The organism is Glutamicibacter sp. 2E12 (assembly GCF_050030965.1).
Classification (GTDB): domain Bacteria; phylum Actinomycetota; class Actinomycetes; order Actinomycetales; family Micrococcaceae; genus Glutamicibacter.
In genome coordinates this window covers 1,478,855-1,535,479 of record NZ_CP188297.1, presented here as the reverse complement: position 1 = coordinate 1,535,479, position 56,625 = coordinate 1,478,855, and the positions used below count along the sequence as shown (strand labels likewise).

The window sequence follows — 56,625 nt, the reverse complement described above, 5'->3', positions numbered from 1 at the left end:
CGTGTAGCAATGGAATAGTCAGTCCAGCCAAGTTGGTCAGAGCAGATACGGCACGGGCCGTGACATAGCGTGCGTTGACGACGTCGACCATCTGCTCTGCACGGCCACGCATCACGGTGACGTTGTCCAGACCCAGATCATCGATAACCTCGGAGAGCCAGATGCAGCGGCGCTCCAGAGGCTCAATAAGCGTCAATTTGAGGTCCGCGCGGGCAATTGCCAAGCAGAGCCCTGGAAGGCCAGCACCGGAGCCTACGTCGGCTACCTCGGCGTCCTTCTCCATGACCTCTTCGATCACGGCGCAGTTGAGCACGTGACGGGACCACAGACGGGGTACTTCCCGTGGGCCAAGAAGCCCGCGCTCAATGCCCGAGGTCGCCAGATGCTCCACATAGCGCTTGGCAAGATCCAGGCGGTCACCGAAGATCTTCTCGGCAGCCAGGGTCTCTTCTGCAGTAAGGCTGAGGTCCTCAGTCATGGTCGTTGGTCCTTAGGTCGATCAGCACGCTCTCGCGTGATGGTTCTTAGCTGTCCAGTACCGAAATAACGATATGGCGTCGGGTCGATTCACCCTCGGATTCCGAGTGCAGTCCTGCATCGGCGATCACGTCGTGCACGAGCTTGCGCTCGTAGGCGCTCATTGGATCCAAGTGGGTCTTCTCGCCGGTTTCGCGTACCGACGCAATAGCATCTTCAGCGATCTTGCGGAGCAGTTCTGCGCGCTCTGCGCGGTAGCCGGCAATATCCAGGATCAAGCGCGAACGTTCACCGGTAGCAGTGAGCACTACCAGCCGGGTGAGTTCCTGGAGGGCATCGAGGACTTCTCCATCCTTGCCTACGAGGCTCTCCAACGAGGCGTCTGCGTCCTCGGCAAGGATCGAGATGTAGGTGCGGCCACCGCGGATCTCGATGTCGATATCGCCGTCCAGATCTGCAATGTCCAGAAGCTCTTCGAGGTAGTCGGCGGCGACGTCGCCCTCGTCCAGAACTTCCTGGTCGTCTTCGATCTGGTTTTCCAGTTCTGGTGCGTCGATGTTCTCAGTTGCAGTCATGGCTACTTCTTCTTTCGACGGTTCTTGCGCTGCGGCTGTTCACGCTGGCCCTTGGCCTGCTGCTCTGCCGCGGCGGCGGCAGCGGCATCAGCGTCTTCCTTCTTCACGCCTACTGGAGGCAGGCCCTTGGCGGCGCGGCGAGCGTTAAGTTCGCGCTCTGCTTCCGAACCAGGGGTCGGGTTGTTGCGGATAACCCAGAACTGCTGGCCCAGGGTCCACAGGTTCGAAGCGGTCCAGTAAATCAGCACACCGATTGGGAAGTTGATACCACCGATACCGAAGACCAGGGGCAGGATGTACAGCATCATCTTCTGCTGCTGCATGAACGGGCCCTCGAGGGCCTCCTTGCTCATGTTCTTGGTCATCAGCTGTCGCTGGGTGAAGAACTGCGATGCGGTCATTGCAAGGATCATGACCACCGCAACGATGATCACTGCCCAGTTGATGGCACCGGAATTGATGGTGCCCAAGAAGGTCTCGGACAGCGGAGCGCCCAGGATCGAGGAATTGTCGAAGCTGCGGATGTGCTCAGCGGACAGAGCGCCGATCGAACGTCCATCATCGCTGGCGCGGGAGGCTTCGTTCAGAACGCGGAACAGCGCGAAGAAGAACGGCATCTGCACGAGCAGGGGCAAGCAGGAAGACAGCGGGTTGGTCTTATGCTTCTTGAACAGCGCCTGCTGCTCCTGAACCATAGCCTGGCGCGACATCTGGTCGGTCTTGCCCTTGTACTTGGCCTGCAGCTTGCGCAGATCAGGCTGCAGTGCCTGCATCGCGCGCTGGGACTTGATCTGCTTGACGAACACTGGGATCAGCAAAGTACGGATCAGCAGCACGAGGAAGATGATCGACAAGGTCCAGGTAACACCCGAATCCCCGTTCATTCCAATCGCGGTGAACAGTTCGTGGAATGCCCACAGAACCCACGAGACTACGTACGTAAACGGAGTCAGTATCGTGTCTAGGAAGTTGTTCATCAGTGGTCGAGCTCCTTGCGGCCGCTTTCCGCGGCGTCTTCATCGTCGGGAATCACAGGATGATTCAGAACTATGATCCTCGGCAGTTTGCCTTCTGGCCAAATCCTCGGTCCCTCAGGAACGTGGTCGACGCCTCCGTGGGACCACGGATTGCATCGGAGAATCCGCCAAGTGGTCAATCCGGCGCCTTTGACAACGCCGTGCTGAGTCACTGCTTCGAGCCCATAGGCAGAACAGCTAGGAAAGTATCGGCATACATCGCCATATAGTGGCGAGATGAGTTTTCGGTAAGTCTTGAGCAGCCCGATAACGATGTTGCGTGGGATATCGATGATGAACCACAGCAAACCGGTACGCGGAGCTAAGTCCTTACGCATCAGCGCGCCTCAATCTTGCGCAAAACAGCGGAGAAGGCTGAATTGACCTGGGAGTTGAGTTCTTCCCAAGAGAGTTCGGCGGCGCCAGGAAGTGCACGGAAGACGAAATCGACGTCGCCGTCCACGCGCCGCAGCTCGTGGGCGATTTCCCGCATTCGTCGTTTGGTGAGATTCCTTTTAACGGCAATACCTACAGCCTTGGAAACAATGAATCCAAACCTGTCACCAAGGAACTCTTCGGTTTCTCGGTGCCGTGCATATAGCACGACGTTCCGGCGTCCGCTTCGGACGCCGGAACGTACAGTGGCTGTAAGGTCTTGCGCTAGGCGCAGTCGCTGATTCTTAGGCAACATCGGCTTCGGGTTGCTCTTTAGCTGAGCTCGTTGAAGTCATGCTGCCAAGAGCTGTTTCGCAAATTTATGCGGACAGCTCGGTGCGACCCTTGCCGCGACGTGCCGAAAGGATGGCACGACCTGCACGGGTACGCATACGAAGGCGGAAGCCATGCTTCTTCGAACGACGACGGTTGTTAGGCTGAAAAGTCCGCTTGCTCACGGTGACACTCCAAAACGTTTTAGATGATGCGTACTACCCGTTACTAGCTAGCTGGATAACAACAGGATGACGCTCGTGCTTTTTATAAAATGCGCTTTTTTCGCGGGCTCTTCCAAAAATGAGCAAGTCGCAAAAAGATGCGCATAGGACTGAATAACAATAGAAAACTATGCGCGCAAGGTCAAATTGGCGCACGAGTTCTGCCCATGCTCCCTACTTCGAGAGTCGGCCTGTGAATAATCTACCCCAGACTTGTGGATTAAGGCTGTGCATAACGAAAGAAAATTCACAGTTTTCCGCAAAACAGCTAGTCATCTCGCAGCGAAAAACGCTTGATTTCAAGGGAAAACCCGTTTTCCACAGTAATAACACCCGGTTTTTCCACGGAGCTGTGCATAACTGTGTGGATGATGGATAGAATCAATGCAGACGTGGTCCAGAAAACGACGTTTCAGAAGCCTGGAAACAGGATTCTTGTGACCAAGATTGCATTTAAACGGAAGCGGGGCGCCCTTAGTGAGCAGCGACGAAACCAATAGCATTGGTAGCTCTTGGCGCCAAGTCATCCGGAAGATCGAGGATGATGATCGCGTCAAGGCGCGTTACCGTGCCTTCGTATCGCTGGCTAAACCTCAGGGACTAATCGGTACGACGCTCTTAGTTGCGGTACCCAATGACCTCACCCGCGATATTCTGCAGACTCAGCTGCGCGAGCCGCTGGATGAAGCACTGCGAGAAGTCTTCCAGGACGAGATCCGTTGCGCCGTCAGCGTTGATCTCTCGCTCTCGGATGAGCTCGAAGAAGATGAGCCTGAAGCCAAAGCCGCCGCGCCGTCAGCTCCAGCAGTCGTTGAGACTCCTGGTCCGCGCCCCCAGCCAGCACCGCAGCCAACTCCCCCATCGAATTCGCAGGAGTTCGGCCGGCTGAACCCGAAGTACATTTTCGACACCTTCGTGATCGGCTCATCGAACCGCTTTGCCCACGCCGCAGCCGTTGCTGTTGCCGAAGCGCCGGCCAAGGCCTACAACCCGCTGTTCATCTATGGTGATTCAGGTCTGGGCAAGACTCACTTGCTGCATGCCATTGGCCACTACGCACGCCATCTCTACAAGGGCATCCGCGTGCGCTACGTGAACTCCGAAGAGTTCACCAATGATTTCATCAACTCGATCCGCGACGACGAGGGCGCAAGTTTCAAGCAGACTTACCGCAATGTCGACATTCTGCTCATTGACGACATTCAGTTCTTGGCCAACAAGGACGCTACCCAGGAAGAGTTCTTCCATACCTTCAATGCGCTGCACAACCACAACAAGCAGGTTGTCATCACCTCTGATCTGCCTCCCAAGCAGCTGCAGGGATTCGAAGACCGCATGCGTTCGCGCTTCGAGTGGGGCCTGCTGACCGATATTCAGCCACCAGAGCTGGAGACGCGTATTGCGATTTTGCGTAAGAAGGCCGACGCTGAAAATCTTTCAGCTCCAAGTGATGTCATGGAGTACATTGCTTCGCGTATTTCCACGAATATCCGGGAACTCGAAGGTGCTTTGATCCGTGTCACCGCTTTCGCGTCGCTGAATAACCAGCCCGTGGACCTTGCATTGGCCGAAACCGTGCTCAAGGACTTGATCAGCGAAGACGGGGCCCAGGAAATCACGCCGTCGACCATCATCAAGCAGACCGCAGAGTACTTCGGACTGAGTATTGATGAGCTGAACAGCAAGTCGCGAACTCGTACTTTGGTCACCGCGCGCCAGATCGCCATGTACTTGCTGCGTGAGCTTACCGACATGTCGCTGCCGAAGATTGGTGCAGAACTTGGCGGCCGCGACCACACCACCGTGATTCACGCGGATCGTAAGATCCGTGAGCTCATGGCCGAGCGCCGAGCGATCTTTAATCAGGTCACCGAGCTAACCAACCGGATTAAGCAGAGCCAGCGGGAGCACTAGCGGCGAGAAATCACAGGTGTGGATAAGACTGTGGATGATTTGGTGACGACCTGCGGATAAGTGCGCAAACCATGTGGACGTTAAAAATCATGGAACTGAGTATCAACAGGATGATGGAACTGAGTCTCATGTTCAACCACAGATTGTTCACATGCACAATCGTGGGCGGGTCTGGGGTTACAGGCCTTATCCACAGTATCCACAAGGGTTATTAACACTTCTCCTTTAAACCCTTAATCATCCAAATAACGAGTCCACTCCACACCCTCGAGCCAAATCCTGTGCAGAACAATTTTTTGTTGCATCGTCCACACTTCGTTCATTGAGCAGACGTTGCGCTATCAGGGCGTGGCAAGATTAGATGGATAAAACGTGCAATTACCTGCTCTATGCTTAAGAACTTGGCGAGGGAACAACCTTCTTGGCCTGACTTAAGACTTATGGGTTCCGAAAGGCGGATTTTTCGTGAAGTTCAGCGTTGAAAAGGATGTATTGGCAGACGCCGTATCCTGGACTGCCCGGTCCCTGGCACAGCGACCACCATCACCTGTTTTGGCTGGCATTCTCATCACCACCCATGAAGGCCTGGTTCGGCTCGAGGGATTCGACTATGAGATTTCCTCGCATATTGAGATTCCCGCGGACATTTCTGAGCAGGGTTCGATCTTGGTTTCCGGCAAGCTCTTGGCTGAGATCACCCGATCGCTGCCTAACTCGACGGTCACCTTGGAGACCGAAGGCTCGAAGATCTCGCTGACCTGTGGCCGTTCACGATTCCACCTGGCCACCATGCCAGTTGATGAATACCCAACCCTGCCTGAACTTCCAGCTATCGCCGGCACTATCGATGGCCAAGCATTCTCCGAAGCTGTATCGCAGGTTATCGTTGCGGCGTCCAAGGACGACACCTTGCCAGTTCTCACCGGCATCAAGGTTGAAATTGAAAATGACCTGATCACATTCTTGGCCACGGACCGCTACCGTCTGGCTCTGCGTGAACTCAATTGGACTCCGAACCAGGCAGAAATCTCGACCTCCTTCCTGATCAAAGCCAAGACCCTCAACGAAGTTGCCAAGACTCTCTCGAGCTCTGGCGAGCTGAAGCTTGCAATGAGCGAGAACGGAGAAATGGTTGGCTTCGAAAGCTCCAACCGCCGGACCACTTCGCTGCTGATCAATGGCGAATACCCGAAGATCCGCTCGCTGTTCCCAAGCGACACCCCAATCCATGCCACCGTTCGCACCAGCGAGCTGATGGAAGCTGTTCGTCGTGTATCGGTGGTTGCCGAACGCAATACCCCAGTTCGCATGGCTTTTACCGATGGCCAGCTGACCTTGGATGCTGGCACCGGCGAAGACGCGCAGGCTGAAGAAGCTATTGTTGCGTCTCTTCGCGGCAAAGACATCGTCGTTGCCTTCAACCCGACCTTCTTGTCCGAAGGCCTGAACTCCTTCAATACCGATTTCGTGCGCTTCTCCTTCACCAGTGCGCCCAAGCCGGCCATGCTGACCGGCCAGAAGAAGCTGGATGAGGATGACCAGGACCAGTATCGCTACCTCGTGATGCCGGTTCGGTTGCCCAACTCGAACTAAGCCAATTTCGTGGTGGATGGCTAAAGCCATCCACCACCTTCTTTCTGTCAGGACCTCGGTGTATATCTCGCAGCTTTCACTCACGGGCTTCCGCTCGTATGCGCAGGCCGACGTGCACCTGGCCCCTGGGATCAACGTTCTGATCGGCCCCAACGGCGTCGGCAAAACCAATATCGTTGAGTCCGTTGGCTATTTGGCCAATCTCTCTTCGCATCGCGTGAGCAATGACGCCCCTTTGCTGCATTTCGGTTCTGAGCGCGCGCTGATCCGCGGCACCGTGCATCGCGGCCCGCAAACCACAGTGATCGAGGTCGAAATCACCAGTGGCAAGATCAATCGTGCCCGCATCAACCGGGCCAACCCGGTTCGCGCTCGGGAGATCCTGGGCATGGTGCGCACCGTGCTCTTCGCCCCGGAGGACATGGCGCTGATCAAGGGCGACCCGTCCAACCGCCGCAAGTTCTTGGACGAGCTCCTGGTAGCCCTGCGCCCGGTAGAAGCCGGCACCAAGAACGACTACGACCGCATCGTGAAGCAACGCAATGCCCTGCTCAAATCCATCCGCGGCAAGTCCAAGCTGAGCACCTCGCAGGAAAACACCCTCAAGGCCTGGGATCTGCAGTTGGCCTTGACGGGCGCTCGATTGATCCGCGGACGCCTTGACGTCCTGGCCTTGATTCGCCCGTACATGCAGGCCGCCTACGCGGATTTGGCCGATGGCGCGAAGGAAGCGCGCGCCGTCTACCGGTCCTCGCTCGAGGGCGAACTCGATGAAAACAGCCTTCCGGCAGAGGACCTTGAATCCTTGGACCAAGAAGAAATCCAGGAACTGCTGCTGAACGCCATTGAAGTTAATCGCAGTCGGGAAGTCGACCGCGGAATTTCGCTCTTTGGACCGCACCGGGACGATCTGACCCTGATCCTGGGACCGACCCCTGCCAAGGGCTATGCCTCGCACGGGGAAACCTGGTCCTTTGCCCTGGCCCTGCGCCTTGCCGCCTACCGTGTTTTCGGCGATGACGATCCGCGCCCAGGTTCCGGACCCATCCTGATCCTTGATGATGTCTTTGCCGAACTGGACACCACCCGTCGTGATCGTTTGGCGCATATCGTTGCCGGAGCCGAGCAGGTTCTGGTGACCGCCGCCGTTGTCGAAGATGTTCCAGAAGCACTGAAGGGACATTTCTTCCAGGTCTCCCCTGGCCAGGTTGTCGATGCATGAGCCATCAGAACGGGATGAACACCGCTTCGATCCAGAGATCGATGCGGCCAAAGCACTGCTCAACCGCATGCGGAAGCTCGCCGAAGAACGTGGCGAGAAGCGCATAGATGCGGCGCGCATGGACAAAGTGCGCAAGCGAAAAGCCGCCCGCCGCGGATTCGCCGCTGAAAAGCCGGAATCCGCCGAGGGGGCGATCCGCGATCCGCGCGCCATCGGCGAAGTAGTCTCCCGCTTGTCCAAGTCCCGCGGCTGGAACACCCAGGTCGCGGTCGGATCGGTACTCGGCCGCTGGCCCGACATCATTGGCGTGGAGAACGCGAAGCACTGCAAGCCGGAATCCTTTGAAGACACGGTGGTGGTGATGCGCTGCGATACAACAGCGAGAGCTGCGCAAATGCGCCTGCTCAGCCACGATATTCTGAAGAAATTCGATGCCGAGTTGGGTCCCGGGATCGTCACCGTGATCAAGGTGCTCGGGCCTAATGCTCCCTCCTGGCGCCATGGCATGCGTTCGGTGGCCGGCCGGGGTCCACGCGACACATACGGGTAGAAATTGCTGGCACGGCATATGGCGCACTCACGGACCCGGAGGGTGGATCCCCCCACACTTGATCGCCCCAACTGCCTCAGAACGTCAATTAGCAGCTTTTGGTGGGCGATTTAGGCCTCAAAGCCACCGTTTATTTTGGTCTACGCGGTAGAATTAGAGGTAGTGAAATGACTCCGCTGCGGGCTTGCCCGGGGCGGTGTCCCTCCAGACCATGATTGCCTGACGCGCTGAATCCATCGCAGCGGGCAATCGCGCGCCAAATCCGAGGAGTTCGTAGCACCCGTGTCTACCGAAAATGCTTCACCGCAGGAACCGGCTGAAAGCCAAGCCCCCGCGGAATCGATGACTTCCAAAGTCGAACACACTTACGGCGCCCAGGATATTACCGTCCTCGAAGGACTCGAAGCGGTACGCAAACGCCCGGGCATGTACATCGGTTCCACCGGCCCTCGAGGCCTGCACCACTTGGTCTACGAAGTCGTCGACAACTCCGTCGATGAGGCGCTGGCTGGCTACTGCGACACCATCAACGTCACGCTGCAGGCCGATGGCGGCGTGCGCTGTGAAGATAACGGCCGCGGCATCCCAGTAGACATCCACCCAACCGAGGGCAAGCCAACCGTAGAGGTTGTCATGACCATCCTGCACGCAGGCGGCAAGTTCGGCGGCGGCGGCTACGCGGTCTCCGGCGGCCTGCACGGTGTGGGCATCTCCGTGGTGAACGCCCTGTCCGAGAAGGTCGACACCATCGTGCGCCGCCAGGGCCATGCGTGGCGCATCGGCTTCGGCAACGGCGGCCACACCGTCCAGGAGCTGACCAAGGGCGAAGAAACCGAGCTGACCGGCACCAGCCAGACCTTCTACCCGGATCCGGAAATCTTCGAGACCACCGAATTCGATTTCGAGACGCTTCGCGCCCGTTTCCAGCAGATGGCCTTCCTGAACAAGGGCCTGCGCATCACCCTCACCGATGAGCGAGTGCAGGACAACGAAGAGCCCGAGGCCGAGGTCGAGGAGGAAATCGAGAACCAGGTAGTCAAGCCGCGCACGGTGGACTACCTGTACAAGGACGGCCTGCTGGACTACGTCAAGCACCTGAACGCCGCCAAGAAGATCGAACTGGTCCACGACGAGGTCATCGCCTTCGAATCCGAAGATGCTACCCGCGGCATCAGCCTGGAAATCGCGATGCAGTGGACCAGCGCCTACGCCGAATCCGTGCACACCTACGCGAACACCATCAACACCCATGAAGGCGGCACCCACGAAGAGGGCTTCCGCGCGGCCCTGACCGGCCTGCTCAACCGCTACGCACGCGATAACAAGATCCTGCGCGAAAAGGACGACAACCTCACCGGCGAGGACGCCCGCGAAGGGTTGACCGCCGTGATTTCGGTCAAGCTCTCCGAGCCCCAGTTCGAGGGCCAGACCAAGACCAAGCTGGGCAACTCGATGGCCCGAGGCTTCGTCCAGGGCGTGGTCAACGAGGAACTGGGCGACTGGTTCGAGCGCAACCCGAACGTGGCCCGCGACATCATCCGCAAGGCCCAACTGGCTTCGCAGGCCCGCATGGCCGCCCGCAAGGCCCGCGACAACGCCCGCCGCAAGTCGCCGATGGAATCCTTCGGCATGCCGGGCAAGCTCTCGGACTGCTCCTCGAAGAACCCTGCCGAGTGCGAAGTGTTCATCGTGGAGGGCGACTCCGCAGGCGGCTCCGCCAAGCGCGGACGCGACCCGCACACCCAGGCCATCCTGCCGCTGCGCGGCAAGATCCTGAACGTGGAACGTGCCCGCCTGGACCGCGCGCTGGGCAATGCCGAAGTGCAGGCGATGATCACCGCCTTCGGCACCGGCATCGGCGAAGAGTTCGACATGGCCAAGCTGCGCTACCACAAGATCGTGCTGATGGCCGATGCCGACGTGGACGGCCAGCACATCACCACGCTGCTGCTGACCTTGATCTTCCGCTTCATGCGCCCGCTGATCGAGCACGGCTACGTCTACCTGGCAGCCCCGCCGCTGTACCGCATCAAGTGGTCCAATGCGCCGCATGACTACGTGTTCACCGACAAGGAACGCGACCAGGAGCTGCTTGCCGGCCAGGCCGCCAACAAGCGCCTGCCCAAGGACAACGGCATCCAGCGCTACAAGGGCCTGGGCGAGATGGACTACTCGGAACTGTGGGACACCACCATGGATCCGGAGCACCGTACGCTGCGCCAGGTCACCATGGATGACGCGGCCGCCGCGGACGAGGTGTTCTCCGTGCTGATGGGCGAGGACGTCGAGTCCCGCCGTAACTTCATCCAGCAGAACGCCAAGGACGTGCGCTTCCTGGATATCTAGCCGGCCGCCGCCACCACAGATATCCACCGAAGACTTTTTTGACTTGTAAGGGAAGAAATTGAGCGACGAGCAAACCCCTGAGAACGCACCAATGGACGGCGAGATCATCGAGCCGGTCCCAGAAGGCGGTCGCATCGACCAGATCGACCTGCAGACCGAAATGCAGCGTTCGTACCTCGACTACGCCATGGCCGTTATTGTCGGCCGCGCGCTGCCGGATGTGCGCGATGGCCTGAAGCCGGTGCACCGCCGCGTGCTGTACGCAATGTACGACGGCGGCTACCGCCCTGAGCGCTCGTACAACAAGTGCGCCCGCGTGGTCGGCGAAGTCATGGGCCAGTACCACCCGCACGGCGACACCGCGATCTACGATGCGCTGGTCCGCCTGATCCAGGACTGGGTCATGCGCTACCCGCTGGCCCTGGGCCAGGGCAACTTCGGCTCCCCGGGCAACGACGGCGCCGCCGCCCAGCGTTACACCGAAACCAAGATGGCCCCGCTGGCCATGGAAATGGTCCGCGACATCAACGAGAACACCGTTGATTTCCAGGACAACTACGACGGCAAGAACCAGGAACCAACGGTTCTTCCGGCGCGTTTCCCCAACCTTTTGGTCAACGGCTCCTCCGGCATCGCCGTGGGCATGGCCACCAACATCCCGCCGCACAACCTGCGCGAAGTCGCCGAGGGCGTGCAGTGGTACTTGAAGAACCCGGAAGTTTCGCGCGAGGAGCTGCTCGCCGAGCTGATGCTGCGCGTGAAGGGCCCGGACTTCCCATCCGGCGCCATGATCCTGGGCACCAAGGGCATCGCCGATGCCTACCGCACCGGCCGCGGCTCGATCACCATGCGCGCAGTGGTCAACGTGGAGGAAATCCAGGGACGCACCTGCCTGGTGGTCACCGAACTGCCGTACATGGCCAACCCGGATAACCTCGCGGTGAAGATCGCCGAACTGGTCCGCGACGGCAAGATCGCCGGCATCGCCGACATGCGCGACGAGACCTCGGGCCGCACCGGCCAGCGCCTGGTCATCGTGCTCAAGCGCGATGCCGTGGCCAAGGTAGTGCTGAACAACCTGTACAAGCACACCGAGCTGCAGTCCAACTTCTCGGCCAACATGCTCGCGATCGTCGACGGGGTGCCGCGCACCCTGCCGCTGGATGGATTCATCCGCCACTGGGTCACCCACCAGATCGAAGTGATCGTCCGCCGTACTGAATACCGCCTGAAGAAGGCCGAGGAAGAAGCCCACATCCTGCGCGGCCTGCTCAAGGCCCTGGATGCCCTGGACGAGGTCATCGCCCTGATTCGCCGCTCGGCTACCACCGAGGCGGCGCGCGACGGGCTGATGGAGCTGCTGGACATCGACGAGGCGCAGTCCCGCGCCATCCTCGACATGCAGCTGCGCCGCCTGGCCGCCCTCGAGCGCCAGAAGATCCAGGATCGCCATGCCGAGCTCGAGCGCATGATCGCCGAATTCCAGGCGATCATCGCCGATCCGGCACGCCAGCGCCAGATCGTCTCCGAAGAACTGCAGGAAATCGTCGACAAGCACGGGGACGAGCGCCGTACCAAGGTGCTGATGGGCTACGACGGCGACATGAGCGTCGAAGACCTGATTCCCGAAGAGGAAATGGTCGTCACCATCACCCGCGGCGGCTACGTCAAGCGCACCCGCATCGACAACTACCGTTCGCAGGCACGTGGCGGCAAGGGCATCAAGGGCGCGAACCTGCGCGGGGACGACGTGGTGGAGCACTTCTTCGTCACCTCGACCCACAACTGGCTGCTGTTCTTCACCAACCACGGCCGGGTTTACCGCACCAAGTGCTACGAGCTGGCCGAGGCCGGCCGCGATGCCAAGGGCCAGCACGTAGCCAACGTGATGGCCTTCCAGCCGGACGAGCACATTGCCCAGGTGCTGGACCTGCGCACCTACCAGGATGCGGCCTACCTGATGCTGGCTACCCGCAACGGCTTGGTCAAGAAGACTCGCCTGGAGGATTACGACACCAACCGCACCGCCGGCGTGATCGCGATCAACCTGCGCGAGGACGATGAACTGGTCTCCGCGCAGCTGGTCAGCGAATCCGATGACGTGATGCTCGTCTCACGCAAGGGCCAGTCGGTCCGCTTCACCGCCACCGATACCGCGCTGCGCCCCATGGGCCGTGCAACCTCGGGCGTGACCGGTATGAAGTTCCGCGAAGACGATGAACTGCTGGCAGCCGATGTGGTCCGCGAAGGCTCCTATGTCTTCACCGTGACCAACGAGGGCTACGCCAAGCGCACCACCGTCGAGGAATACCGTGTGCAATCCCGCGGTGGTTTGGGCATTAAGGTGGCCAAGCTCAACGAGGAACGCGGTGAGCTGGTTGGCGCGCTGATCGTCGACGAGACCGATGAGGTCTTGGTGGTGATGGGCTCGGGCAAGGTGGTCCGCTCGGCCGTTTCGCAGGTTCCTTCCAAGGGCCGCGACACGATGGGCGTCATCTTCGCCAAGCCGGACAAGAAGGACCGGATCCTTGCGGTTGCCAAGAACTCTGAGACTGAGCTCGAAGAGAACTTGGAGGAAGATGCCGTAACGTTGGACGCAGAAAACACGATCGATGAGTCATCGGCTGTGCCAGAAAACGAATCCGGCGCGGAAAATGATGACAACACTAACGGAGGTAACGCATGAGCACGCCCTCGACGCCACGCCCCAGCGGCGGTGCCCCGAAGAGCGCAGCGCCGCGACCTACCCAGGTAAAGCGTCCAGCTCCGACCGGTACTGGCGCCCGTCCGGCTAGCGCCGGCGCACGACCAGCAGCAGGCCAGGCACGTCCAGCGGGCCAGCGCCCGACAGGAGCGCCGCAGCGCCCAACCAGCCAGCAGCGTCCGGCCAATGGCCAGGATCGCCTGGTTCGTCCAGCGCCCAAGGCGAAGGTCCGCAAGGCCCGCCTGCTGGTTTCCAAGGTGGAGCCCTTCTCGGTTCTGAAGCTGGCCTTCCTGCTCTCGGTAGCTTTCGGTGTGATCACCGTGGTTGCCGCCGTGGGCATCTGGGCTGTCTTGGATCTGACCGGAACCTTTGATGCGTTCAACCAGCTGATGCGCGAGGCCATTGGCGCCGACGGCAACTTCGACCTGCGCGACACCATGTCGCTGGGCCAGGTGGCTTCCTACGCGACGATCATCGCAGTGGTGAACGTAGTGGTAATTTCCGTGGTCTCCATGCTTGGCGCGGTGCTGTACAACATTGCTGCTTCACTGGTCGGCGGAGCCGGAGTGACCCTCACCGACGACTAGGAACACCCCAAGTCGAGCCCGGGATTCATGCTGTGATGCATGACACCCGGGCTCGATTTGTATCTTTGGGAGAACACCGGTAAAGTTTTATTTCGTTCCGAAGGGAACAAAAACAAAAGCAAGGGCGTATAGCTCAGGCGGTTAGAGCGCTTCGCTGATAACGAAGAGGTCCCAAGTTCAAGTCTTGGTACGCCCACGGAAACCTTGCTGGAGAGAAAGAGGGAGTAATGAAAAAGTTCCTGGTTCTCGCATCGATCGCGGCTGCTGCAGTAGTCTTGGTCAAGAAAGCGAAGGCTTCGTCGGAAACGAAGGAAACCTGGCATCAGGTAGCCGATAAAGTTTCCTAAAGCTTTTGGGGCCTTAGCTCAGTTGGTAGAGCGTCTGCTTTGCAAGCAGAATGTCAGGAGTTCGATTCTCCTAGGCTCCACAAAAGAAAGTGGCGGAAAGTGAAAACTTTCCGCTAATTCTTTTTGATTGATCCGGTTGGATTGGTCTTGGAGTGGAAACTTCAAAATTGAATACGGGGCCTTAGCTCAGTTGGTAGAGCGTCTGCTTTGCAAGCAGAATGTCAGGAGTTCGATTCTCCTAGGCTCCACATTTGCCAAAAGGCGGAAAGTGAAAACTTTCCGCCTTTTGCGTATCCAGAAGAAAATTCTATTTCGCTAGTGCGGGATCCGGGCCATCCGGACATGCTCATAGTGTCCAATAAGCTGCTCGCCAATGCTGTGCCAGGACCGATCCTGGACACTGCTAAGCGCAGCGCTGGCAAAAGCCAGCCGTTTCGCATCGTCATAGGCCAAGTCGCTGACCCGACTGCGCAGCTCACTAAGGTTTCCTGGCTGATAGAGCCAGCCCGTGCGCGAGGAATCCACCAGATCCAGCGGTCCCCCACGGCCTACGGCCACGACAGGCACACCACAGGCCATGGCTTCCTGAATGGTCTGGCAAAAGGTCTCTGAGGCGCCAGGATGCACAAAGATGTCCATCGAAGCCATGACCTCGGCCAAGCGTTCCCCGGAAAGGAAACCGGTGAAGTGGGCGTTGGGCAAAAGGCTGCGCAGTTCGTCCTCGAGTGGGCCGGAACCGACGATCACCAGCCGAGTATTCTCAAGACTCGCCAGGGCCTGCAGGTCCGCGACCTGCTTCTCTGCTGCCAGCCGGCCGACGTAGCCAATGACTACCTCGTCATTCGGGGCAACCGCCTGCCTGAACTGCTCGCTTCGCCGTCTTGGCGTGAACTGCGCTGTATCTACTCCCCTGCCTGAAATGGCAAGCCGCGGAACGCCCAGAGATTCGAGCTGGTGGTAGGAAAACGTGCTTGGAACCAGAGTGAGGTCCGCACCCGTGTGGATCGCTCTGACGTGCTCCCAGAGCCTCTGCGTCAGCCACGGCATTTTGTAGCGTGCCGCGTAGCTGGGAACCTCGGTCTGATACAGCGCCACGGTGGGCAATTCGAGTTCCTGTGCAGCGCGCAGAGCCTGCCATCCAAGGATGAACGGGCTAGCCAGATGAACTACGTCGACGCGCTCTCGAGCCAGCATCTTGCGCAGGCGCGCCACACTGGTGGTAGCGACCCGAACCTCGGGATAGCTTGCCAAAGGCATCGACGGAACTGTGAGGATCTTGAAGCCCTGATAGAGCTTTGGCACGCCATGGCCCGACAGCTCCCCTGCCAGCGAGCCTGCAGGGGTAATGACCACGGCCTCCTGGCCAGTCTGCCTGAGGTGATCCAGCGTCTTGAGGATTGAGTTGGTGACCCCATTGAAATGGGGAAGGAACGATTCAGCGACGATTGCTACCTTCACATCTTCAGCATGCTTTTCGTCAATTACACGCAAGTGAATATGACAAGGGTAGTGGATTAACTTCAGCTGTCTCGTTGTGGCCGCAACTCTTTAGTGGCAAAATACCTAGGTGCCCTATGAACAGTCCAGCCCTTCCGCCGTGGCGGTAAATGCCAACAAGAACGAAAAAGACTCCCGCATCGCGGTACTGCTCTTCCCTGTGCTGATTTTGCTGGGCGGACTGTGCGGAATGTTCGTTCCCCAAGCGTTCGTGGGGTTTTCCGGATGGATAAATCCCCTCCTGATGGTGATCATGTTCTGCATGGGGCTGACGCTGACCTTGCCAGACTTCGCCCTGGTGTTCAAGAACCCGTTGCCGGTGCTCGGCGGTGTCGCAGCGCAGTTCATCCTGATGCCATCCATGGGCTGGCTGGTCGCCACGCTGCTGCAGCTTGAACCTGCCTTGGCCGCCGGCCTGATCCTGGTTGGCTGCGCACCAGGAGGCACGGCATCGAATGTGGTTTCCTACCTGGCTCGAGGCAATGTCGCCCTGTCCGTTGCCATGACGTCCGTGTCGACCTTGCTCGCACCGCTGCTGACCCCGGCGCTGGCCTTGTGGCTGGCTGGCCAGTACATGCCGGTCGATGCTGGATCCATGGCCGTCAGCGTCATCAAGATCGTACTGATCCCTGTGGTCCTAGGCATCGTCCTGCGCATGCTGTTCAACCAGTTCGTGGCGAAGATCGGTGGTGTGCTGCCATGGCTGTCGGTACTAGCCATCACCTTCGTGGTGACGGTCATCGTCGCGGGCAGTGCACAGACGATTTTGACTGCTGGCCTGCTGGTCCTGGTTGCGGTCATTTTGCATAATGCCCTGGGCCTGGCTTTGGGGTATGCCATGGGTGTCCTGTTGCGCGTTCCCGAAGCTTCCCGGCGAACAATCGCCATCGAAGTCGGCATGCAGAATTCAGGCCTCGCCGGTGGGCTAGCGAAGCAATACTTCTCGCCTGAAGCCGCTCTGCCAGGTGCCGTATTCTCTGTTTGGCATAACTTGTCCGGCGCATTGATCGCAGCTTATTGGCGGAGAAAAGACGCTAAATAGCTCGAAGAGTGCGGGCACGGATAAAAGTATTCCATCATAAGAATATCTTGATCTGTCCAAGTATTCGCCGGATCCGGCACGTTCCAAGTTCGAATGAAGCCCATGCGCTGGGAAACTGTAACCTTGGTTGGTGACCATCTTGCTTGCCTTGGTCGGAATTCTCGGGATTTCGGCATCTGGCCCCATTATTGCCGCCTTCCCTGGTGTCCCGGTTCTCTCCATGGCCTTTTGGCGCAATGGAGCTGCGGCGGCCGCGCTCAGCGCACCGGCACTGCGAAAGAACTCCAAAGCTTATCTGCAGATGACCGGGCGAGAATGGTTCTTCACCGGGGTAGCAGGTGTAGCTCTCGCACTGCATTTCGTGTGCTTCATGTATTCGATGCGACTAACCAGCGTGGCTGCTGGAACGGCACTGGTGTGCATCCAAGGTGTCTGGATCGCGATTTACCAGGTTCTTCGCGGAACCAAATATCGAACGCAGGTTTTCCTTGGCATGGGCATTGCGCTGCTTGGTGCAATCATCATCACGGGATTCGACATGGGGCTGGGACGTGATGCCATCATTGGCGACCTCTTGGCACTAGCCGGTGGCGTCTTGGCCGCTGTGTACACGCTGGCCGGATCCGTGGCTCGCAGGACCTTGGGAACTACAACGTATGCCTCGAGCTGCTATGCCATTACCGCCGCAGTGCTGCTAATCCTGTGTTTCCTGACTGGAACGCCGATTTGGGGTTTCGACGCCCGAGGATGGATGGCGATCATTCTGCTGACGCTTTGCGCGCAGATCTTTGGCCATACCGCCATGAATCATTTGCTCAGCGTGCTCGGTCCGCTCACGGTCTCGACGCTGATTCTGCTCGAGATTCCTGGCGCGGCAATCCTAGCGGCAATGTTCTTGGGGCAGGTAGTTCCTATCGCTACCTATGCCGGGTTGGCCGTGATACTTGTTGGGCTTGCCCTCGTGATTCGAGGGCAAGCCCAACCAAAAGCAGCCTAGACGGCTTTATTTGTCATCTTCGAGGATTTCGCGGATTTCTTCCACGCTGGCTTCACGCGATTCAACAGGCTCGTGCGGTTGTGCAGGAAGTGGTTCGTTTTCCCATGGATCCTCAATTGGTTTCGAGGCCTTCCACACGGCTACCAGCACTGCGACAAGTCCCGCAATCAAGCCAACGGCTAGTACTTTTCCTGCTTTGCTCTTCTTGCTCATGCATTGCTCCCGATCCGAAAAAATTCACGCTAACCGACAGTTCAAGACTAGGCAGTTCTATGCCCAGTGGCCAGCAGTATCGGACAAGCAACCTAAGAATGGTCCAAATTTTCTCTCAACGCGTACGTCAGTATTTAGCGGGTCGAGCATAGATCATGGAAGAATGAAGGCATGACCGCAAACGCAACTCATAAAGCCACGATTCACACTACTTTGGGCGATATCGTTGTCGATCTCTTCGGCAACCACGCACCAAAGACCGTAAAGAACTTCGTTGGCCTCTCGACCGGTGAGCAGGAGTGGGTACACCCAGAATCCGGTGACAAGAAGACCAACACCCCGCTGTACAGCGGAACCATCTTCCACCGCATCATTTCTGATTTCATGATTCAGGGTGGCGACCCACTGGGCCAGGGCTTCGGCGGCCCAGGCTACCAGTTCGATGATGAGATCCACCCAGAACTGAACTTCAACGAGCCTTACAAGCTGGCCATGGCCAACGCGGGCATCCGCATGGGCCGTGGAACCAACGGTTCGCAGTTCTTCATCACCACCGTTCCTACCACCTGGCTGCAGGGCAAGCACACCATCTTCGGTGAAGTCCTTGACGCTGACTCGCGCAAGATCGTTGACGCGCTGAACGCCGTTGCTACCGATGGCCGTGACAAGCCACTGGAAGACGTTGTTATCAACTCGGTCGACATCGAGACCCTGTAACAACACAGGCGCACCAACCCGAGGCTCTGACGATTCCCTAGCGGCATTGTCGGGGCCTCGAGTATTTAATCCTTCTCCCCCAACTCAAGGCAGGTACTGATGTCCTTTGGACAGGTTTTCCCAGAGGGCCAAGCAACTCCGACGTGCTATCGACACTCGCAGACGGTGTCCTATGTTTCATGCCACCGGTGCGGACGTCCGGTCTGCCCGCAGTGCCAGGTCTCTGCGCCTGTAGGTGTGCAATGCGTAGACTGCGTCGCGCAAGCCAATAAGAACCTGCCGCGGCAGAAGACCCAATTCGGTGGCCGGGCTCGATCCGGTGCTCCTGTTATCACCTACACTTTCATCGGCCTGAACGTGCTGGTGTATCTGCTGCAGTGGATCATCCCTGGATTCACCAATCAGCTTGTACTTGCGCCGGCTCTGGCCGCCTATGAGCCATGGCGCCTGATCACCAGCGCCTTTGCCCACTCCACGAGCTCCTTCTTGCACCTTGCCATGAACATGTACGGCGTCTACATCTTCGGCACCATGCTCGAACCAAGGATGGGACGGCTGCGCTTCACCTGGCTATACCTGCTCAGCGCTTTTGGCGGTTCACTAGGCGTTCTCCTGCTGAGCAACCCGATCAGCGCCACGCTCGGCGCTTCGGGCGCACTGGCAGGCTTGTTCCTCGCAACTTTCGTAGTGTTCCGGTCCAACAAGCAGGCACTTCGCTCCATGGGAATTATCCTGGCGCTGAATGTCGTTCTCGGCTTCGTTATTCCCAGTATTTCGTGGCAGGGGCATCTGGGCGGAGCGATATTGGGTATCCTCGCAGCCTGCTGCATTGTGCTGATCCCGCGAAGTAATCCACAGCGTGCGCGTAACCAGATACTTTTACTCACGGCCTTGTCGATTGCGTTGCTGGCAGCCCTTTACCTCTCCACGGAAGCAGTGAAGTGGCCCTTGGGATAGTTCGAAAAGAAGCAATGCAGTTATCCACACTGCTTATCCACACTGTTAATAACTTACAAGCGTGTAACTCTCGAGGCCTAGTGGTTATTAACAGCCCCAAGACCCCGTTATATCAGGGATATTCGCCTTGGAGCACCCAATACTCACAACCTTGTCCCCAGTTGTGGATAACTTTTTAACAACCCCTGTAGATAGTGCATATACGAATCCACCGACTGTTAATAACTTCGGGTTCGAAAGTTTAAACGAATCATGAGAATCACGGTTCAATAAGCGGAATCACGCCTTATCCACAGCCGGAATCCACAGTGTTAATAACTTACAAGCATGTCATTTCAGTTTCCAATATCCCCGTTGACCTGTACTTTATCCGAAAAATCGTGAACTCTACCCAAGTTCTCCCCAGCTGTGGATAACTTTGTGAACAACTGTTTATAAAAGTTGTTCACAGTCACTGTGGATAAGCGTGTTTGCCTGTGGATTACTTGGTGAGAACTGGCAGGATCAGCATGCTGGCAAAGATGAGCATGACGATTCCGATAAGTACATCAAGTACCTGCCACGCCTTGGGGTTGGCAAAGAGCGGGGCAAGGAAACGTGCGGCGTAGGCAAGTGCGAAGAACCAAGTGAAGCTGGCAATGATCGCACCAGTGGCGAAATAGGGTGCGCCTGCGGCTTGGGAAGTAGCAATTGAACCAAGAAGCAGTACCGTGTCGATATAGACATGTGGATTCAGCCAGGTGAGGGCCAACGTCGTTCCGATGATCGAGACGGCTGTTGTTGCACCGGGGAGCCCTGAGACTTTCAGCGCCTCGGGCTTCAGTGCTCGGCGGAAAGCGAAAATCGCGTAGCTTGCCAGGAAGATGAAACCGCCTATTCGCGCAATCACCAATATCCAGGGCGCTCGGTCGACAAGCGCTCCCATGCCGCTGGCTCCGGCGGCAATCAGGATCGCATCTGATAATGAGCACACCAAAGCGGTGATGAAAACATGCTCTTTCCTGATTCCCTGGCGCAGCACAAACGCATTTTGCGCACCGATGGCGACGATGAGGGACAGGCCAGTGGTAAAGCCGAAGAACAAGGATCCAGAGAGCATGTAGAAACTGTAAGAGATTAGCTGATCTGCGTCGAACTTAAAGTTTCTGATTCTAGATTAGAGTTCCTAATGTGAACATGGATGTGGAACACCTCGAAACCCTGCTTGCGGTAGTTGATGCGGGAAGCTTCGATGATGCCTCGATTGATCTGGGAGTGACCGCTTCGGCCGTCAGCCAGCGCATCAAGGCCTTGGAGAACCGCCTGGGCGCAGTCCTGCTCGTCCGCAGTCGCCCGGTTAGGCCTACCGAGCATGGACTGAAAGTTCTGCGCTATGCGCGACAGATGACGCTGCTCAGTGCAGAGTTCTCCAAAGAGATAGCCTCCGAAAATCCGATCCCGATCGCCATTGGAGTCAACGCGGATTCGCTCTCCACTTGGTTCGGTCCGGTATTCTACGAGCTCGCGAAGTTCGAAGACCTCTCCTGTGAAATAGTGCGTACCGATGAAAACAGGGGACTGGAGCTACTTCGAACCGGTCGCGTCAGCGCCGTGGTCACCAATGCGGAGGAGAATATCCAGGGTTGCATCAGTGACAAACTGGGTGCACTGCGCTATCGCGCAGCCGCGCAAGCTTCGGTGGTCCAACGCCATGTACCTACTGGGGCCGTGGAAGAGCTCATTCGCACTCCGATGGTGGTCTTCGATCGTGAGGATCCCTTGCAGCATGAGATGCTCCAGCGGGTTGCCGGGGCTAAAGCGCGACCGGAAGGCCAAGTCCACCATGTTCCAGATTCCATGCAGTTCGTTGCGGCCATAGAAGCGGGGATGGGGTGGGGGATGATTCCAGAAACGCAGCTGCAGAAAGCCAGCGGGCTGCAGGTACTCAACGAGCAATGGTTTATCGATGTGCCACTGTATTTTCAGCGCTGGGCTGTGGACTCGCAGATCCTCGCGAGGATAGGTGGCATTTTGGTCACAGCCGCGAGACAGCAAGGCCTGCATTTGCTAGCCTGAGGTGGTCACCAGCAATCATTGCTTGGACCCGGACGAGGGAGCCGTACCCGGAGCGCGACAAGACGGCCAGAAAGTATCTGGCATGCATTGGGTAATTTTGATCGTTTCCGGACTATTCGAAGCGGTATGGGCCATCGCTCTTGGCATGAGCGAGGGGTTCTCCAAACTCGTTCCGACCATCGTCTTCTTCGCGGCGCTGGTTGTGTCCATGGGTGGACTGGCCTACGCCATGAAGGAAATTCCCGTCGGCACTGCATATGCCATCTGGGTAGGCATCGGAGCCTCGCTTGCCGTCATTTACTCGATGGCCACCGGACAGGAAGCCTTCAGCGTACTGAAGATGGTCTTCATTCTCGGATTGGTTGGTTGCATCATCGGCTTGAAAGCCGTCAGCCACTAATATCAAAAGCCGCCATTAAACAACTTCGCCGGCCCCCTCAGCAGGGGGCCGGCGATACGGCTATTTCCAGCCCGTTGTCATGAAAAAGCCGACCATCGCAATACCGAAGCCGACAACGATGTTCCAACCGCCGATATTCGGAATCGGGTACAGGGTCTGCGAAACGTAATAAACGATGATCCACAGCAAGCCCAGAAGCATCAGTCCGAACATGACTGGCTTGTACCAGCCCGGCATCGGCTTATCGATGGCATGGGCGCTCTGGCGCGTCTCCTGCGGCTGTGAATTCTTCTTGCGTCGTGGCTTTGACTCCGGCACTCGAATGCTCCCTCGGCTTCATCTGCTTAATGTAGTAAATGTGGGTGACCTTCAGGTCTTCCCGGTAGGCTTGGGTGCAAGAATGCTGAGAACTGCTTAGTGCATTCCTACGTAGCTTCCATACTAGCCGTTACCCGCTGGAACTCTGGGTTTTGGCCAGTATCGACCCATCTTAGTTGACCTATTTCGCGCATTTCTTTCCCTTAAGGAGCCAGACCGCCGTGAACCGATCAGCCACTGCGCAGGGACGTCGCATGCAGCACCGACGACCGTCGGCAGGAAACCGTATTGCCGGATTCTTTGGCGAACTGCTGATCACCCTTGGCATCTTGCTGATGCTCTACGTGGTGTGGGAACTGTGGTGGACGAATATCGACTCGGCCCAGGCCCAGAAGGAAGTCACCGCAAACCTCGTGCAAGAACTTGGCGAGGTCGTGGTGCCGGAAGGCAACGAGGAGGAAGAGGAGAAGGACTACGGTCCGGCTCCGGTCACGGAATTGGCTCCCGGAGAAACTTTCGGGATCATGTATTTCCCGCGCTTTGGCGCTAGCGGATCGCACCACCCGGTGACCTACGGAGTGGAAGACCACGTGATCGATAACCTCGGCATTGGCTATTACCCGACCACGCAGCAACCGGGGGAGCTGGGCAACTTCGCCGTAGCGGCCCACCGCCAGACCCATGGCCAGGTCTTCTGGGATATTGACAAGCTGCAAGACGGCGACAAGATCTATCTGCAGACTGCACAGGGGTATTACACCTACACCTGGTACGCCACCGAGATTGTGGCTCCATCCAATGGCGATGTCCTGTTGCCTACCCCGCACCAGTGGGGAGTGGAACCAACGAAGTCCATCTTGACCATGACCACCTGCCATCCGAAGTACTCGACCCAGCAACGCATGATCGCGTATTCGGAACTCACCGATTGGCGTCCTCTGGATGCAGGTCCGCCGAAGGAAATCCGTGACATGGTCATCGACGCAACGAGCTAGGAGAAGAGATGTACGCCTGGATATTTAGAAATCTGCCCGGCCCTTTGTGGCTTCGTATTTTTGAAGCATTGATTCTCATTGCCGCGATCGTGCTATTACTGATGATGTACGTTTTCCCATGGCTGAACCAGTACATCAGCCCATTCACCGATTCAACGATTGGCCAGAGCACCCCGTGAGCAGCACCAGGATCCTCGTGATCGATAATTACGACAGCTTTGTGTACACCCTCGTGGGTTACCTGCAGGAGCTGGGCGCGGAAACCACCGTATACCGCAACGACGATTTGAGCGTTGGGGAAGCAACCAAGTTGGCTGCGGAATACGACGGTGTGCTGATCTCCCCGGGCCCGGGCGAGCCTGCAGGAGCGGGTGTCAGCATCGATCTGATCAAGTGGTGCGGGCAGCAGCGCAAGCCAATGCTCGGTGTCTGCCTTGGGCATCAGGCGCTCGCTGAAGCCTATGGCGGCACGGTCACGCACGCCGAAGAACTAATGCACGGCAAGACCTCGCTGGTGAGCCACGAAAACCACCCGGTCTTCAACCAGGTAGCCAACCCCTTCACCGCAACGCGCTACCACTCCCTGGCAGCCGTACGCGAGAGCATCCCTGCTGAGCTTGAAATCATCGCTGCTACCGCCGGGGGAGTCATCATGGGGCTGGCGCACCGGGAAGCACCACTATGGGGCCTGCAGTACCACCCAGAGTCGGTGCTGACCGAGCAGGGATACCAGATGCTGGGCAATTGGCTGGAATTCGTAGGACTTCAGGGGGCAGCCAAGAAGGCCACGACCCTGAGCCCGCTCTTCAGCGGAGAGTAGCCTAGCAGCCTATCGGTCGCGCCCGTTTTCCCGTGGCGGGTTAGTCCGATCTGGCGGGCCGTTCCCATTGGAAGGAGCCGGAGCGTCACTGGTAGGCGAAGCACTGTCGGACGGATCATCGGATTCTTCTGAATCTGGAGATTCGGTCTCGCTGGGCGATGGTTCTTCACTTGGTTCTGGTGCCGGCGGAGCCTTGGCCACAGAAATCTTCACCAGGCTTCCCTGAGCCACGTCCTCGGAGGCCTCGGGGGACTGCTTGAACAAGGTTCCCTCAGGGTAGTCGTCGGTTGCCACCTCATCGAACTGAACTTCCAACCCGATGTCGTCCGCAGAGAGCTTCTCTTCAGCTTCCTCACGGCTCATCTCGGTAACGACCGGAACGGTCACCATGCCGGTAGAAAGGATCAGGTCGACTTCGCTGCCGGCCTTCACCTTGGAGCCCAGCTCCGGGCTGGTGCCAATAACCCAGTCGGTTGGAATGGTTGCAGAGTTCTCCCGGCTGACTTCACCCACTTCGAGGCCAGCTTCACGCAGGGCATCGCGGGCAGCCGTCTCGGACTGGTTCGCCAGATCCTTGGGAATCGTGCGCTGTTCCGAACCATCGGAAATGAACAGCGCAACCGTGGATTCCTTGGAAACCATGGACCCTTCTGCCGGGTCGGTTCGGGTCGCCTTGCCCTGCTCTACTTCATCACTGAATTCCCGCTCTACACGCACCTGGAAGGTGGAATCGCGCAGCAATTCACGTGCGTCGTCTTCGGACATCTCCAGGACCTTGGGCACAGCAACTGGGGCACGCTTTTCAGCCTCGGCCTGGATCGAGCGGATCACCAGGAAACTGGCGATACCCACAGCGATCAGGGCAATGATGGTCAGCAGGATGATCAGGCCGCGGTTGGACTTGTGCCGTGCAGGGGCCTCGGGAGCCTCATCTTCGACGAAGACCGGGTGCTGGCTGGTGCCTGGCGCTGACTGCGCGATGAACCCGGTTTCAGTCTCGCCGTGCATGCCGTATATCGGCAAGGTGTAGGTTGATGGTGCCGGTTCGTCATCATGGAATTCAATGCCGTTCAGTGCATCTTCCAACGCAGCCGCGAAAGCGCCTGCGCTCTGGAAACGGTCATCGCGTTCCTTGGACAGAACCTTGGAAACGATCGGGTCGAAGATCGGGTCAACGTCGTGCTTGACCTCGCTGGGCGCTGACGGAATCTCGCCAACGTGCTGGTACGCGACCGAAACCGGCGAATCACCGGTGAACGGGGGGCGCTGGGTCATCAGCTCGTAGAACAGGCAGCCAACAGAGTAGATATCCGAACGGAAATCGACCTGTTCGCCGCGTGCCTGCTCAGGAGAGAAGTACTGGGCGGTTCCCACCACAGCGGCGGTCTGCGTCATTGTCGCCGATGTGTCCAAGGCACGGGCTATGCCGAAGTCCATCAGCTTCACGTGGCCGGCATCGGTCACCATCACGTTGGCCGGCTTGATGTCGCGGTGGACGACATTGTTATTGTGCGAATGATCCAGGGCATTGCATACGCCGCGGGTGACGTGCACAGCGAAGGAAGCGTCGACATCGCCCGAAGCGATCACCTGCTTCAGAGTCCGGCCGGTCACGTATTCCATGACCATGAAGGGCAAGCGCTCACGGCTATGATCGGTAGCAGGCAGCTCGCCGGTGTCGTAGACGGCAACGATATTCGGATGGCTCAGGCCCGCGACGGCCTTGGCTTCACGGCGGAATCGATTGACCACCATGGGGTTGCTTGCGGTATCCGGGCGCAGCACCTTGACCGCGACCTTGCGCGAAAGCACATGGTCGGTGGCAAGATAGACATCCGCCATGCCGCCGCGGCCTACCAGCGATTCGATCTCGTAGCGATCGTTGATCAACCGTGGCAAGCCGGGGGGCAAGGCTTCGACTTCACTCATGGCGCTTCGCTTTGGTCCGGCTCTGCAGCTTCTGGGGATTCAGATGCCGACGGGGTAGCGGACTCGGATGCTTCGGGTTCTTCTGGGCCCATGGAAATATCCAGGGTCACCGTGGTGCCCGGCTCTACTTCGCTGCCGGCTGGAACGTCCTGCGCAAGCACCGTGCCAGCGACCGAAGAGTCATGGCGTTCCTCGCCCTTGGCCACGGCCAGCCCAGCGTCCTGGATGCGCTTCTGCGCAGCTTCGTAGCCCATGCCGGTTACCGAAGGAACGCCAACGGTTTCGGGAGCCATGGCGTAGGTAATCGAAATGGTTTCGCCCTTTTCGACGCTGCCGGTCGGGTTCAGCGAAATGACTTCGCGTGGGTCGTACTCATTGGTTTCCTGCGGGGTCGCGTCAACGACGAGGCCCTTGCCCTCAAGCTCTGCCGTCACGGTGTCGATATCCTGGCCCACCAGCGAGGCCGGAACCTCTACGTAGGTCACGGTTTCACTCGGGGTCGGGGAAGAGGACTCGGAGGTCTCCGATGCTTCGGTGGTTTCTTCCGAAGGATCGGTGGATTCCTCGGTCGGAGAAGGGGATTGGGAAACATCGGTGCTCTGCGTGACCGAAGCCGTCGGCTGATTGTCCTTGTCGCTGCTCATGGCAGGGATCAGCCACGCCAGCAAGGCAATCACGGCGGCCAGCGCGATGATCACGATCAGCGGGACCAGCCAAGGGCTGCGTTTGGCCCCGGCCTCGCCAGCCGGATCCTGGGTATCCACGTCCTCGTCATCGAATCCGCCGGCTGCGGCACTGGACCCGGAGAAACCGCTGGTAGCGCCGGCAGGTTCCACCACGGTTGGCATCGCATTGGTCATTGTCGGCGCGGAATCAGCACGCGGCACCACCTGGGTGGCGTCGTTACCCATGTTGACCACTTGAGTTGCGTCGGTGGCGATACCGGTGGCCAGCATGCCGGGAACGGCCAAGGTCGCGGTATTGGTATCACCGGAGCGCAGTGCATCGGCGGCCTTCGCCAGCGCCGTTGCGTCCTTCGGGCGATCCGACGGGTTCTTGGCCAGCATCGACATGATCAGCTGGCGTACCGGTGCCGGGATGGTGTCCGGCAGCGCCGGGGGAGCATCGTTGACCTGTGCCAGGGCGATGGCGATCTGCGATTCGCCGGTGAACGGGCGGCGTCCTGCCAGGCACTCGTAGCCGATCACGCCCAAGGCGTAGATGTCAGAGCTGCCGGTGGCGATCTGCCCGGTGGCCTGTTCCGGGGCCAAGTACTGGGCGGTTCCCATTACCTGCCCGGTGGCGGTCAGCGGAACCTGGTCAGCAAGCCGGGCAATGCCGAAGTCGGTGATCTTCACGACGCCCGAAGGCATCACCAGGATGTTACCCGGCTTCACATCGCGGTGCACCAGGCCGTGCTCGTGGGCTGCTGCCAGCGCGCGGGCGGTCTGCGCGATCAGCGAGAGCGTACAGGTCCACGTCGAGCTTGCGCTCGCGCTCGATAATGGTGGACAGCGGCGGGCCGGGAACCAGTTCCATCACCAGATAGGCGGAGCCCTGTTCCTCGCCGTAGTCGAAGACGCCAGCGATGCCAGGGTGGTTCAGCAGCGCGGTGTGGCGTGCTTCCACGCGGAAACGCGTCAGGAAGCTCTCATTATCGGTGTATTCCTCTTTGAGGATCTTGATCGCTACCAGACGTCCTAGGACCTGGTCTCGTGCCTTCCAAACTTCGCCCATGCCACCGATCGCAATGCGGTCGGTCAGCTTGTAACGACCGCCCAAGGTGGTGCCGGTTACTGGCCTCACTTGTTGAACACCGCCTCTAACATCGTCTTCATAAGTGCACCTGCCGTGTTGTGGCCGGTGTTGTAATCTACGTCTTGAATATTGACCGTGATGGCAACCTGCGGATCATCGGCCGGTGCGAAACCGGTCATCCAGGAGTTCACCATGCGGACTCCGTTCTCTGACGGTCGCTGCGAGGTGCCGGTCTTGGCTCGGAAATCCACGCCGGGAACGCGGGCATTCATGGCCGTACCGCTCACAACCGGGCCTTCCATCAGCTCGGTGAGCTGTTCGGCAACTTCCGGGGTGGTGGCCGTGGAGAACTTCTCCGGCTTCGGGTCCTCGATAACTCGAAGATCCGGCGCGATGACCTTGCCGATCAAATTCGGCTTCATGATCACGCCGTCATTGGCGATGGCCATGGCGGCCATGTTCATCTGCAGCGGAGTAGCCTTGTTTTCCCATTCGCCGATTGCCATCTGCGCCATCTGCGCTTCATTGGCCTCAGCAGAAGGGAACTCGCTTGGAACAACATTCTGCGGGATGCTCAGCTGCTGCCCGTAGCCGAAGCGTTCGGCAACCTCGGTGAAGGCATCCTTCCCGACGGTTTGGCTGATTTCCATGAACGGGGTGTTGCAGCTCTGGGCAAAGATGAACTCGAGCTTTGCCCGGGTATCGCGCGCGCAGATGCCCTCACTGAAGTTGTTCATCTGCCTAGTCGAATGCGGATAATTCACCGACACCGGATTGTCGATGGGGGTTTCCATATCGAACTTGCCTGATTCCAGGGCCGCAACGGTGCTGAGGATCTTGAACGAGGAACCTGGGGTCACCGGGTTGCTGATGGCCGGGTTCCGGTAGGGGCTCAAGCCGTCGGTGTTGCTGATGTCCTTCAGGTTCTGGGCCGCCTGGGAGGTCGAGTGCACCGCCAGCAGGTTGGTGTTGTAGCTTGGCTTGGAAGCCATCGCCAGGATGTCACCGGTCTTCGGATTGGTCACGATGATCGTGGCCTTCAAGTCGTCAGGAATCGCTTCGAAGGCAGTCTTCTGCAACTGCCCGTCAATGGTCAGCTCAACCGAGGCGCCTTCGGAACGGGTACCGGTGAACATGGCCGACAAGCGGTCAAAGAGCAGATCCGAGCTCGTGCCGGTCAGCCAGTCGTTCAGCTGCGATTCGAGCTGGGTGGTGCCATTCGCGAGCGAATAGTAGCCAGTCAGGTGGGCGTAGGTTTTCGCGTCGTGGTAAACACGCTGGAATTCGAACTGGCCATCATCGGTCGGAACGGATTCGGCAATCGGCTTGCCGTCGACCAGGATCGCGCCGCGGGGCAGGTCGAACTCGCGGTAGAGTTCGCGCTTGTTCAGCGCATTCTCCGAGAGCGGCTTGGCGTCGAAGAACTGGATGTAGCTCAGTCCACCCAGGCAGATGACGAACAGGACGGTTAGCGCAACCCAAACGCGCTTGATTGCATGATTCACTTTTTCGTCACCGCCTTGGTGCTGGAGGTAAGGGCCGTGCTGGCACTTGCAAATTCATCGGTTGGTCCTACGCCGCCAGTCTTCGGGCGGCGCGAGTTGTGGGAGATCAGGAGCAGCAACGCGATGATGATCCAGTTCGCCAGCAGCGATGAGCCGCCGGCGGCCATAAATGGCGTTGCCAGGCCGGTCAGCGGGATCAGCCGGGTGACGCCTCCGATGATCACGATGCATTGCAGGCCCAGGGTGAAGGACAGGCCTGCAGCCAGTAGCTTGCCGAAGGTATCGGCCGAGCCCAAGGCGGCCCGCAAGCCACGGGAGACCAGCAGCATGTAGAGCAGGATGATCGCGGCCACGCCGATCAGGCCAATTTCTTCGCCGAAGGAGGCAATGATCATGTCGGAGTTGGCCAGCGGAACACGGTAGGGGGAACCCGCGCCCAGGCCGGTGCCGAACAAGCCACCGTCAGCCATGCCGAATAAGCCTTCTACGATCTGCATGCTGCCACCCTTGGCCTGGTAGATCGCAGGGTCAAAGGCGTTGAGCCAGACGTCCAGGCGGCGGGTCACGTGGCCCATGGTCAGGCCCGCGACGATGCCTCCGGCGACAACCATCAAGGCACCGATGAGCACCCAGGAAATACGCGCGGTTGCCACGTAGATCATCACGATGAACAGGCCGAAGAAGAGGATCGCGGAACCGAGGTCTCGCTGCACCACGAGCACGCCGATGGAGAGCAGCCAAGCGATAACCATCGGAGCCATATCCCGCAGGCGGGGCAGCTGCAGCGGTCCGAACTTGCGGCCAGCCATCAGGATCAAGTCGCGGTTCGACGAGAGATAACCGGCGAAGAAGATCGACAAGGTGATCTTCGCGAGTTCGCCTGGCTGCAGCGAGAACATGCCCATGCGGATCCAAATGCGGGCACCGTTGATCGTGACACCCAGTTTGGGAATCAACGGAAGCAGGAGCAATACGACCGATAGCAGCAGGGCGATATAGGTAAACCGACGCAGCAGGCGGTGGTCCTTGATTGCCCAGAGAACGACCGAAGCAATGACGATGGCAATGGCAGTCCAGAGCAGCTGGCGCGCCGACTGGGACGTTCCTTTAGCCAGGTCAATGCGGTGAATCATGGCTAAGCCAAGGGAGTTCAACGCAATCGTAATCGGAAGTATTACTGGATCGGCATATTTGGCGAAGATGCGCAGCAGCACATGAACCGTCAGGGATAGTGCCGCCAGGATGCCCATCTGCACGTAGAAGTCGGTGTTGTCGACATCCTCGGTGGAGCTGCCCACCAGATAGAACGCGGCACCGCCCACGCAGAGGGCCAGCAGCACCAGCAGCAGCTCGAAGATTGCGCCGAGGCACCGGTGCGGTTTGCACTTCGGTCATTGCATTATCTCCTGGCAGTAGGCGGGCAGTTCGAGCTGGTTGGCGGAATCCGAGGATCCGGGAACGGTGACCGGGCAGTTCTGCTTCGCGGTGACCAGGAGTTCCTGGATGATCATCTGGGCATGCTGCTGGTTCTCTGCCGAGATGGTCGATTCAACGCGGTGGCGTGAATACTCCGGCAGGGCTTCGAGCGGCACCTTGCTGACTGTGTCGACCTCGGAGAGCGAAATCGGTCCGAGCTCCTGGGGAACGCCCTTGTAGATTGCGACCTTTCCATCGACAGTGCCAACAAAGTACTGGGTCTGGGTCCACATGTAGCCCCAGACGCCCAGGGCAATGACGAAGAAAGCCGTCAAGGTCAGCAGGATCGGCATCATCCAACGGCGCTGCTGCACCGGAGCATCCAGTGGATCCAGCACCTCGCCGGCCGCCGGGGAACGGTGGGTCAGCAAGGCAGCTGCACGGCGTTCGCCGGTGTGCTGGGTCACCACCGGGATCTGGCCGGTTTGCGTCGCAAGCTGGGCGGCGCCCACCAGCAGGTGGGGACGCTGGGAAATCTCATGGCGGAGCAGCGAAGCGCTGGCTTCGACATCGCCTTCGGCGGCAATGGTGAGCTGGCCGGTATCCGGTGCGGGTTCTGGTTCGGCGGGCGCTTCGCCTTCGACGACAGCGTTTTCGACAACCTCGAACATCACCACGGTGACGTTATCCGGCGCACCATTCTTCAAGGTGATGGCAACCAGGTCGTTGACCGCTTCATCCATATCGGCGGTAGTGCGGATGATCTGCTCGATTACCGGAACCGGCACCGCGTCGGTGAGTCCGTCAGAGCACAGCATCCAGCGTTCGCCGGGTTCTGCCTCGAATTGGTCGACATCGAGTTCCGGGGAGGCATCCGAGTCGCCCAGCACGCGCAAGAGCACGTTCTTATGCGGGTGGACCTCGGCCTCGGCCGGCTTGATGCGGCCTTCGTCGACCAGTCGCTGCACGAAGGTATGGTCCTTGCTGATCTGCTCGAAGACCCCGTGCTTCAAGCGGTAGGCGCGGGAGTCGCCGATGTGCGCCATGTGCAGGGTACTTCCCGAGAGCAGCAGGGAAGTGACGGTGGTACCCATCCCCGAAAGCTTCGGGTTGGCGCCGACGAGTTCATTCAGCACCAAATTGGCGGCCTGGATCTCATCCGGCAGGGCATTTTGCGGATCTGCGGTGCCATCGTGGTCCAGATGCACCAAATCAAGCACGGTGGAGGCTGACGCCACGTCACCGCCGACGTGTCCGCCCATGCCATCGGCAAGCACCGCGAGGTACGCGCCGGCGTAGGCGGAGTCGTCATTCTTCTTGCGAACCCGCCCCACGTCGGATTTCGCAGCAAATTTTAGTTTGAGGGCCATAGGCTAGGGCTTCAATTCCAGGACAGTCTTTCCGATGCGGATTCGCTGGCCGGGCTCCACTGCCTGGGCGCGTGAGAGCTGGTTGTCACCCACGAAGGTGCCGTTAGTTGAGCCGAGATCTTCAATGAACCAGCGCGATCCCTGCGGGAACAGGCGGGCATGGCGTCCCGAAGCGTAGTCATCATCGAGAACGACGGTGGCATCCTGAGCTCGCCCGAACATGATCGGTTGGCCGCGGAGGGGAATGCTGCTGCCGGCCAGTGGGCCCTCAACAACTTCCAATGACGTGGCGGCCTTGCGCGCAGGCACTTCTGGTTCCGCCAGCTCTGGATTCTTCTTCAGTTCCCGAGCGCTGGGCTTGCCGGTGCGTGCCCGCGATCCGATGGCCAAGTCGCGGCGCATCGATCCGACAACGCTTAATACGAGCAGCCAGATGAGGACCAAAAAGCCCAATCGGAACAAGCTTAGAACCAGGTCGTTCACGCGCGGCCTCCGTTGTTCGAGGTAATCAGCCGAAAGACGATTTTTGTCTGTCCGATAGTAATGATCGAACCGTCAAATATACGGGTTTCTTCCGAAATCTTCTTGCCGTCCACGTAGGTTCCATTGGTTGAACCCAGATCGGTGACGACGAAACTGGTTTTGCCACGGGTTTCGACGCGCACATGCTGGCGGGAAACGCCGGAATCATCCACGGGAATATCGGTGCTGGCCGAACGGCCCAGCACGATGGAGTGGTGATGCAGGGCGTAGCGCTGTCCAGCGACCTCAAGAATTGCCTGCTTCTGCATGGGCTTCTTGGGGATCTCTGCAATCGGACGGACCGATGGACGTGGCTGTGCGGTTGTCGGCGGGGTGGCGGATGGCGCTGCGGGCGCTGCTGCTCGCTCTTTTACCGGAGCCGAGGCTGCTGGGCGCGAGCTGGACTCCTTGACCGAGCTGGCAATCTCCATTTCTCCGGGCTTGAAATCGTCCTTGGAAACAAAATGGATCGTGATGTCGCCGTGGACCGAGTAGTCCTGGGCTGCCGCATGCTCAGCGGTGACCTTTGCCATTTCGTTGACGACGCCCCGCCCCCAACCCTGCGCGGTGTTGTAGTCCTTGGTGCTCAGCGAGACAACGAAGTCATTGGCTGCAAGGCTGCGGCCCTCGCTGATTGGCATGATTCCGCGGTCCATGTCATTGCGTAGCGCGGTAGTCAGTTCGACTGGCTTGAGATCTGCGGTGCTGGTGCCACGAAAGAAGCTAGTGACGACCTTCTCTAAGCCGCGTTCGACATTGTCGAGAAAGCCCATTATTCGTGCTCCTTCCTTAGGGTCCATGGCTGGTTATTGCGAGCCTGCATTCACGCCGTCCAAGCTGTGAACACAGAACTTCATATTCGATCTTACTGTTTTCAGCTGTGCAAATGCCGAAAAATCCTTGAGCGGCTCAAGTGCGTCAATATCAACGATAAATGCCCCAAAAAGGTTTCCCATGTGTCCCTAACCACAAATCAGGGTTTCGATTAGGTGAACGGAAAATGAGTGTGTAAGCTATTTCTTGTTGCAAAGAACGATGGCAACGAAAACAGAATATGCGCGAGTGGCGGAATTGGTAGACGCGCTGGCTTCAGGTGCCAGTGATCGCAAGGTCGTGGGGGTTCAAGTCCCCCCTCGCGCACAAATGGAAAATAACCCTTGATCTTCGGATCGAGGGTTATTTTTTTGTTTAAAAGAGCAACTGAATCGTTATCTTGCAGGGTGTGTCAGTTTGCCGGTGGCGCGCTGACATTGACGCCCCGGCGCTTGAGCAGGGCGGCCAGTACGCCATCGCCTGCAACGAGTTTTCCGGTGTGCGAGCCATCGTAGATGGTGCCGCAGCCGCACGAGGGGCTGCGATCCTGCAGGATCGCCTCGGTGATTCCCTGGTGCTGGACTAGATCCGAAACCTTCTGGGCACCAGCTATGAACTGCCCGCTGATGTCCTCGCCGTTGATGTCGATCACGCAGGCCCGGCCTTCCAGCACGTCGTGGCCATCGCCACCGACAATCTCCGCTGGCGGGCGCGGAGTAGGGAGCTCGCCCAATTCCTCAGCGCAGGCCGCAACGGCTTCTCCTCGTGCCACGGCCTCGACGATGGCAGGGTTTGCCTTCGCCTTGCCGTTGTAGCGGCAAGGGATGCCGGCCAGGCAGGAACTAACGAGCAGCGGAGGTTGGGTCATAACAGCAGTCTAGCCACGTGGAAGCGCAATGCCGCCGTGCCATAGACTGCCCTTGGACAACGGAGAAGGGGGATTCCCATGGCGGTATCCAATGAGATATTCGAACTGAATGGAACTGCAGATCTGGTCATCGATCGGAAGATAATCAGGCTCGACCAGGAATCCAGCGACAAGTTGCCAAGCCGCGGACAGGTTGCGGTGGAACTTCTCCAGGCGCATGAAGGCCACGTGGTCGTAATAGATCCCGACGGGCGCCGAGGCCACTGGTTGGCCCTCGATGGACAGGGCGCGCCCCAGCTGTTGGCCGAGGCGGGGGATCAAGTGGAATTGACCGCCCGGGTCGCTAGAACCTGGCCGGAAACAGGGATTCCGCAAGACCTGGCCAGTGCCCTGGGCGAGGCTGGGGATCTGGATGAGTTGTGGGCAGGGCTCACTGCCATGGCCCGCTGGGAATGGGTACGCTGGATCGGTGCGACCAAGAACCCTTCCACGCGCGAACGCCGAGTGGAGGCCAGTATTTCCAAGCTGCGTGATGGCAAGCGCCGGCCGTGCTGCTTTGATTTGTCCTCATGCACCGATCCCGAAGTTTCGAAGAGCGGAAAGCTAATCCAGTAGCACCCAGCTGCGCGCGGCGGATTCGATGCCGGTGCCCGGTGGGGTTGCCGGGCCGGTAATGAGGCCCAGCACTCCGCTGGACATGACGATCAGGCCCAAAGCAATCAGCAGGGCGATGGCGGCAGTGACCTTGGCAGGCCATTTATGCATGTTCACCGGCTAGTCTCCTTTGTTGCCCAGCGTCGATCCGCGGACAATCAACGAACTGGGCAGCATTGTCTGCAGTGGGTCAGGGGTTTTTCCATCGAGCAGCGCGCGCAGCTTCAATGCGGCCTGGCGCCCGCCTTCCTGGGCGTTGAGCTGCACGGAAGTGATGGAAGGGCTGGACGTCGCCGAGTAGGGAAGGTCGTCGAATCCGGCCACCGCAAGCTGCTGCGGAATGCGGATACCAAGCAGGCGCGAAGCATGCAGCACGCCGAAAGCGTGGTTATCGGTTGCGCAGCCCAGTGCGGTCACGCCCGATTCATGCCACTTGGGCCAATGCTGGCCAAAGGCTGCTGAAGCCGCAGTGACGTCGATCATCGAGCTGGCAACAGAAGTTGGCAGGACTTCGATGCCGTACTCCCTTGACGCCGCTAGGAAGGCCTCTCGGCGCACTGCCAGGGTCTCGGTGCCGGTGCTGGCATCCAGGTAGGCGGCATTGGTGTGTCCCTGCGCAGCGAAATGGGCTACGACTTCCCGCGCTCCTTGGGCGACATCCATATTCACGGCAGGAATCGATGGATCGATGCCCGGGGCATCCAGGGCCACCAGCGGGAGGTTGCTCGAAATTTCCTCGAGGAAATCCTGGCTTGGGGCATGGACCAGCAGCCCGGCCGGACGGAGGCCCATGATCTTCCTTGTTTCGCTGGCGCTGGGGGAGACGCCGGCATCCGTGACCGAGAGCAGGAGCTGGTAGTCGCTAGCCAATACCGAGCGCACGCCAGCGATCACCTTGGCAAAGAAGGGGTTGGAGATATCCGGGGCCACCAGGACCACCAGTGAGCTGACGCCCTTGGCCAGCGAGCTGCCGATGCTGTCGACGAAGTAGCCCAGTTCGCGAATTGATTCACGCACGCGCTGCTCATTCGCGGCCGAGACCCGGCCTGCGGACTTCCCGTTGGCAACAAGAGAGACCGTTGCGGTGGAAACGCCGGCGTGTTCGGCTACCATCGCTGCGGTCACGCGGCGTGGAGCGCGCGAGTTGCCGGACTTCTCACCATTCTTCATGGCTCCATCGTAGTCGGAGTTGTGACACGCGACAGCTTTGCGTTAAGCGCTTGACGATAGCATGGGGACGCGAAAGAATTATCAAAGGATGCCTATCCGCCCCCACGACTTAGCTACCGGCCACCAGCTGGCAGAGCGAAGGAAGAAGCCATGACCCAGGACAGCAATGCCCCGCGCAAGATCATTTTGGACTGCGACCCGGGTCATGATGACGCCGTGGCAATGATTCTTGCCCATGGCAATCCCAAGATCGACCTGCTGGCCGTGACCACCGTGGCCGGCAACCAGACCCTGGATAAGGTCACTGCCAACGCGCTGGCCGTGGGTACCATCGCCGGCATTACCGGCATTCCCTTCGCGGCCGGCTGCGCCCGTCCGCTGGTGCGCGAAGTGGAAACCGCGGGAGACGTCCACGGGGTTTCCGGGATGGACGGGCCGGCCCAGCCGGAGCCGGGCATCGAACTCGATGGGCGCCACGCCGTGGACGTCATCATCGACCTGGTGATGAGCCATGAACCCGGTGAAATCACCTTGGTGCCCACCGGCGCATTGACCAATATCGCCTTGGCGGCCCGGAAGGAACCGCGCATCGTTGAACGCGTGCGCGAAGTGGTGCTGATGGGCGGCGGCTACCACACCGGCAACTGGTCGGCGGTGGCAGAATTCAATATCAAGATCGATCCTGAAGCTGCGCACATCGTCTTCAACGAGGCCTGGCCGGTGGTGATGGTCGGATTGGACCTGACCCACCAGGCGTTGGCCACCTCCGAGGTGGTTGAACGCATAGAGAAGATCGGCACCGGCCCATCGACCTTCGTGCGCGAGCTGATGGACTTCTTCGCCCGGGCCTATCGAGACCACCAGGGCTTCGATGCACCGCCAGTGCATGACCCATGCGCTGTGGCCTACGTGATCGACCCGGATATCGTGCGCACTGTCAAGGCCCCGGTCAGCGTTGAGCTGCGTGGCGAGCTGACCTTGGGAATGACCGTCACGGACTTCCGCGCGCCGGCTTCCGCCGACTGCAATACTTCCGTGGCGGTGGACCTGGACCACGAAGGCTTCTGGAATCTGGTGGTCGATGCGCTGGAACGTATCGGCGAGGCCACGCTCGGAAAATAGAACAACTTTGGCGCAATGTGGGGCAGGTCAATGCCAATGGCGTCCAGACCTGCATAAACTGGAGTCACACGCAGAGCAGGAGGCACCATGGCGGACAAAACCCCGCACCAGAACGTGACTTTCCCTTCTTCAGGCGCGCAAGCGCATGGCTATCTCGCCTTGCCGGAGTCCGGCAAGGGCCCTGGGGTCATCGTGATCCAGGAATGGTGGGGTCTGACCGACCATATCCGCGACGTCGCCGACCGGCTGGCCGCGCAGGGCTTCGTGGCTCTGGCTCCTGACCTCTATGGCGGTTGGATCACCCACGACGGTGAAGAAGCCGGGCAGATGATGTCCCAGCTCCCGGAAGCCGCCGGGGCCCAGCTATTGAGCGGTGCCGTGGACTACCTGCTGTCCAATGAGCACGTCACCAGCGAGAAGCTGGGCGTCATCGGCTTCTGCATGGGTGGCGGTTTCGTGCTGCAGATGGCTGCCCAGCAAGGCGGGAAAATTGCCGCGGCCGTGCCTTTCTATGGCGTCGGCCAGGGTGTGCCCAACGATTTTTCCGGAGTCCGCGCGGCCATCCAGGGCCACTACGCGAACCTGGACCAGATGTACTCGCCGGCTCAGGCGAAGGCTCAGGAAGAGCAGATTCGCCAGGAATCAGGCGCGGAAGTCCAGTACTTCTACTACGACGCCGATCACGCATTCCACAACGACGAGAACCCTGCCGGCAACTACGATCCCGAACAGGCTGCCATCGCATGGCAGCGCGCCGTGGACTTTTTGCAGGCTAAAGTGGCCTGAAGGCCATAAAGTGTTACCCATCACTTAATGCATCACTCATATAAGGAGAACAATATGTCTGAAACCATCATCGTAGGCGTAGACGGTTCCGAAACCGCACAGCGCGCAGCCCGCCGCGCTGCAGAACTCGCCGTCAAGCTCGACGCTGACCTGGTGGTCATCACCGCTCACGCTTCGGATAACACCGAGGTCGTTTCCATCGGTTCCGATACCTGGATCCTGGATGACGCAGAGCAGGCCCGCAAGCTGGCCCAGCGCGTAGCCAACGACGTGAAGAACGCTGTGCCAGGCGTCAAGATCACCGCTGCTGCCGGCCACGGCAAGCCAGGTGACGTGCTGATCTCCGACGCCGAGGACCGCAAGGCTTCGATGATCGTTGTCGGCAACGTGGGCATGAAGGGCCTGGGCCGCGTGCTCGGTTCGGTAGCTTCCTCGGTGGCCCACTCGGCACCATGCGACGTTCTGGTCGTCAAGACCGACAAGTAGGCCTCCCCGGCTTGCGCGGACGCAGGCGGGCACCGGTTCACCGGTGCCCGCCTGCGCCATTTAACCCGGCAGAGCGTAGGCTTAACCCGTGCAGAAACTTCGAATCGCCTACGCAACCGGCGTCACCCCCGGCAAATGGATGGACCGCTTCCAGGAACGCTATCCTGCCATCGAGCTGAAAGCCCGGCGCCTGGATGAGGGGGAAATCCTGGATCTGCTGGCCAATGGCGAGGCTGACGCAGTATTCGTGCGCTATCGCGGCGACTCGCCCAAGGACGCAACGCGCCACGTCATCCCGCTTTACGAGGAACTCGAAGTGGTCTGCGCGGGCAAAGACCACGACGTGGAGTACTTCGAAGAATCCGTTCCGCTGGAGACCGTAGAGTCCTTCCCGCAACTCGACTTGGCCGACTACCCGGAATCCGTGGGCGGCATTCCGGTAGCGATGGAAGTTGTCGCTTCCGGAGCCCAGGTGCTGCGCACCACGCAGTCCATTGCCCGGCTCTTCGCCCGCAAGGACGTGGTGGTGCGCTTCATTGACGACGGTTCGCCAACCCAGGTGGGCATCGCCTGGCCTACCGCCACCGAAGACACCGCCTTGCTCGAAGAATTCATCGGCATTGTGCGCGGACGTACCGCCAGCTCCTCGCGCCAGAGTTCGGTGCGCAACCAGGAGCAGAAGGCCAAGCGCGTCAATGAGCAGAAGAAGGCCAAGGCGAAAGCCCAAGCCAAGGCAAAACAGCAGGCCAAGAGCTCATCCAAGAAGCCGCAGGGTGCCAAGGCAAAGCCACGCAAGCACCGCTGACAATCCAATACGTGACGCGCGTTACGTGAGAGAGTTAGGGGTATGAAGCAATTCGATACCCTCAGCCTGAGCACCCAGGGCTCGGCCCTCATCCTGACCGTCAACCAGCCGAAGTCGCTGAACGCGCTGGCAAAAGAGGTCGTCAACGACCTTGAAGCCTTCCTGGACTGGTTCGAGGCCACCGGCTATGAATACCGCGGCGTGATCCTCACCGGTGCCGGCGAGAAGTCCTTTGTCGCCGGCGCCAATATCGTGCAGCTGCGCGAAATGGACCCGGCGGCGGCGCTGGCCTACGGGCGCCAGATGCACGCGGTCACCGAACGCCTGGAGAAGCTGCAGGTTCCAGTGATCGCCGCAGTCAACGGCTTCGCCCTGGGCGGCGGCTGCGAACTCGCCCTGGCTTGCGATTTCATCTACGCTTCCGAGACGGCCAGCTTTGGGCAGCCGGAGGTCAACCTCGGGCTGGTGCCCGGCTTTGGCGGCATGGTGCGCCTGCCGCGACGTGTCGGCAACGCGATGGCCCGTGAATTGGTTTTCACCGGCCGCCGCATCAAGTCCGAGGAAGCATTGCGCATTGGCCTGGCCAACCGCGTTGTCCCGGCCGGGGAACTGATTGACCAGGCCGTGGCCACCATCGAGGAGATCGCGAAGGTGGCACCGACGGCCGTTGGCAATGCCAAGGCCGCGATGGTGGACATGGACGCGCTGAACACCCATGACGCCCTGCTGGTTGAAGCACAGTCCTTCCAGCAGGCCTTCGGAACCGCCGACTCGGTGGAAGGCCGTGCCGCCTTCGTCGAAAAGCGCGCCGCGGTCTTCCCGGGCAACTAGCCGGGGCGCCGACCATGCACTACGGGGCGCACCCGGACCAGCAGGTCCAGTTCTACGAGCCGGAACGCACCACCGCTCGCGGAGCGGTGATGATCATCCACGGCGGATACTGGCGTGAAAAGTACACCGCTAGCCTCGGCGTGCCCCTGGCAGAGGATCTCGCCGCCCGCGGGATCCCTGCCTACAACCTCGAATACCGGCGTGGGCCGGGCAGCGCGGCGAAAATGCTGGCCGATGCCCGGCTCGCGCTGGGCCTGGTCAAGGAAGAAGGGCCGATCACGCTGATCGGCCATTCAGCCGGAGCGCAATTGGCCTGCGTGCTGGCCGCCCATGATGCACGGGTCTCCCAGGTGATCAGCCAGGCCGGGGTCCTGGACCTTGAAACGGCGCAGCGCCTGAAGCTCAGCGGCAGCGCAGTGGACGAGATGCTCGCAGGCGCGCCATTGGGCGCCTGCAATCCGGTGGAATTATGGCCAATGCATGCCCGTGTCGTAATCTTTCATGGACGGGACGATGGCGATGTTCCGGTAAGAATTGCCCGTATCGCAGCCCAGAAAGCGGCTGCGCTCGGACAGGAGCACAGCTTCTCGCTGTTCGCGGGCGACCACTACACCTGGATCGATCCGCACAGCAGCCAATGGGCTGCCTGCGTGCGTGCCCTGTCCCCACTGCACTACTGAAGGAGCAGCATGAACCCGACCGTGATCGGCGAGGCCCTCGTTGACGTCCTGGCCTCCGGCATTGCCCCAGCCCAGGAGTTCGTTGGCGGCAGCCCGTTGAACGTCGCGGTTGCGCTCTCCCGCCTGGGGTACCCGGGAACCTTGATTTCCCGCTGGGGCGCCGATGACAAGGGCCGCAAGATCGAGGATTACCTCAAGGACAACAACGTGGCATACCTGGGCGGAGCCGATGACCAGGCCACCGTCATTGCCCATGGCATCCTCGACCCGGCCGGCGGCGCGGCCTTCGCGTTCAACGCCTACTGGCAGATGCCGACCATCGGGCCGGAGCTGGCCCAGGATGCCGAGCTGGTGCACACCGGCTCCATCGCCACCCTGTTCAGCCCCGGAGAACTGCTGCCGCTGCTTTCGGCCGCGCGCACCCATGCCACCATCAGCTACGACCCGAACCTGCGCCCGTCGCTGGTCACCAACCATTCGCAGACCGTGGCCGAGGTCGAGCGATTCGTCGGCCAGGCCGACGTGGTGCGGGTCTCCGGCATCGACCTGAAGTGGCTGTACCCGATGCGCTCGGTCCAGGACTCGGCCCGTGCCTGGCTGGACATGGGTCCGGCGATCGTGGTGTCCACCGCAGGCTCGCGCGGGTCCTGGGGCGTCGTTCGCGCCGGCGACGCCGAATTCACTGCGCCGTCGGTGGAAGTCACCGATACCGTGGGTGCCGGCGATACCTTCACCGCCGCGCTGCTGTGCTGGCTGGCCGAACATGGACTGATTGGCGCGGCCAACCGCGAAAAGCTGAACCAGCTGCAGATTGCGGAGCTTTCGCGAGCCCTGGAATTCGCGGCCCTGGCCGCCGCGGTGACCGTGCAGCGTGCCGGGGCGAACCCGCCACGCCGCGAGGAGCTGTAGATGATCAAGCTGATCGCCTCGGACCTCGACGGCACCATTGTCGCCAAGGACGGCACCATCTCCGAACGCACCCAACGTGCCTTCATCCAAGCCCGCGACGCTGGCATCCAGATCGTCTTTGTCACCGGACGCCCCTTCCGCTGGCTGAGCCCGATCATTGAAGCCTTCGGCGGGATGGGCACGGTCATCTGCTCCAATGGCGCGGTGCTCTACGACCTGGAACAAGACGAAGTGATCTGGTCGCGCACGCTCAGCGCGGCTACCGCGCGGCGGGCGAGCGAAATCATCCTGGAGCTGGAACCGCGCGCGTCCTTCGCTGCCGAGACCACCAAGGGGCTGCACCTGGGTGAAGGCTTTGCCGACCGCCACCACAACTTCGGGGTGCAGGCAGTCCTGGATCTGACTAGCAAGTCAATTGATTCCGAGGGCATCGTGAAATTCCTTGCCCGCTCCCAGCACCTGCCGATAGACAAGTTCTATTCCTCGGTTGAGCCGCAGCTGGCAGAACTGGTATCGGTGACCCACTCCGCCTTCGACGTTTCCCTATTGGAAATGGCGCATGTGGATATCCACAAGGCCACCACGCTGCATGAATACTGCCAGCGCCTGGGAATTGCCGCAGCTGAAGTGATGGCCTTCGGCGACATGCCCAACGACATCGAAATGCTCGAATACGCCGGCCACGGCTACGCGATGTCCTCCGGACACCCCATGGCGCTGGCCTCCGCCCGCTTCCGTGCACCCTCGCTGGCCGATGACGGGGTAGCCCAGGTCATTGAAGGCCTGCTGAAATGACCTACGCCTTTTCGCACCGCGGCGTACGCACGGGCAACGAGGAAAACACGCTGGCAGCCTTCCAGCGCGCCGCAGACCTGGGCATCACCCATCTGGAATCGGATGTGCACGCCTCAGCCAACGGCACGGTCTACCTGTTCCATGACCAGAGCCTGGACCGGGTGACCGACGCGAGCGGGAATTTCAACGACTTCACCGACGAGCAGCTGGCAATGGTGCGGGCCGGAGGGGAACCGCTGTGCACGCTTGATGCACTGCTCGATGCGTTCCCGCACGCCACACTGAACCTGGACGTCAAGGACGAGCACGTGGTCGGCCCGCTGGCCGAGCTCATCGAGCGCAGGAAAGCCCATCGGCAAATTGCCCTCGCGTCCTTCTCCACGGCACGCAGCGCCGCGGTCGGCCACCTGCTTTCCGCTCCGATACGGCGCTCGCCGGGTCAACGGGAAATTGTCGCCATCTGGCTGTGCGCCCACCTGCTGGGCTGGGTTCCCAAGCGGCTGCTGGCAGGCTTCTGGGCGGTCCAGGTGCCGCTGAACCAGGGCATGCTGCCGGTAGCGACCCGTCGATTCATCAAGGCGGTCCACCGAGCCGGCGCCCAGGTGCATGTCTGGGTCATCAACGACGAGCCGACCATGCGGCTGCTGATGGAGCGCAAGGCCGACGCCATCATGAGCGATGACGCGGCCTTGCTGGCCAGGGTTCTGGGCTCTTGAACTGCGGCCCTAGGAGATATCCAGGGTTCCCAAAACGGTCTCGGCGTGCTCCTGCAGTTGCTCGTCGCTGGCATCCAGGAGCAGGCGCAACCAGGTCTCGTGCTGCGACAGCGGCGCAACCAGGCAGGCTGGATTAATCAGGTCGTACAGCTCATCTGCTGAGCCGTAGGCAGAGAACTGGTCCAGGTACGCGAAAAGCACCTTCATCACGCGCTCATCACCGGTATCGCAATCCCACGCTTCGCACATGGCGGCCAGCGGCGTGTTCAGGGATGAGAAGGGGTGAGCCCAGTGCGCGGAGGACAGATTCAGGATGCGGCCGTGGTCTCCGGCCTCGGCAGGAACCACCACCTGCGACAGATCGAAGTTGCCGTGCTCGATGCTCAACGGCACCGCACCGGCATGAAGGGCAGCGGTGGCCCTCCTCAACTCATCGAGATGAGAAACCATCTTGTCCGCCATGGATCCCTCCAGGTACAGCGGGTGTGCCGGGTCCAGGGACACATGCATCATCAGCGCCTGCTCGTACTGCTCGGGCAGGAACTGCGGGTCCACCACGGTGACCCCGGAATCAAAGAATTCTTCCTCGTGGCCCATCAGCGCGACCTGGAAGGAACCGAGCGAGGCCATGGCCAGCTCCCAGTTCTCCACCGAATCGCCCAGATCCGCCAGGGTGTGCCCGAAATCCGGGCTGAGCATGTAGCCGGCGATCCGGTCGATAGCCAGCGGCATCACCACGCGATCGGGCAGCAGCTGGCCGGCAGCGACCGTGGTCGCTGGTTCCGAAGCCAGCCCCGGAGCGTTGGCGCTGAAGATCAGATCTGCGGCACCGGTCTGAACCGCCGCCTGGATCTGGTGCAAATCTGCGGGCCAAAAATCCGGTCCTGCGGTGCGCTGAATGCCATATGCCTCGCACGCAGCATCGATCCACTCGGCGGTTGCCTCACGCCAGTCTTCGCTATTCCATACATCTATCCACTGAGCCACATTCTTATCGTAGTATGTCGAAGCAAGCGCGTTCAGTTGCTACGGTAAGGACTACGGCCAGTAATTCGCTCCTCTTTCGAAGGATTTCGATTGTGAACGCTTTTCGTCCTGAGTACCGACATCGTGATTACAAGGCCGTCCTCTTTGATCTGGATGGCGTGATCACTCCTACCGCGTTGCTGCATCGCAAGGCGTGGGAAGAACTTTTCACCACCTTTTTCGACAAGCACCCGGGCGTGGCCCCATACACTTCCGAGGACTATTTCAACCTGCTTGACGGCCGTCCGCGTTATGACGCGGTGGCGGCCACCCTCGAATCCCGCGGCATCAGCTTGCCCCGCGGGGATGAAAGCGATCTGCCGGGGGAGGGCAGCATCTGCGCGCTGGGCAATATGAAGAACGAAAAGTTCACCCAAGTGCTGCAGCGCGACGGGATCGACCCCTATGCCGGCTCCGTGGCCTACCTGCAACAGGTGCTGGATGCCGGGCTGGACGTCGCAGTGGTGTCCTCCTCGCGCAATGCCCGCGTGGTACTGGCTGCCGCAGGACTGGCCGAGCACTTCCCATTGGTGATGAGCGGCCAGGAAGCTGCTGCGCGCCGGCTGGCGGGCAAACCAGCCCCGGACACGTTCCTGGCTGCCGCCGCCGATCTGGGTTGGCGTCCGGAAGAATGCGCCGTCATCGAGGATGCCACCAGCGGGGTGAGGGCAGCGCGTGCCGGGGGCTTCGGCGTCATCGGCGTGGCCCGCGAAGGCAATGAGGCCGCCTTGCTGGATGCGGGGGCCCATTTTGTGGTTCATGACCTTTCCGAACTGGTCTCCGAGCAAGCAGCCAAGGCCTGGGAAGAGGACTCCTGGTCGCTGTGGCGCGGGAACCAGCGAGACAGCGATGGCGCCGAAGACACCGTTTTCTCTCTGGGCAACGGTTTTCTGGGTGCACGGGCTGCGCAACTGGGTCTGGGGGACCAAGGAGGCGGCACATTCATCAACGGGCTGCATGAGACCTGGGAAATCCGCCATGCCGAGAGCGCCTTCGGGCTGGCCGAAACCGGACAGACCATGATCAGCGCCCCGGATTTCCGGACCATGCGCGTGTTCATCAATGACGAAGCCCTGGAAGTCGGCCGCACGGAGATGCTGCGTGATGAGCTGCGCCTGGATTTCCTTGACGGGACGCTGACCGCGCACACCCTGTGGCGAACTGCCGAGGGGCACCGGGTAGCCGTCACTGCCCGCTCAATGATTTCCTTCACGGATCGCCACGTGGCGCTGCAGGACGTGCACGTGCGCCTGCTCGATGCTCCGGCGCAGGTGCTGATCCAGTCTTCGGTCATCGGGTACCGTTCCAGCCGGAAGGTGGCTTCCCCGGAGGAAACCGATGCCGGGGTTCCTGCCGATCCGCGCAAGAGCGAGGAAGCCAGGGCCAACCCGCTGCATCCGGCGGGCACCCACCGCGATGGCGCGCGGCTGGGCATCTCGTACCAGGTCTTCGGATCCGGGATGTCGGTAGCAGCAATGGTGGAGCACGAGGTGGCCACCACTGGCGGAGCGCAGGCGGAGCTGTCCGTGGTCCGCCAGGTGGACGATGACCGCGCCGATGAAGTGATCAGCGCCAGGCTGGAAGCCGGGCAAGGCGTGCGCGTCTCCAAGTACGCGGTCTACCACTCCTCGCGGCGCCATCCTGCCCAGGAGATGCTCTTGCGTTCTGCGCGGGCCTTGGAGCACCTGGTGCCGTTGGGGATTGACGAGCACTTCCGCACCCAGCGCCGTTTCATGGCCGACTACTGGGACCGCAGCGATGTGGTGGTGGAGAGCGATGAGCCCGAGCTGCAGCGCAAGATCCGCTGGAACCTGTTCCAGCTCGCCCAAGCTGCCGGACGTGCCGACGGCCTGGGCATCAGCGCCAAGGGCGTGAGCGGCAACGGCTATTCCGGGCACTATTTCTGGGATACCGAAATCTATGTGATGCCGTTCTTGACCTATACGAACCAGCAGTGGGCGCGCAACACGCTCCGCGCCCGGGTCTCGATGATTCCTGCAGCGACCCGGCGGGCGCTGATCATGAATGAGGAAGGCCTGCTCTTCCCGTGGCGCACGATTAACGGCGAGGAAGCCAGCGCCTATTATCCGGCTGGCACTGCGCAGTACCATATCAATGCCGACGTGGTGTATTCGCTCAACCGGTACCTCGGGGTCATGGAGGATGACGAGTTCCTGCTGGCCGGCGGCGCCGAAATCCTCGTGGGAACTGCGCGCATGTGGGCCTCGCTGGGGTTCTGGCGTGGCGAGCAGGGCAATGAGCGCTTCCATATCCATGGGGTCACCGGGCCCGATGAGTACACCGCGGTAGTCAACGACAACCTCTACACCAATGTCATGGCGCGCTTCAATTTGCGCCGCAGCGCCCAGCTGCTGGCCGAAATGGCCCAAGAGCATCCGCGCGAGTTCGCGCAACTGGCCAGCAGGCACTCATTGGAAAACGAGGAGATCGCCCTGTGGCTCAAGGCCGCTGATTGCATGCACATCCCGTATTCCGAAACGGTCGGAATCCACCCCCAGGACGAGCATTTCTTGAACCGCGAAGTCTGGGACCTGGCCAATACCGGTGCGGATAAGCGGCCGTTGCTGCTGCACTACCATCCGCTGGTGATCTACCGCTTCCAGGTCATCAAGCAAGCCGACGCGGTGCTGGCTTTGTGGCTGCGTTCCAGCGATTTCACCGCCGAGCAGAAACTTGCGGATTTCAACTACTATGACCCGCTGACTACGGGCGACTCGACACTGTCGGCGACAGTGCAGTCGATTCTCGCAGCCGAGGTGGGCTACCGCGATCTTGCCTGGGAGTATTTCGAGCACGCGCTGAACGTGGATCTGGAAAACCTGCATGGCAATACCGCTGACGGCGTGCATGTGGCATCGACCGGTGGCGTCTGGTCGGCGCTGATCTACGGCTTCGCGGGGCTGCGCGACGATGACGACCAGCTGCGCTTTGATCCGCGGCTCCCGGAGAAATGGCGGGCCCTGCGCTTCAACCTCGGGTGGCGGGGTATGAGGATTTCCGTGGGCTTGCGGGCTGAAGTCATTGATTTCACCCTGCACGGAGCCTTCTCCCGTCCGATCTGGGTGCGCGGCCAGCAGGTCGATCTGCAGCCGGGGCAGACAGTCAGCGTGGCGCTCGCCGGCCAGGGCCCGACGCTGGAAGGGCGGCCAAGCTTGGAGCATGTGCTCTCGCTGCAAAGCGACGTAGGAGTGGATGTGCCCAACAAGGCCTGGTAAGCATCCGGGCACGCAAAAGGAGGCAGGAACCATCTTGGTTCCTGCCTCCTTTGCGCAATCCGCAATGCCCTGCGGGTGGTGCCTAGAGGGTCATCTCCTCGAGTTGGCGCCCCTTGGTTTCCTTGACCAGGAAGATCACGAAGATCAGGGAAAGCAGCGCGAAGAATGCGTAGATGCCGTAGGCCAATGCCAAGCCTGCCTCGGCGAGGGCCGGGAAGGTGGTGGAAACGGCGAAGTTGGCGATCCACTGCGCCGAGGCTGCCACTCCGAGTGCCATGGCGCGGATCGAGTTCGGGAAGATCTCGCCGAGCAATACCCATACGGCCGGACCCCAGGTGGCGCCGAAGCCGACCACGAACAGGTTGGCCGAGACCAGGGCGACGATGCCCCAGCTGCCCGGCAGCGACACGGCGCCGTCGATGGTGACCGACTGCGCGAACGCTACCGCCATCATGCCCAGCGACACGGTCATGATGGCTGAGCCGATGGTGAGCAGCAGCTTGCGTCCCAGCACGTCGATCAGAAGCACCGCCACGATCGTTGCCAGCACGTTGGTCGCCGAGGTGATCAGCGAAATCGTGAAGGAATCCGATTCGGCAAAGCCGACGGACTTCCACAGCGTCGTGGAGTAGTAGAAGATCACGTTGATGCCGACGAACTGCTGGAAGACCGAGAGCAGGATGCCGACCCACACCAGCGGGTGGAAGCCGAAGCGGCCCAGCAGGTCCTTGAAGACCTGGCGGCGCTCGATGTGCACGGTGGAGCGGATCTCTTCGATCTTCTTTTCGGTATCCGTGCCGGCGTTCATGCCCATATCGCGGGTCAGCACGGTAGCTGCTTCAACGAAGCGGCCGCGCTCGACCAGGTAGCGGGGAGATTCGGGCAGGCGCAGCGAGAGCAGGCCGTAGAGCACTGCTGGAACCAGCAGCGACAGGTACATCCAGCGCCAGGCCGCCAGGCCGAACAAGCCGACGGCATCCGCCGAGCCCATGACGAAGACCAGCAGCGCGCTGACCAGGAAGGCCACGAAGATGCCCAGCACGATGGCCATCTGCTGCATGGTGCCCAGGCGTCCGCGATGCGCGGCCGGGGAGACCTCGGCAATGTAGGCAGGGGCGATCACCGAGGCGAAGCCCACGCCGATGCCGCCGACAATGCGCCAGATGATCAGGTCGGTTACGCCGAAGCACAGGCCGCAGCCGATGGCTGATGCTGCCAGGAGGATGGAGGCGAAGAGCATGGTGCGCACGCGTCCCACGCGTTCGGAGACCACACCCGCTATCCAAGCTCCCAGTGCTGCGCCGAGCAGGGCGCAGGAAACGGTGAATCCGATGGTTACCGCGTTGAGCCCGAATTCGTGCTCGACAGCGTCCACGGTGCCGTTAACGATTGATGAGTCATATCCGAAAACGAACCCACCCAATGCCGCCCCGAGGGCGATGAAGATGAGTCGCGCGGAGAGTTTTCCGTCTGATGTAGTCGCAGTCACAATGAGCCATGCTATCGGATTCGAGAGCCGCAGAATCCCGATTTCCCGATTTTTTATGGGAGATCGATCACAAATTGGAAGGAGTCCTTACTTCAAGACCGGGGGAGGCCCAGTGCGCGTCGCCGGTTCATGACTGGCCAGCTCCCGAATTCTTGGCAAAAAAGCAGGCCGGCATTGCGAGTTATCGCGATGCCGGCCTGCGGGGAATTTATTTGCTAGCTATCCGCAGGCTTCTGCGAGTCCGCCAAATCGTTGCCGCGCATCTTGGCGACGATACTCATCAGGTGGAAGACCACCAAGGTGGCGATCGAGCCCAGGGCGATGCCGCCCAGCTGGAGCTGGCCGAAAGCGATTTCCTTGGTCACCGCAATGGCGATAATCAGGCCGGTGCCGGCGGTCATCAAGTTGATCGGGTTGCCGAAATCCACCTTCGCCTCGATCCACAGGCGCGCGCCGACGATGCCGATCATGCCGTAGAGCACGATGCCCAAGCCGCCGATCACGCCTTCTGGAATGGTGCCGATCAATGCGCCGAACTTCGGCAGGAAGGCCAGGGCCACGGCCACAATCGCAGCGATCCAATAGGCCGCGGTCGAGTACACGCGCGAAGCGGCCATCACGCCGATGTTCTCGGCATAGGTGGTCGTGGCCGAACCGCCGCCGAAACCGGCGAGCACGCTGGCAGCGCCATCGGCCATCAGCGCACGGCCGTTGAACTTCGACAGGTCGCGATTGGTCATCACGCCCACGGTGCGCACATGGCCGATGTTCTCGGCGATCAGCACGAACACCGCAGGCAGGAACATCAGCGCAGTGTCGAAGTGGAAGGTCGGGGTGTGGAATTCTGGCAGTCCGATCCACTCTGCGGCAGCAACCGCCTTGAAGCTCACCTGCCCCTGGGCCAGCGCAACAAGGTAGCCGCAAAGAAGTCCCATGAGGATCGACAACCGGCCCAGCAGGCCCTTGAACGCAACGGTCGCGACCACGGTAAAGATCACCGTGAGGAAAGTGGTCAGCGGGAACTCGGTCATGGGAATCAGCGTTGCGCTGGCCAAATTCAGGCCGATGAGCGCCACGATGGTGCCCATGACCACCGGCGGCATCAGGGCGTGGATCCAGCCGGTGCCGGTCTTCTGCACGATCAGCCCGACAACGAACAGCAAGGCCCCGGTCATCACGATGCCGCCCAGCGCGCCGGACATGCTGTGCGACTGGGTGGTCGAGAGGACCGGGGCAATCATCGCAAAGGACGAGCCGAGGTAGCTGGGCACCTTGTTCCTGGTCATCAGCAAGAAGATGACGGTGGCCAGGCCGGTGAACAGCAAGGTCGTGGTGACCGGGAAGCCGGTGATGGTTGGCACCAGGATGCTGGCGCCGAACATCGCCAGGATGTGCTGGGCTCCGATGGAAACGGTCTGCGGCCAATGCAGCCGCTCATCCGGGGCAACTACCTCACCTGGGGTGATGGTCCTGCCGTTGCCGTGAATGCTCCAACTCATGATTCCTCTTCCCGGGCCCTGCGGGTTTTAGGCCGTAGAGAAGTCTACTCGGTTCTCGTGCGCCTGCGCGAAGAAAGAGCGCTCATGTTCCGCGGAGCGGATGAAAGCGGCCTCCATGCGGGCCCGCAGCTGCGGATCTGCCTGCTCGAACGCCTGGCGGACCATTTCGATGGCCTGCTCGGTGGCGGAATCGAATTCCTCGGATGCATAGGTTTCCAGCCATTGCCGATAAGGATGCTCGGCATGGTTGGCTGCCGCCAGCCGCTTGCCGATGTCCTGGTACAGCCAGTAGCAAGGCAGGATCGCGGCAATCAGCTCCCCGTAGCTCTCCTGGCTGGCGGCCAGGTGGTTGGTGTAGTTCAGCGTGGTGGCGCTGGGCGTATCAGCGAACTCATCCAGGTAGCTGCCGTGCAGCTGCAGCTCGCCATCGAGGATGCCGTTGGCGCCACGCGACCAGAAACGCTGGGCACCGAGATCCGGCGCCATCGAGCTGGCTAGCGAAAGCACCTTGGCGTAACGCAGCAGATACAGCGCATCCTGGGCGATGTAGTAGTGGAAGTCATCCCGGTCCAAGGTGCCCTCGGATAGCCGGGTGATGAAATCCAGCTGGTCGATTTCCTCGCGGATCGGCTGGATCTTCTGCCACCAGTCGCCCATTGGATCTGCCGTGCCGAAGAAGTCGATGAAGTGGTTGACCGGGCCGTGGCCGCTGCCCACCTGCAATTGGTCGGCCGCTGCGATGGCCTTGGAGAGATAGGATTTGGACTGCTCCAACGCGGCGATCCAGTCTCCAGTGGCAGCGAAGCGGGTAGCCAGAGTGCTGGAAAGGGTGCAGCCGGTGCCGTGGGTATTGCTGGTGGCATGGCGCGGGCCGTTGAGCTCAAGCTGAACGCCGTTGGCTGAGACCAGCGCATCGGGGCACTGTGCCCCGGCCAGATGCCCGCCCTTGGCCAGCACCAGGGCATCGTGCTTGGCCGCCAGGCGCTGGGCCTGAAGCAGGGCTTCACCCCAGGAAGGGGCCACAGGCTCGCGCAGCAAGCTGGCCAGCTCCAGCAGGTTCGGGGTAATCACCGTGGCGCGCTCCAGCAGCGAATCAAGGGCCGATTCGTCGTCGAGCAGGCGATCCCCGCTGGTCGCCACCATGACCGGGTCCAGCACGACGGGGGCGTCAACAGTTTCCAGCCAGCTGGTGACTGCGCGGATCACCTCGGCGTTGGCCAGCATCCCGATCTTGATCGCATCGATGCGGATATCTGTACTCACGGCTTCGAGCTGCGCGAGGACGAAATCGCCGCTGATCGCCTGAACTCCGGACACCCCATGGGTGTTTTGCGCAGTCAAAGCGGTGATCACGCACATCCCGTAGCCGCCGTTGGCGGCAATGGCCTTCAGATCCGCTTGGATTCCGGCGCCGCCGGAAGGATCGGAGCCTGCGATGGATAGGATGTTCATTTCGAGGCCTCCCAGGCTGCGACCAGCTGCGCGCTGGCAAGTTGCGGATCTTCGGCGTTGCAGATGGCGCGGACCACGGCCAGGCCTGCGCCGCCGCCGGTGCGGATCGCGGCGGCATCGTCTTGGGTAATTGCGCCGATCGCTACGCAGGGCAGCTTGGCCAAGGCAGCGGCTCGCGCAAAGCCGTCCAGCCCCAGGGGAGCAGGATGGTCTTTTTTCGTCGGAGTGGCGCGGATGGCTCCTACACCGAGGTAGTCGATCACCGAGGCGTCCTTGTTCGCCTGGGCCAATTGCTCATCGCTGGAAGCACTCAAGCCGATGATGCCCTCGCCGATGATCTGGCGAGCCAACTGTACCGGCACATCTTTTTGCCCGATATGGATGCCGTTAACTGCTGCGCCAGCAGCCCGTGACGCGAGGTAGACGTCAATGCGGTCATTGATCAGCAACTGGGCTTTGCCCTCGGTGAGCTTGGCAGCCGCGCAGGCCAGCTCGAAGAATTCCCGGGCGCATTCATCCTTGGCGCGCAGCTGGATCCACCCGATCCCTCCGGCGACGGCGCCCTCGATAACTTCCAGGGTGCTGCGTGGGGTGCAGCTGGCAGTGTTGGCTACTAGATAAGCGCCGTAATTATGCATGGTTCAATTCCTCGTACTTCAAAGTCTTCAGTTCCCCGGGATCGGCAGCCGACAGCGCATCAAGGAAGGCAACTGCGAAGCTGCCCGGACCGGAGCTGCCAGCCAGGGCCTTTTCCGCGGCCAGGCCATAGAAACCGTGGGCTGCGATGGTGGCCTCGAACGGGTCATCGTGGACCGCAACCATCCCGGCGCAGACCGCGCCCAAGGCGCAGCCGCCACCTGTCATCCGGGTCAAGCCAATTCCGTTGGTATGCACCAAGACGGTACGCGTGGCGTCGATGATGGCGTCAGCCTGGCCGGAAATGGCCACTACGCAGTCGTGTTCCGTGGCCAGTTCGCGTCCCGCCGCCAAGGCGGCAGAAACCTCATCCAAGGCATCGACACCGCGCGAAGCAGATTGCCGGCCGGCCAGGGCCAGGATTTCCGAGGCGTTGCCGCGAATCAGGGTCGGGCGTTGCCGGACAATGCGCCGGGCAAACTCCGTGCGCACCGGAAGCGCTCCCACTGCCACTGGATCCAGGACCCAGGGGGTGCCTGCAGCGCTCGCCGACTGCACAGCTTCTTCCATGGCGGTCAGCTGTTCAGTGCTTGGAGTTCCCAAATTCACCAATACGGCTGAAGCTGCCTGCGCGAATGGGCCGGCCTCTCCGGGCAGATCCGTCATGGCCGGGGAAGCCCCGGATGCCAGCAAGACATTGGCGGTGAAATTGGATACGACGGTATTGGTCAGGCAAAAAACCAAAGGTGATTGTTGCCGGTATTTTTGGGCAACTGCATGCAAAGCCATGCGACATCCCTCCGCTAGCGTGAACTAGATCAGGTTCTACGGGTCTTATCTCAGTCGGTTGATCCGACACCCCGTGTCACTGCCATAGAGCGTACGCACAACCGGTTCCGAGGACAAGTTACTTACGCTCGCGCCGCGCCACCAAGGCCTTGAGCGTGGCCGCATCCACCTTCTGCGCGGCCGCCAGCGCCCAGAGGTGATCCACGGCGGCCAGGAGATCTTCACTGGTATCCACCGGCTGCGGCCGCTCGTTGACTACTGTGCCGGCACGGCGCCGGGAGGTGATCAGCTCTTCGGCTTCCAGCTCCTTGTAGGCGCGCGCCACTGTACCGGCAGCGACGCCGAGGTCCGTGGCCAGCGCACGCACAGTAGGCAGCTTGCTCCCCGAGGGCAGATCTCCCAAGGAGATCAGTGAAGCAATCTGCGAGCGGATCTGCTCATAGGGCGGGGTAGCTGCTTGGAGGTCAACACTGATCTGCGTGCTCATGAAGTAGCTGCCGGCTGATGTTCCCGCACGAAGGCGCTACCGGGGCGCTCTAGGAAAATGACTGCTGGGACAACGAAGATGAGCAATGCAAAGAGTCCCAGCCCGGCCGGGAATCCGTAGCCAATGAGCAGCATGGCTACCACTGCACTGGTGTTAACACGCATTGAACGCAGTTCCAGGACCTTGCGGTACCAGATTTCTTCGGCCGACGAGACAGCCCAGGGAATAATTGCCCGGCGGGAGAACCAGACGAATCCAAGATGGGTTGCCAGCAACAGCAGGATCAAGCCTGCAACCATTGTCTTGCCTGGAGGCACGAAGCCCCACAAATAGTCCAGCGGCGGATCGAGCAGAAAATAGGTGCTGGTGGCAAACAGCAAGCCAGCGGCGATGTAGGACCACAAGGGCAGGGGCGCGTGGTACTTGGGTGCTGCAGACGCCTGCCGGGCCACCGTGCTGACGTAGCTGAGATAAAGCGCATTGAGAACGGCATAGCTCAAAGCCGCACCGGCAAAGATCATTAAGATCCACGTAGTTCGCTCATTGGTAGGCATCTGGAGCTCGTCATCCAGTGGCAAGAATGACCAGCCGATTGCAACGCTGAGCAAGGTGAGTGCTGCAGTTACGTATTGCAAGGTGAATAGTTGATCACGCAAACGCGAGAAGGCGGTCCGTTCCCTGGTGGTGGATTGAGCTGAGAATGTAGAGCGCGGTCCCCAGAAGAGCAACGTGAGGGCGACCGCAAGGGCGCCATAGCTAACGAACTCGTACTGTCCATCCGGCGAATTAGCCTGCGAGTAATTGACCACCGACACGGTGAAGGCCAGCAAGACGATGCCGATATTGCGCATCAAGCGGTTGAGCCAGACCGTGCGCAACGCTTGGTTGTCTTCGGCCGAGATGCCGGCCAAGGCAGGTCTTTTCAGGATAACTACGGTAATCACAGCCGCGGCCACGATGATCCCTGCCAGGGCCACGATGAATACCGGGAGCATCTGTGTGCCCGGCAACCGCCCATCATACGGACCCTCCGACGCGTATGAATAGATGCCGTCAAAATCAAAGGTCGTGAATTCCGAGGCCGGAACGCCAACGAGCCCTTCGACTTTGGACGCCGGCCACAGGGAGCCGACCGCGATCAGCAGCAAAAGCCCAACGAAAGCCCCTAGGGCCTTGGGAAATGGAGTTGTCAGGCTGCGGGCCTCTAATGAAGCGGTGCGCACTGGCTGGAGTTCCTTGGGCCAAGTGAACAAGCCGATGAGGTAAACCAGAAGAACCCAGATCCCCGGAGTGAGTGCTTCAGCGAGAGCCGAACCTGAATTGGGCTCGGTCATTGAAACGCGCCAGGTCTCGGACAAATCCCATGAGGTTGAAGCAAAGAATGCGATCAATGCGCACCAGAACGAGTGGGATCGGGCCCGGTCGATAGCTGGTGTTCCACGCCTGTGCGCCACCGAACGCAACCAAACGCAGATGATTGCGGCAACGAAAGCGATGGATATGGCGCTCGCCGAGAACTGGTTCATGGAAATCAATGTATCAACTATTTGATACATATTGAATCCTCCGGCGAATTAAACGATGAAAAATAGTCCCAGTGACGTACGCTCAAATCATGGGTCTGTTTACTTCCACTCCGTTGCCCGAACCGGTCGGTGATTCCGCACCTCCGGTGGACGAGCATCCATCGCGCATAGCAACAGTTCTGAGCCATTTGCGGCGTTCTGCGGACACGCGGATCACGCATCCGCGACGCTTCCGCCTGCAGCAGCTCAAGGCCCTGGAGAAGATGCTCGAAGAGCATCTGGAAGACTTCGTCCAGGCCCTGGCCGAGGACTTGGGCAAGAGTGCCACCGAAGCCAAATTCTCCGAAATCGACGTGGTGCGGGCAGAAATAGATTTCGCCCAGCGCCACCTCGTTGAATGGATGGATTCCACCAGCGTCAAGGTACCGCTGGCTTTGCAACCAGCCATTGCCAAGGTTGAGCCGCGCCCGCTGGGGGTCGTGCTGATTATCGGCGCCTGGAACTACCCGGTTCAGCTGGTGCTCGCACCGCTGGTCGCGGCCATTGCTGCCGGCAACGCGGCGGTGATCAAGCCATCGGAACTGGCTCCTGCGACCTCAGGCGCCTTGGCCAAGTTCCTCCCGGTCTACCTCGACGAACGTGTCTACGCGGTAGTTGAAGGCGGGGTGGATACATCCACGGAGTTGCTCGGCGCCCGCTGGGATCATATTTTCTACACCGGCGGTGAACGCGTGGCCAAGATCGTGGCTGCAGCGGCTGCGAAGCATCTGACACCAACCACCTTGGAACTGGGCGGAAAGTCGCCGGCCGTGGTGGAAAACGATTCGTTGGCTTCCGCAAAGCGCTTGGCCTACGCCAAATTCATGAATGCCGGCCAGACCTGCGTGGCCCCGGATTACGTATTGAGCGTGGGCGACTCGTCTGAGCTCATCAAGCGCCTGGGCCAGGCCATCACCAGCTTCTACGGCAAGGAGCCGCTGACCCATCCGGACTTTGGCCGCATCGTCAGCCGCAAGCACTTTGACCGGCTGTTGTCGATGTTCGAGCAGGGCGAGGTGGTTTTCGGCGGCGAATAC

The 56,625-nt window shown here is 60.3% G+C and carries 55 protein-coding genes, 4 tRNA genes, 2 pseudogenes and 2 riboswitches (2 of these 63 only partly in view); of the genes and pseudogenes, 33 read left to right on the top strand and 28 right to left on the bottom strand.

The window, feature by feature from the left end:
• The 6 genes from rsmG to rpmH form a co-directional block, all read right to left on the bottom strand.
• Positions 1 to 478 carry the 5' portion of a 16S rRNA (guanine(527)-N(7))-methyltransferase RsmG gene (gene rsmG / locus ACP3TE_RS07210; protein WP_105662203.1) on the bottom strand. The gene continues 164 nt to the left of window position 1, outside the view, so only the first 478 of its 642 coding nucleotides appear in the window; it begins with the start codon at positions 476 to 478; its stop codon lies off the left edge, out of view.
• Between the two features lie 46 nt (positions 479 to 524).
• Complete coding sequence (locus tag ACP3TE_RS07205; RefSeq protein ID WP_426735873.1) at positions 525 to 1,052, bottom strand: protein jag; 528 nt, start codon at positions 1,050 to 1,052, stop codon at positions 525 to 527.
• Between the two features lie 2 nt (positions 1,053 to 1,054).
• Positions 1,055 to 2,029, bottom strand: coding sequence for a membrane protein insertase YidC (gene yidC / locus ACP3TE_RS07200; protein WP_105658696.1), 975 nt, complete (start codon positions 2,027 to 2,029; stop codon positions 1,055 to 1,057).
• Entirely contained in the window at positions 2,029 to 2,406 is a 378-nt protein-coding gene (yidD, locus tag ACP3TE_RS07195; RefSeq protein ID WP_105662201.1) for a membrane protein insertion efficiency factor YidD, read from the bottom strand. The genes yidC and yidD overlap by 1 nt, the downstream gene beginning before the upstream one ends.
• A complete protein-coding gene (gene rnpA / locus ACP3TE_RS07190) occupies positions 2,406 to 2,759 on the bottom strand; it encodes a ribonuclease P protein component (protein ID WP_105658694.1) in 354 nt (117 codons plus the stop codon). The genes yidD and rnpA overlap by 1 nt, the downstream gene beginning before the upstream one ends.
• A 64-nt stretch (positions 2,760 to 2,823) precedes the next feature.
• Positions 2,824 to 2,961: a 50S ribosomal protein L34 gene (gene rpmH, locus ACP3TE_RS07185; RefSeq protein WP_075972541.1), complete on the bottom strand. Its 138-nt coding sequence runs from the start codon at positions 2,959 to 2,961 to the stop codon at positions 2,824 to 2,826.
• Positions 2,962 to 3,477: 516 nt separating this feature from the next.
• Here rpmH and dnaA point away from each other — a divergent pair.
• The 11 genes from dnaA (at position 3,478) to ACP3TE_RS07130 (ending at position 14,511) form a co-directional block, all read left to right on the top strand.
• The gene (gene dnaA / locus ACP3TE_RS07180; protein WP_105658693.1) at positions 3,478 to 4,914 is read left to right on the top strand and encodes a chromosomal replication initiator protein DnaA; all 1,437 of its coding nucleotides are present in this window, start codon (positions 3,478 to 3,480) and stop codon (positions 4,912 to 4,914) included.
• Between the two features lie 465 nt (positions 4,915 to 5,379).
• A complete protein-coding gene (gene dnaN / locus ACP3TE_RS07175) occupies positions 5,380 to 6,507 on the top strand; it encodes a DNA polymerase III subunit beta (protein ID WP_426735871.1) in 1,128 nt (375 codons plus the stop codon).
• Positions 6,508 to 6,565: 58 nt separating this feature from the next.
• Positions 6,566 to 7,729: a DNA replication/repair protein RecF gene (gene recF, locus ACP3TE_RS07170; RefSeq protein ID WP_105658691.1), complete on the top strand. Its 1,164-nt coding sequence runs from the start codon at positions 6,566 to 6,568 to the stop codon at positions 7,727 to 7,729.
• The gene (locus tag ACP3TE_RS07165; RefSeq protein ID WP_105658690.1) at positions 7,722 to 8,279 is read left to right on the top strand and encodes a DUF721 domain-containing protein; all 558 of its coding nucleotides are present in this window, start codon (positions 7,722 to 7,724) and stop codon (positions 8,277 to 8,279) included. The genes recF and ACP3TE_RS07165 overlap by 8 nt, the downstream gene beginning before the upstream one ends.
• A 342-nt stretch (positions 8,280 to 8,621) precedes the next feature.
• A complete protein-coding gene (gene gyrB / locus ACP3TE_RS07160; protein WP_402741640.1) occupies positions 8,622 to 10,625 on the top strand; it encodes a DNA topoisomerase (ATP-hydrolyzing) subunit B in 2,004 nt (667 codons plus the stop codon).
• 58 nt (positions 10,626 to 10,683) lie between these two features.
• On the top strand, positions 10,684 to 13,311 hold the full coding sequence (gene gyrA / locus ACP3TE_RS07155) for a DNA gyrase subunit A (protein WP_105658688.1): 2,628 nt from the start codon (positions 10,684 to 10,686) through the stop codon (positions 13,309 to 13,311).
• Entirely contained in the window at positions 13,308 to 13,916 is a 609-nt protein-coding gene (locus tag ACP3TE_RS07150) for a DUF3566 domain-containing protein (protein WP_105658687.1), read from the top strand. The genes gyrA and ACP3TE_RS07150 overlap by 4 nt, the downstream gene beginning before the upstream one ends.
• A 122-nt stretch (positions 13,917 to 14,038) precedes the next feature.
• Positions 14,039 to 14,112, top strand: a tRNA-Ile gene (locus ACP3TE_RS07145).
• 31 nt (positions 14,113 to 14,143) lie between these two features.
• A complete protein-coding gene (locus ACP3TE_RS07140; RefSeq protein WP_219844366.1) occupies positions 14,144 to 14,263 on the top strand; it encodes a DLW-39 family protein in 120 nt (39 codons plus the stop codon).
• 7 nt (positions 14,264 to 14,270) lie between these two features.
• Positions 14,271 to 14,343: transfer RNA gene (locus tag ACP3TE_RS07135), tRNA-Ala, on the top strand.
• A 95-nt stretch (positions 14,344 to 14,438) separates the two neighbouring features.
• Positions 14,439 to 14,511, top strand: a tRNA-Ala gene (locus ACP3TE_RS07130).
• Between the two features lie 67 nt (positions 14,512 to 14,578).
• Here ACP3TE_RS07130 and ACP3TE_RS07125 read toward each other — a convergent pair.
• Positions 14,579 to 15,721: a glycosyltransferase family 4 protein gene (locus ACP3TE_RS07125; protein WP_400341851.1), complete on the bottom strand. Its 1,143-nt coding sequence runs from the start codon at positions 15,719 to 15,721 to the stop codon at positions 14,579 to 14,581.
• 109 nt (positions 15,722 to 15,830) lie between these two features.
• On the opposite strand from ACP3TE_RS07125, the gene ACP3TE_RS07120 reads away from it, so the two are divergent.
• Together ACP3TE_RS07120 and ACP3TE_RS07115 are read left to right on the top strand one after the other, a co-directional pair.
• Complete coding sequence (locus tag ACP3TE_RS07120) at positions 15,831 to 16,802, top strand: bile acid:sodium symporter family protein (protein ID WP_426735867.1); 972 nt, start codon at positions 15,831 to 15,833, stop codon at positions 16,800 to 16,802.
• A 130-nt stretch (positions 16,803 to 16,932) separates the two neighbouring features.
• A complete protein-coding gene (locus tag ACP3TE_RS07115) occupies positions 16,933 to 17,799 on the top strand; it encodes a DMT family transporter (protein WP_105658702.1) in 867 nt (288 codons plus the stop codon).
• A 6-nt stretch (positions 17,800 to 17,805) separates the two neighbouring features.
• Here ACP3TE_RS07115 and ACP3TE_RS07110 read toward each other — a convergent pair whose 3' ends face one another.
• Entirely contained in the window at positions 17,806 to 18,012 is a 207-nt protein-coding gene (locus tag ACP3TE_RS07110; protein ID WP_105658684.1) for a hypothetical protein, read from the bottom strand.
• Between the two features lie 171 nt (positions 18,013 to 18,183).
• Between ACP3TE_RS07110 and ACP3TE_RS07105 the strand changes: the two genes are divergently transcribed.
• Both ACP3TE_RS07105 and ACP3TE_RS07100 read left to right on the top strand, forming a co-directional pair.
• A complete protein-coding gene (locus tag ACP3TE_RS07105; protein WP_105658683.1) occupies positions 18,184 to 18,729 on the top strand; it encodes a peptidylprolyl isomerase in 546 nt (181 codons plus the stop codon).
• 237 nt (positions 18,730 to 18,966) lie between these two features.
• On the top strand, positions 18,967 to 19,686 hold the full coding sequence (locus ACP3TE_RS07100; RefSeq protein ID WP_166650743.1) for a rhomboid family intramembrane serine protease: 720 nt from the start codon (positions 18,967 to 18,969) through the stop codon (positions 19,684 to 19,686).
• A 481-nt stretch (positions 19,687 to 20,167) separates the two neighbouring features.
• Here ACP3TE_RS07100 and ACP3TE_RS07095 read toward each other — a convergent pair whose 3' ends face one another.
• Positions 20,168 to 20,785: a LysE/ArgO family amino acid transporter gene (locus ACP3TE_RS07095; RefSeq protein WP_105658681.1), complete on the bottom strand. Its 618-nt coding sequence runs from the start codon at positions 20,783 to 20,785 to the stop codon at positions 20,168 to 20,170.
• Between the two features lie 77 nt (positions 20,786 to 20,862).
• Here ACP3TE_RS07095 and ACP3TE_RS07090 point away from each other — a divergent pair, with 77 nt between their 5' ends.
• Together ACP3TE_RS07090 and ACP3TE_RS07085 are read left to right on the top strand one after the other, a co-directional pair.
• Positions 20,863 to 21,741 (top strand): ArgP/LysG family DNA-binding transcriptional regulator, encoded by an 879-nt coding sequence (locus ACP3TE_RS07090; RefSeq protein ID WP_105658680.1) that lies wholly within the window; start codon positions 20,863 to 20,865, stop codon positions 21,739 to 21,741.
• A 5-nt stretch (positions 21,742 to 21,746) separates the two neighbouring features.
• Positions 21,747 to 21,812: riboswitch (guanidine-III (ykkC-III) riboswitch) on the top strand.
• Between the two features lie 11 nt (positions 21,813 to 21,823).
• Entirely contained in the window at positions 21,824 to 22,141 is a 318-nt protein-coding gene (locus ACP3TE_RS07085) for a DMT family transporter (protein ID WP_105658679.1), read from the top strand.
• Positions 22,142 to 22,201: 60 nt separating this feature from the next.
• Here the strand turns inward: ACP3TE_RS07085 and ACP3TE_RS07080 are convergent, their stop codons facing one another.
• Positions 22,202 to 22,459: a cell division protein CrgA gene (locus tag ACP3TE_RS07080; RefSeq protein WP_105658678.1), complete on the bottom strand. Its 258-nt coding sequence runs from the start codon at positions 22,457 to 22,459 to the stop codon at positions 22,202 to 22,204.
• Positions 22,460 to 22,680: 221 nt separating this feature from the next.
• Here ACP3TE_RS07080 and ACP3TE_RS07075 point away from each other — a divergent pair, with 221 nt between their 5' ends.
• From ACP3TE_RS07075 to ACP3TE_RS07065, 3 genes are read left to right on the top strand one after another with little or no spacing between them, the layout of a single operon-like run.
• A complete protein-coding gene (locus tag ACP3TE_RS07075; protein WP_105658677.1) occupies positions 22,681 to 23,454 on the top strand; it encodes a class E sortase in 774 nt (257 codons plus the stop codon).
• An 8-nt stretch (positions 23,455 to 23,462) separates the two neighbouring features.
• Positions 23,463 to 23,633, top strand: a complete 171-nt coding sequence (locus ACP3TE_RS07070; RefSeq protein ID WP_013347422.1) for a hypothetical protein — start codon at positions 23,463 to 23,465, stop codon at positions 23,631 to 23,633.
• Positions 23,630 to 24,274 (top strand): anthranilate synthase component II, encoded by a 645-nt coding sequence (locus ACP3TE_RS07065; protein WP_105658676.1) that lies wholly within the window; start codon positions 23,630 to 23,632, stop codon positions 24,272 to 24,274. The genes ACP3TE_RS07070 and ACP3TE_RS07065 overlap by 4 nt, the downstream gene beginning before the upstream one ends.
• A gap of 9 nt (positions 24,275 to 24,283) precedes the next feature.
• On the opposite strand, the gene pknB is transcribed toward ACP3TE_RS07065, so the two are convergent.
• From pknB to ACP3TE_RS07030, 7 genes and pseudogenes are all read right to left on the bottom strand, one after another.
• Positions 24,284 to 26,203, bottom strand: coding sequence for a Stk1 family PASTA domain-containing Ser/Thr kinase (pknB, locus tag ACP3TE_RS07060; RefSeq protein ID WP_105662198.1), 1,920 nt, complete (start codon positions 26,201 to 26,203; stop codon positions 24,284 to 24,286).
• Positions 26,200 to 28,009: pseudogene (locus tag ACP3TE_RS07055) on the bottom strand (protein kinase domain-containing protein). The gene pknB and the pseudogene ACP3TE_RS07055 overlap by 4 nt, the downstream one beginning before the upstream one ends.
• A complete protein-coding gene (locus tag ACP3TE_RS07050; RefSeq protein WP_105658673.1) occupies positions 28,006 to 29,466 on the bottom strand; it encodes a peptidoglycan D,D-transpeptidase FtsI family protein in 1,461 nt (486 codons plus the stop codon). The pseudogene ACP3TE_RS07055 and the gene ACP3TE_RS07050 overlap by 4 nt, the downstream one beginning before the upstream one ends.
• Positions 29,463 to 30,861: pseudogene (locus ACP3TE_RS07045) on the bottom strand (FtsW/RodA/SpoVE family cell cycle protein). Before ACP3TE_RS07045 ends, ACP3TE_RS07050 begins: the two are co-directional and overlap by 4 nt.
• Positions 30,858 to 32,252 (bottom strand): PP2C family protein-serine/threonine phosphatase, encoded by a 1,395-nt coding sequence (locus ACP3TE_RS07040; protein ID WP_105658671.1) that lies wholly within the window; start codon positions 32,250 to 32,252, stop codon positions 30,858 to 30,860. Before ACP3TE_RS07040 ends, ACP3TE_RS07045 begins: the two are co-directional and overlap by 4 nt.
• 3 nt (positions 32,253 to 32,255) lie before the next feature.
• A complete protein-coding gene (locus ACP3TE_RS07035) occupies positions 32,256 to 32,735 on the bottom strand; it encodes an FHA domain-containing protein FhaB/FipA (protein WP_105658670.1) in 480 nt (159 codons plus the stop codon).
• Positions 32,732 to 33,547 (bottom strand): FhaA domain-containing protein, encoded by an 816-nt coding sequence (locus ACP3TE_RS07030; protein WP_181148929.1) that lies wholly within the window; start codon positions 33,545 to 33,547, stop codon positions 32,732 to 32,734. Before ACP3TE_RS07030 ends, ACP3TE_RS07035 begins: the two co-directional genes overlap by 4 nt.
• 283 nt (positions 33,548 to 33,830) lie before the next feature.
• Between ACP3TE_RS07030 and ACP3TE_RS07025 the strand changes: the two genes are divergently transcribed.
• Positions 33,831 to 33,914: transfer RNA gene (locus ACP3TE_RS07025), tRNA-Leu, on the top strand.
• Positions 33,915 to 33,999: 85 nt separating this feature from the next.
• On the opposite strand, the gene ACP3TE_RS07020 is transcribed toward ACP3TE_RS07025, so the two are convergent.
• On the bottom strand, positions 34,000 to 34,455 hold the full coding sequence (locus tag ACP3TE_RS07020) for a DUF523 domain-containing protein (protein WP_133833747.1): 456 nt from the start codon (positions 34,453 to 34,455) through the stop codon (positions 34,000 to 34,002).
• A 78-nt stretch (positions 34,456 to 34,533) separates the two neighbouring features.
• Between ACP3TE_RS07020 and ACP3TE_RS07015 the strand changes: the two genes are divergently transcribed.
• Positions 34,534 to 35,070 carry a YdeI/OmpD-associated family protein gene (locus tag ACP3TE_RS07015; RefSeq protein ID WP_426735859.1) on the top strand — a complete coding sequence of 179 codons (537 nt, stop codon included), beginning with the start codon at positions 34,534 to 34,536 and terminating at the stop codon, positions 35,068 to 35,070.
• Here ACP3TE_RS07015 and ACP3TE_RS07010 read toward each other — a convergent pair.
• The gene (locus tag ACP3TE_RS07010; RefSeq protein ID WP_166650740.1) at positions 35,059 to 35,226 is read right to left on the bottom strand and encodes a hypothetical protein; all 168 of its coding nucleotides are present in this window, start codon (positions 35,224 to 35,226) and stop codon (positions 35,059 to 35,061) included. The two genes, ACP3TE_RS07015 and ACP3TE_RS07010, sit on opposite strands and share 12 nt — an antisense overlap.
• A gap of 3 nt (positions 35,227 to 35,229) precedes the next feature.
• Positions 35,230 to 36,279 (bottom strand): LacI family DNA-binding transcriptional regulator, encoded by a 1,050-nt coding sequence (locus tag ACP3TE_RS07005; protein ID WP_426735858.1) that lies wholly within the window; start codon positions 36,277 to 36,279, stop codon positions 35,230 to 35,232.
• Between the two features lie 150 nt (positions 36,280 to 36,429).
• Between ACP3TE_RS07005 and ACP3TE_RS07000 the strand changes: the two genes are divergently transcribed.
• From ACP3TE_RS07000 to ACP3TE_RS06960, 9 genes are all read left to right on the top strand, one after another.
• The gene (locus tag ACP3TE_RS07000) at positions 36,430 to 37,401 is read left to right on the top strand and encodes a nucleoside hydrolase (protein WP_332498245.1); all 972 of its coding nucleotides are present in this window, start codon (positions 36,430 to 36,432) and stop codon (positions 37,399 to 37,401) included.
• An 87-nt stretch (positions 37,402 to 37,488) separates the two neighbouring features.
• Entirely contained in the window at positions 37,489 to 38,187 is a 699-nt protein-coding gene (locus tag ACP3TE_RS06995) for a dienelactone hydrolase family protein (RefSeq protein WP_332486974.1), read from the top strand.
• A 54-nt stretch (positions 38,188 to 38,241) separates the two neighbouring features.
• The gene (locus ACP3TE_RS06990) at positions 38,242 to 38,673 is read left to right on the top strand and encodes a universal stress protein (protein WP_038992696.1); all 432 of its coding nucleotides are present in this window, start codon (positions 38,242 to 38,244) and stop codon (positions 38,671 to 38,673) included.
• Between the two features lie 88 nt (positions 38,674 to 38,761).
• Positions 38,762 to 39,478: a LysR substrate-binding domain-containing protein gene (locus ACP3TE_RS06985; protein WP_426735855.1), complete on the top strand. Its 717-nt coding sequence runs from the start codon at positions 38,762 to 38,764 to the stop codon at positions 39,476 to 39,478.
• 42 nt (positions 39,479 to 39,520) lie between these two features.
• Positions 39,521 to 40,309 (top strand): enoyl-CoA hydratase/isomerase family protein, encoded by a 789-nt coding sequence (locus ACP3TE_RS06980; RefSeq protein ID WP_105662190.1) that lies wholly within the window; start codon positions 39,521 to 39,523, stop codon positions 40,307 to 40,309.
• Between the two features lie 14 nt (positions 40,310 to 40,323).
• A complete protein-coding gene (locus tag ACP3TE_RS06975) occupies positions 40,324 to 40,989 on the top strand; it encodes an alpha/beta hydrolase (RefSeq protein ID WP_332503170.1) in 666 nt (221 codons plus the stop codon).
• 9 nt (positions 40,990 to 40,998) lie between these two features.
• Complete coding sequence (locus ACP3TE_RS06970; protein ID WP_359189306.1) at positions 40,999 to 41,898, top strand: PfkB family carbohydrate kinase; 900 nt, start codon at positions 40,999 to 41,001, stop codon at positions 41,896 to 41,898.
• A complete protein-coding gene (locus tag ACP3TE_RS06965) occupies positions 41,899 to 42,693 on the top strand; it encodes an HAD family hydrolase (RefSeq protein ID WP_359189309.1) in 795 nt (264 codons plus the stop codon).
• Positions 42,690 to 43,409: a glycerophosphodiester phosphodiesterase family protein gene (locus ACP3TE_RS06960; protein WP_426735852.1), complete on the top strand. Its 720-nt coding sequence runs from the start codon at positions 42,690 to 42,692 to the stop codon at positions 43,407 to 43,409. Before ACP3TE_RS06965 ends, ACP3TE_RS06960 begins: the two co-directional genes overlap by 4 nt.
• A 9-nt stretch (positions 43,410 to 43,418) precedes the next feature.
• Here the strand turns inward: ACP3TE_RS06960 and ACP3TE_RS06955 are convergent, their stop codons facing one another.
• On the bottom strand, positions 43,419 to 44,396 hold the full coding sequence (locus ACP3TE_RS06955) for a hypothetical protein (protein ID WP_332486985.1): 978 nt from the start codon (positions 44,394 to 44,396) through the stop codon (positions 43,419 to 43,421).
• 92 nt (positions 44,397 to 44,488) lie between these two features.
• Here ACP3TE_RS06955 and ACP3TE_RS06950 point away from each other — a divergent pair, with 92 nt between their 5' ends.
• Complete coding sequence (locus ACP3TE_RS06950) at positions 44,489 to 47,671, top strand: HAD-IA family hydrolase (protein WP_426735850.1); 3,183 nt, start codon at positions 44,489 to 44,491, stop codon at positions 47,669 to 47,671.
• Positions 47,672 to 47,753: 82 nt separating this feature from the next.
• Here the strand turns inward: ACP3TE_RS06950 and ACP3TE_RS06945 are convergent, their stop codons facing one another.
• From ACP3TE_RS06945 to ACP3TE_RS06915, 7 genes are all read right to left on the bottom strand, one after another.
• On the bottom strand, positions 47,754 to 49,160 hold the full coding sequence (locus ACP3TE_RS06945; protein ID WP_332498247.1) for a sugar porter family MFS transporter: 1,407 nt from the start codon (positions 49,158 to 49,160) through the stop codon (positions 47,754 to 47,756).
• 215 nt (positions 49,161 to 49,375) lie between these two features.
• Positions 49,376 to 50,659: a uracil-xanthine permease family protein gene (locus tag ACP3TE_RS06940; RefSeq protein WP_426735848.1), complete on the bottom strand. Its 1,284-nt coding sequence runs from the start codon at positions 50,657 to 50,659 to the stop codon at positions 49,376 to 49,378.
• A gap of 27 nt (positions 50,660 to 50,686) precedes the next feature.
• Positions 50,687 to 52,111, bottom strand: a complete 1,425-nt coding sequence (thiD, locus tag ACP3TE_RS06935) for a bifunctional hydroxymethylpyrimidine kinase/phosphomethylpyrimidine kinase (protein WP_359189322.1) — start codon at positions 52,109 to 52,111, stop codon at positions 50,687 to 50,689.
• The gene (thiE, locus tag ACP3TE_RS06930) at positions 52,108 to 52,749 is read right to left on the bottom strand and encodes a thiamine phosphate synthase (RefSeq protein ID WP_426735846.1); all 642 of its coding nucleotides are present in this window, start codon (positions 52,747 to 52,749) and stop codon (positions 52,108 to 52,110) included. The genes thiD and thiE overlap by 4 nt, the downstream gene beginning before the upstream one ends.
• A complete protein-coding gene (gene thiM, locus ACP3TE_RS06925; protein ID WP_013347455.1) occupies positions 52,742 to 53,536 on the bottom strand; it encodes a hydroxyethylthiazole kinase in 795 nt (264 codons plus the stop codon). The genes thiE and thiM overlap by 8 nt, the downstream gene beginning before the upstream one ends.
• Positions 53,526 to 53,620, bottom strand: a riboswitch (TPP riboswitch). Its footprint overlaps the gene before it by 11 nt.
• 34 nt (positions 53,621 to 53,654) lie before the next feature.
• A complete protein-coding gene (locus tag ACP3TE_RS06920; protein WP_105658650.1) occupies positions 53,655 to 54,023 on the bottom strand; it encodes a GntR family transcriptional regulator in 369 nt (122 codons plus the stop codon).
• Positions 54,020 to 55,579 (bottom strand): hypothetical protein, encoded by a 1,560-nt coding sequence (locus ACP3TE_RS06915; RefSeq protein ID WP_332728370.1) that lies wholly within the window; start codon positions 55,577 to 55,579, stop codon positions 54,020 to 54,022. Before ACP3TE_RS06915 ends, ACP3TE_RS06920 begins: the two co-directional genes overlap by 4 nt.
• A 59-nt stretch (positions 55,580 to 55,638) precedes the next feature.
• On the opposite strand from ACP3TE_RS06915, the gene ACP3TE_RS06910 reads away from it, so the two are divergent.
• Positions 55,639 to 56,625: the 5' portion of an aldehyde dehydrogenase family protein gene (locus ACP3TE_RS06910; RefSeq protein ID WP_402741385.1), read on the top strand. It continues 447 nt past the right edge of the window; only the first 987 of its 1,434 coding nucleotides appear in the window; its start codon is at positions 55,639 to 55,641; its stop codon lies off the right edge, out of view.

Coding starts and splice junctions, on each gene's coding strand:
- ACP3TE_RS07030 (WP_181148929.1), bottom strand. CDS start 33,547: ATGGGCTTTCTCGACAATGTCGAACGCGGCTTAGAGAAGGTCGTCACT.
- yidC (WP_105658696.1), bottom strand. CDS start 2,029: ATGAACAACTTCCTAGACACGATACTGACTCCGTTTACGTACGTAGTC.
- ACP3TE_RS07105 (WP_105658683.1), top strand. CDS start 18,184: ATGACCGCAAACGCAACTCATAAAGCCACGATTCACACTACTTTGGGC.
- ACP3TE_RS07140 (WP_219844366.1), top strand. CDS start 14,144: ATGAAAAAGTTCCTGGTTCTCGCATCGATCGCGGCTGCTGCAGTAGTC.
- ACP3TE_RS07110 (WP_105658684.1), bottom strand. CDS start 18,012: ATGAGCAAGAAGAGCAAAGCAGGAAAAGTACTAGCCGTTGGCTTGATT.
- ACP3TE_RS07070 (WP_013347422.1), top strand. CDS start 23,463: ATGTACGCCTGGATATTTAGAAATCTGCCCGGCCCTTTGTGGCTTCGT.
- ACP3TE_RS07095 (WP_105658681.1), bottom strand. CDS start 20,785: ATGCTCTCTGGATCCTTGTTCTTCGGCTTTACCACTGGCCTGTCCCTC.
- ACP3TE_RS07205 (WP_426735873.1), bottom strand. CDS start 1,052: ATGACTGCAACTGAGAACATCGACGCACCAGAACTGGAAAACCAGATC.
- ACP3TE_RS07005 (WP_426735858.1), bottom strand. CDS start 36,279: ATGAAGAATGGTGAGAAGTCCGGCAACTCGCGCGCTCCACGCCGCGTG.
- ACP3TE_RS07020 (WP_133833747.1), bottom strand. CDS start 34,455: ATGACCCAACCTCCGCTGCTCGTTAGTTCCTGCCTGGCCGGCATCCCT.
- rnpA (WP_105658694.1), bottom strand. CDS start 2,759: ATGTTGCCTAAGAATCAGCGACTGCGCCTAGCGCAAGACCTTACAGCC.
- ACP3TE_RS06990 (WP_038992696.1), top strand. CDS start 38,242: ATGTCTGAAACCATCATCGTAGGCGTAGACGGTTCCGAAACCGCACAG.
- ACP3TE_RS07150 (WP_105658687.1), top strand. CDS start 13,308: ATGAGCACGCCCTCGACGCCACGCCCCAGCGGCGGTGCCCCGAAGAGC.
- ACP3TE_RS06920 (WP_105658650.1), bottom strand. CDS start 54,023: ATGAGCACGCAGATCAGTGTTGACCTCCAAGCAGCTACCCCGCCCTAT.
- ACP3TE_RS06995 (WP_332486974.1), top strand. CDS start 37,489: ATGGCGGACAAAACCCCGCACCAGAACGTGACTTTCCCTTCTTCAGGC.
- thiM (WP_013347455.1), bottom strand. CDS start 53,536: ATGGCTTTGCATGCAGTTGCCCAAAAATACCGGCAACAATCACCTTTG.
- yidD (WP_105662201.1), bottom strand. CDS start 2,406: ATGCGTAAGGACTTAGCTCCGCGTACCGGTTTGCTGTGGTTCATCATC.
- ACP3TE_RS06980 (WP_105662190.1), top strand. CDS start 39,521: ATGAAGCAATTCGATACCCTCAGCCTGAGCACCCAGGGCTCGGCCCTC.
- ACP3TE_RS07090 (WP_105658680.1), top strand. CDS start 20,863: ATGGATGTGGAACACCTCGAAACCCTGCTTGCGGTAGTTGATGCGGGA.
- ACP3TE_RS07165 (WP_105658690.1), top strand. CDS start 7,722: ATGCATGAGCCATCAGAACGGGATGAACACCGCTTCGATCCAGAGATC.
- thiE (WP_426735846.1), bottom strand. CDS start 52,749: ATGCATAATTACGGCGCTTATCTAGTAGCCAACACTGCCAGCTGCACC.
- ACP3TE_RS07040 (WP_105658671.1), bottom strand. CDS start 32,252: ATGGCCCTCAAACTAAAATTTGCTGCGAAATCCGACGTGGGGCGGGTT.
- thiD (WP_359189322.1), bottom strand. CDS start 52,111: ATGAACATCCTATCCATCGCAGGCTCCGATCCTTCCGGCGGCGCCGGA.
- ACP3TE_RS06915 (WP_332728370.1), bottom strand. CDS start 55,579: ATGTATCAAATAGTTGATACATTGATTTCCATGAACCAGTTCTCGGCG.
- ACP3TE_RS06940 (WP_426735848.1), bottom strand. CDS start 50,659: ATGAGTTGGAGCATTCACGGCAACGGCAGGACCATCACCCCAGGTGAG.
- pknB (WP_105662198.1), bottom strand. CDS start 26,203: ATGAGTGAAGTCGAAGCCTTGCCCCCCGGCTTGCCACGGTTGATCAAC.
- ACP3TE_RS06970 (WP_359189306.1), top strand. CDS start 40,999: ATGAACCCGACCGTGATCGGCGAGGCCCTCGTTGACGTCCTGGCCTCC.
- ACP3TE_RS07000 (WP_332498245.1), top strand. CDS start 36,430: ATGACCCAGGACAGCAATGCCCCGCGCAAGATCATTTTGGACTGCGAC.
- ACP3TE_RS07085 (WP_105658679.1), top strand. CDS start 21,824: ATGCATTGGGTAATTTTGATCGTTTCCGGACTATTCGAAGCGGTATGG.
- ACP3TE_RS06960 (WP_426735852.1), top strand. CDS start 42,690: ATGACCTACGCCTTTTCGCACCGCGGCGTACGCACGGGCAACGAGGAA.
- ACP3TE_RS06975 (WP_332503170.1), top strand. CDS start 40,324: ATGCACTACGGGGCGCACCCGGACCAGCAGGTCCAGTTCTACGAGCCG.
- ACP3TE_RS06965 (WP_359189309.1), top strand. CDS start 41,899: ATGATCAAGCTGATCGCCTCGGACCTCGACGGCACCATTGTCGCCAAG.
- ACP3TE_RS07015 (WP_426735859.1), top strand. CDS start 34,534: ATGGCGGTATCCAATGAGATATTCGAACTGAATGGAACTGCAGATCTG.
- gyrB (WP_402741640.1), top strand. CDS start 8,622: ATGACTTCCAAAGTCGAACACACTTACGGCGCCCAGGATATTACCGTC.